Source organism: Plantactinospora sp. CA-294935, from assembly GCF_050936445.1.
In the GTDB taxonomy this organism is placed as follows: Bacteria; Actinomycetota; Actinomycetes; order Mycobacteriales; family Micromonosporaceae; genus Plantactinospora.
In genome coordinates, this window is record NZ_JBNJMU010000001.1 from 6,882,546 (window position 1) to 6,939,147 (window position 56,602).

Genomic DNA, 56,602 nt, shown 5'->3' on the forward strand with positions numbered 1-56,602 from the left:
CCCTGGTGGTGTTCGGGGTGCTGGTGATGGCGAGCGAATACAGCTCGGGCACGATCCGGGCCACCCTGGTCGCGGTACCACGCCGGGGTCGCTGCTACGCCGGTAAGGTGCTCGGCACCGCGCTGCTGGCCAGCGCGGTCGCGGTACCCACCGTGCTGGTCGGCTTCTTCGTCGCCCAGGCCGCGCTCGGCCGGTACGGCGTCGGGCTCGGCGCGGACGGCGCGGTGGCCGCCGTGATCGGTGGCTACCTGCACCTCGTGCTGCTCTGCCTCTTCGCGCTCGGGGTGGCGGCGATGCTGCGCAGCCCGGTACGCGCGCTGGCGGTACTGCTGCCGGTCTTCTTCCTCGGCTCGCAGGGCCTCGGCAACATCCCCGGACTGCGTACCGTCACCCAGTACCTGCCGGACCAGACCAGTTGGGTGATCCTGCACCTCGCCGGGCCGCAGGACGAGGGCCGGTGGGTCCGGGACTACGGACCGTGGACCGGGATCGGCATCCTCGTGCTCTGGACCGCCGCCTCGCTGCTCGGCGGCTACCTCGTGCTGCGCCGTCGCGACGCCTGACCGGGGCGCCGGCCGCCGGGCGTGCTACTCCGGCGCGTACCCCGGGCGGTCCCGCCGCCCGATCCGCCGCGACCACCGCCCCCGGGCGGTCGGCGCCGCTCCGGGCCGGGGCAGGATGGTCGGATGAGGGTCCGCCCGATCAGCCCGGAACTGCTGGTGCAGGAGTTGGCCGAGCGGCTGGCCGGCGAGCGTGCCGGCGGCTGGCTGCGGGTGGCGGTCGACGGGCCGCCGGCGGCGGAGCCGGGCCGGCTCGCCGACGCGCTGGTCGACCCGCTGCGGGTCCGGAGCCGCCCGGCGGTACGCGTCGACGCGGCGGACTTCCTCCGGCCGGCGTCGCTCCGCTACGAGCAGGGCCGTACCAACCCGGACGCGTACTACCTCGGCTGGCTCGACGAGGCCGGGATGCGCCGGGAGGTGCTCGACCCCGCCGGCCCGGCCGGTTCGGGGCGGATCCTGCCGACGCTGTGGAACGCCGAGACCGACCGGGCCACCCGGGCGGACTACGTCACGCTGCCGCCCGGCGGCGTGGTACTGGTGAGCGGGCCGCTGCTGCTCGGCGGTGGCCTACCGTTCGATCTGGCGGTCCACCTGGTGCTCTCGCCCGGTGCGCTGGCCCGGCGTACGCCGCCGCCGCAGCGCTGGACCCTGCCGGCGTTCGCCCGCTACGCCGAGGAGGTCGGGCCGGCGTCCTTCGCCGACGTGGTGGTCCGGCTGGACGATCCCCGGCACCCGGCGCTGGTCGAGTCGGAGAGCGTCCGCTGACCGCTCGGCACGGCCTACCAGGGCCGACGGCGGGGCGGGAAATCGGCGGTTTGCCGGCGACGGCGGTGGGGTAATCGCGCTGCTCATGACGGAGCGACCCGGACAATACCGTCCAGGACCGCAGATCCGTACCTTCGACGGAAAGGCAGGCAGCGCATGCTCGTCAACGAGGCAATCGGTACTCGCCGCTCGGCGGCCGACAGCGACCAGATCCGCCGTGCCCTGCAGGCCCGCTACGACGAGCTGACCGTCGAATACGACGAGGCGTTGACGCAGAGCCAGGTGCTGCGACTGGTGGAGGTCGGCGACACGGCCGGCGACGACCAGGCGGACAGCGGTACGAAAACGGCCGAGCGGGACACCGCACAGTCGCTGCTGCGGACCATCCTCGACCGTCGGGCCCAGTTCGAGCACGCGCTCAGCCGGCTGGCCGAGGGGACCTACGGCTGGTGCGAGGGCTGCGGCGACTCGATCCCGGTGGAGCGGCTGGAGATTTTCCCCTCCGCGACCACCTGCGTCACCTGTAAGCAGTCCCGGGAACGCCGGGCGGCCTGAGCGGACGCGACCGACGACGGAGGTGGACCGCGCCCGGCTTGCCCGTCCCGGCCGGGGCGGGTGAACTGGAGTCATGGGTGAGATCAGGGTCGGCACGGCCTCCTGGACCGATCGGACGCTGCTGGAATCCGGCTGGTATCCGGCGGGCGCGGACACCCCGGAACGGCGGCTGGGCTACTACGCCGAGCGGTTTCCGCTGGTCGAGGTCGACGCCACCTACTACTCGCCGCCCGCCGAGCGCACCGCCGAACTGTGGGTGGGACGCACCCCGGCCGGGTTCACCTTCAACGTGAAGGCGTTCAGCCTGCTCACCGGGCACGCGACCCGGGTCTCCGCGCTCTACAAGGACCTGCGGCCGGAGACGGAGAAGAAGAACGTCTACCCGGGTGACCTGCCGGCGCAGGCGTACGAGGAGGTGTGGACGCGCTTCCTGTCCGCCCTGGAGCCGCTGGCCGAGGCGGGCAAACTCGGGGCGCTGCTGTTCCAGTTCCCGCCGTGGTTCACCATCCGCCGGGACAACAAGCAGTACCTGCTGGAGGTGCGGCGGCGCTGCGGCCCGTTGCGACCGGTCTTCGAGTTCCGGCACGCCTCCTGGTTCGCCGACGGCAACCGGGAGGAGACGCTGGAGTTTCTCCGCAAGCACGAGCTGGCGTACGTCTCGGTCGACATGCCGCAGGGCCACCGTTCGTCGGTGCCGCCGGTGCTGGCCGCGACCGCCGACCTGGCGGTGGTCCGGTTCCACGGGCACAGCGACAAGTGGACCAGCAAGGACATCTACCAGAAGTTCGGCTACCACTACTCCGATCGGGAGCTGGCGGACTGGGCGCCCAAGCTGCGCGAACTGGCCGGCGAAACCGCCGAGACGCACGTCTTGTTCAACAACTGCTACCGCGACTACGCCCAGACGAACGCCGAGAAGCTCCGCGACCTCCTGTCGGCGTAGCCGCCGGAATCACCCGCCCCGGGTGAGCGGGGCTCACCCGCGACCCAGGGAGCATGGCAAGGGTGGCCAGTAGCCGAGACGGGACGGGGGAGCAGTCGTGACGAACAATTCGTACTCGGCCTTCGAGACATCGATAGACAAGACCAACCTCATCCTCAAGGAGATCGAGCAGGCGTACGGGTGGCCGAAGGAACGCCGCAACCAGTCGTACGCGGCGCTGCGGACCGTACTGCACCTGCTGCGGGACCGGTTGCCGGTGCAGGAGAGCGCGCACTTCGCGGCCCAGTTGCCGTTGCTGGTGCGCGGGCTCTACTTCGACGGCTGGGACCCGAGCGTCGTCCCGATCAAGCTGAATCGGGAGGAGTTCCTCTACGAGGTACGCGCCGGCTTCCCGTTCGACGTCGAGGGCGGCCCGGCGACAGTGGTCAACACGGTGCTGAACGCGCTGCGGCGGCACGTCACCGACGGCGAGTGGGACGACGTCAAGTCGAGCATGCCGAAGGACCTCGTCAAGATCATGCCGTAGCCCGGCATTCCCGCCTGCCGTGGTGCCGGGTGGGCGGCCGCCGGTCGGTCGGCACGCTCACGGCGTCCGGCTGACCGGTACGCCCCGGCGTCGGGCGAGCGCGGCCAGCACACCGGCGTCGACGATCGCGGCCCCGCCCGGGTCGTTGTTGAAGAAGACGAAGACCGGTTCGTCTCCGGGGAAGGCCGCGGCGATCCGGTCCAGCCAGGAGCGCAGCGCGGCCCGGCCGTACCGGGGCCGGGGCTCGGCACGGCCCTCGTGCAGCCGCAGGTATCCGAAGCCGGCGGTACGCCACAGCGGCGTCACGGGCCGGCCGCCCCGGTCCGCCCAGCAGAGCGCGGCGCCGTACCGCTCCAGCACCCGCCGGGTCTGGTCGGTCCACCAGGACGGATGCCTGGGCTCCACGGTGACCCGTACGCCGGACGGAAACCGGGACAGCACCTCGGCCAGCGCGGAGAGGTCGGCGGGAAGGTTCGGCGGCAGTTGCAGCAGCACCGGACCGAGCCGGTCACCGAGCGCGGTGGCCCGGTCGAGGAACCGGGTGACGGGTTCGGCCGGCTCCCGCAGCCGCTTGATGTGGGTCAGGTAGCGGCTCATCTTCACCGCCACACAGAAGTCGTCCGGGGTACGGGCGCGCCAGCCGGCGAAGACGTCCCGTTCGGGTAGCCGGTAGAAGGCGTTGTTCACCTCCACCGTGCCGAACCGTTCGGCGTAGTGCTCGAGCCAGCGTCGCTGCGGCAGGCCGGTCGGATAGAACCGGTCCCGCCAGTCGCGGTACTGCCACCCGGAGGTGCCGACGAGGATCACCCCGGTCAGTATGCCCGGTCGACCGGCCGTTCACCCGTCGGGCGACCGCCGGCCGACCGGGTGGGCCCGGCGCCCCGACCGCCGACCATCGGGGCGCCGGGCGGCTGGGTACCCGTCGTCCCGGCCCGGGCGGCGGGGTCAGCGAACCCGTTTCAACCTGGACAGCGGGGCGCCCGCCCCCGAGTTCCCACCTCGGCGACCGCGGACCGCAGCGGGAGGTGGAAAGGGTTCAGCGCAGCGTCACCTCGGCGACGAGCTGCCGGCGGTGGTCCACCCGCCGCTCGGGGCCGGTCAGCCGGACCGGGACGGTGTGCCGGTGCTCGGCGCTGGAGGCGGAGAGCCGCAGTTCCAGGTCGCCGGGTTCGACCACCCGGTGACCGAGTCGGCCGGTGAACGAGGAGAGGTCGGCGTGCACCCGGAAGTCCACCTGCCGGGTCTGGCCCGGATCCAGCGGCACCCGGGCATATCCGATGAGCCGGACCACCGGGCGGGTCACCTGGGCCACCGGATCGTGCAGGTAGAGCTGCACCACCTCGGTGCCGTGCCGGTCGCCGTCGTTGCGGACCGAGACCGAGACGGTGACGGCACCGTCGGTGGGCACCTGCACCGGCCGCTCCGCGACCGGCACCGCACCCTCCACCCGCACCTCCGGCCAGCTGAACGTGGTGTACGACAGGCCGTGGCCGAACGGGAAGAGCGGGGTCGGGTCGACGCTGCTGACCTCGGTCTTCTGGCCCAACACCGGGTTGAGGTAGCTGTTCGGCTGGCCGCCCGGGTTGCGCGGCATACCGACCGGCAGCCGGCCGGACGGGCAGACCGCCCCGCTGAGCACCCGCGCCACCGCCGGCCCGCCCTCCTCGCCGGGGAAGAACGCCTGCACCACCGCGGCGAGCCGGTCGACCGAGTCGCCGAGTGCGTACGGGCGGCCGGCGAGCAGCACCAGCACCACCGGGGTTCCGGTGTCCAGCAGTGCCGCCAGCAGCTCCGCCTGGGCGCCGGGCAGCCGCAGGTCGTCGGTGTCGCAGCCCTCGCCGGAGGTGCCTCTGCCGAAGAGTCCGGCCCGGTCGCCGAGTACCGCCACGCAGACGTCGGACTCGGCGGCCACCGCCGCGGCCGCGCTGATCGCCTCGGCGTCGAGGTCGGCCGGTCCGTCGACGGTGCCGCCGGGCGCGTACTTGATCGGGGTCTCCGGCAGCTCGGCCCGGAGCGCGGCGAGCAGAGTCTGGATCTCGACCCCGTCCGGCAGCTCCGGATGCTGGCTGCCGACGTGGCCGGGGAAGGTGTAGCAGCCGAGCATCCCGGCGACGTCGTCGGCGAGTGGCCCGACCATGGCGATCCGGCTCTCCGGGCGTAGCGGCAACGCCCCGGAGTTCGCCAGCAGCACCACCGACTCCTCGGCGAGTTCCCGGGCCAGCGCCCGGCTGGCGGGTGGGTCGAGGTCGACGGAGCCCTCGACGATGCCCGGCGCGTCGCCGTTGCTCCGTTCGGCGATCGCGGCGAGTGCCGGCGGCACGGTCGACCACTCGGCGTCGAGCAGACCGAGTTCGCACTTCTGCCGCAGGACCCGGGTCACCGCCCGGTCGACCAGGGCCTCCGGCACGGTGCCGGCCCGGACCGCGTCGACCAGCGGGCTGCCGTAGCAGTGTGCCGACGGCAACTCGACGTCCACCCCGGCGTCCAACGCCAGCGCCGCTGCCTCGCCCAGGTCGGCCGCGACGCCGTGCAGCCGTTGCAGGAAGCTGATCCCGAAGTAGTCGGAGACGACGGTGCCGGTGAAGTCCCAGTCGTCCCGGAGCAGCCGGGTGAGCAGTTCCGGGTCGGCGGCCGGCGGTACGCCGTCGATCTCGTTGTAGGCGTGCATCACCGATCTGGCGCCGCCGTCCCGCAGGGCCATCTCGAAGGGCGGGAGGAGCACGTCGGCCAGTTCCCGCGGGCCGGCGCCGACCGGCCCGTGGTTGCGGCCCGCCCGGGAGGCCGAGTATCCGACGAGGTGCTTCAGGGTGGCGACCACGCCGGCGGACTCCAGGCCCCGCACGTACGCGGTACCGATGGTGGCGACCAGGTAGGGGTCCTCACCGATCGACTCCTCGCAGCGCCCCCAGCGCAGGTCCCGGATCACGTCGAGCACCGGGGCCAACCCCTGGTGCACGCCGAGCATCCGCATCGCCGAGCCGATCTGCCCGGCCATCCGCTCGACCAGCTCCGGGTCGAAGGTCGCGCCCCAGGCCAGCGGGGTGGGATAGACGGTCGCCTTCCAGGTCATGATGCCGGTCAGGCACTCCTCGTGCGCGATCGCCGGGATGCCGAACCGGTTGGCGGCGACGATCTCCTCCTGCATCCGGGCCAGTGCCCGGGCGCCGAGGGCGGGGTCGACGGGTGCGGTGCCGAACGCTCGGGTGACCTGGCCCAGGCCGGCGCTGATCAGCCCGCGCCAGTCGGGGGCCTCGCTGGCCATCTCGTGCTGGTGCGGCGCCAGGTCCTCACCGGTGGCGTCGCCACCCACCCAGACGCCGTAGAGCTGCGCTGTCTTCTCCTCCAGCGAGAGCCGGGCGACCAGGTCGTCGACCCGCTGTGCGGCGGGCAGTCGCGGGTCCTGCCAGCGGGGCAGGGCGCCGGGAGCGGGGCTGTCGCCGGGTGCTGCGTCCGCCGGGACGGTAGCGGTGAGCTGTCCGTCGTGCGGATGCCCATCGTGCACCCCCGTGACCTCAAGCCGCTCGACGTCGGTGGTTGTCCGACTGGTGTCGGCGGCGTTGCGGTTGCTGCTCACGGGCAGCCTCCTGTCGCTTGTTGCTGGCCTCTTCCAGAGCCGCCCACACGTCGAAGTGAGGTTGGACGCGGGCGTGCACACGTACTTCCGACATGTTTCCGGAAAGTCGGGCCCGCGTCGAGAGGCTACTTAGGCCGAAAGTAGCTCGGAGGTTTCCGGCTGGCGCAATCCTTGACCGTTCGTTCACAGCGTCGTAGCGTGCGCCGCATCACAGCGAATTATCGGGCTGGCACCGAAAGTTTGCGGACCGTTCGACTCTGCCCGCGGGCTGGGTCACCCAGCCGGCACGGCCGAGCGGGCACGCGCCGACGGATGGAAGGGATGGTGACTCATGCGACGACCTCGGGACCAACAGAACGGTATCCCACTGGCGGGGCGCGTCGAGCGTGATGATCATCTCTGGTCCGGCGGGCGGCGGGCGGCGGGTTTCGTACTCGCGCGGCGGGCCGGGGAGGTGGAGGCCCGGTCCGACCGGACCGCCACCCGGTGGGGTGTGGTCGCACCCGGGTGAAGGACGGGCGGGGGAACCCGCCGAGGACGCGGGCGGGCCGGCCGGGCGGGGACCGGCTCGTCCGCCCTCGGCGGAGCTGATCTAGACCGCGCCGGGCGGCGGTGATACATTGACGAGCATCTCTGTACCGTCGGGCGGCCGTGCCCGGGGAAGAGGTTGGTCCGCCTGGAGGTGCGGCATGAGGAGTAGTCGGCTTCTCGTCACGGGTGCGGCGCTCGCCGTCGTGCTCGGCGGCGCCGGGTTCGCCGTCGCCGACACGACGTCGGCACCGGGCGGCGGGGCGGGGGTGCTGGCCGCCGGCGAGTTCGACTTCAGCCGGCCGCAGACCGTCGCCACCAACCTCCAGGCGCCCTGGGGGATGGCCTTTCTGCCGGACGGCAGCGCGCTGGTCGCCGAGCGGGACACCGCCCGGGTCCTGCAGATCCGCCCGGGGCAGACCCCGCAGCAGGTCGCCACCATCTCCGGCGTCTCGCCCGGCGGTGAGGCCGGGCTGCTCGGCCTGGCCGTCTCGCCGAGCTACGCCAGCGACCGCTACGTGTACGCCTACTTCACCTCGGCCAGCGACAACCGCATCGTCCGGTTCCGGCTGGACGCGCCACAGACCCAGACGCCGATCCTCACCGGGCTGGCCCGGGCGAACTTCCACGACGGCGGCCGGATCGCCTTCGGTCCGGACGGCATGCTCTATGCCGGCGTCGGCGACGCGGGCCAGACCGCCAACTCGCAGAACCCGTCCAGCCGCAACGGCAAGATCCTGCGGATGCGGCCGGACGGCAGCGCCCCGCCGGACAACCCGACCGCCGGTTCCCTGGTCTACAGCCTCGGCCACCGCAACGTGCAGGGGCTCGCCTGGGACGCCCAGGGCCGGCTCTACGCCAGCGAGTTCGGGCAGAACACCTGGGACGAGGTCAACTACATCGTGCCCGGCGGCAACTACGGGTGGCCGACGGTGGAGGGTCAGGGAAACGATCCGCGGTTCCGCAACCCGATCGTCACCTGGTCGACCGCCGAGGCGTCGCCGAGCGGTGCCGCGATCGACGGCAACATGCTCTTCGTCGCCGCGCTGCGCGGCACCCGGCTCTGGCAGGTGCCGCTGAACGGCAGCGGCGGGGTCGCCGGCAGCCCGACCGCCCAGCTCACCGGCCAGTACGGCCGGCTGCGTACCGTCGAACGCGCCCCGGACGGCTCGCTCTGGGTGGCCACCAGCAACCGGGACGGCCGCGGCACGCCGGCCGCCACCGACGACCGGATCCTGCGCTTCCTGCCGGTCGGCGCGACCCCGGGGCCCACCGCCACCACCCGACCGCCCACCTCCTCGCCGACACCGAGCGTGCCGCCGACCAGCACCCCGCCGCCGAGCGGCACCGCCTGCACCGCGACCTACCGGCAGATCAACCAGTGGCAGGGCGGCTTCCAGGCCGAGGTGACGGTCCGCAACAACGGCACCGGCACGCTGAACGGCTGGACGGCGCGGTGGACCTTCGCCAACGGACAGACGATCGGCCAGCTCTGGAACGGGACGCTGACCGCGAGCGGATCGTCGGTCACGGTCCGGAACGTGAGCTGGAACGGCACGCTCGGCGCCAACGGGTCGGCCAGCTTCGGCTTCCAGGGCTCGTGGACCGGGACCAACACCCCGCCCAGCGACCTCACCTGCACCAGCCCCTGAGCGGTCGTGGTCGACGGTGGCCGGCCCGTCCGGCCACCGTCCGACCGGTCGGCGTCCCGGTGCGGCTGCGCTGGTATTCGGCGCCACGGGACAACGCTCGCCGGATTCCGGGTGCGATCACCTGCGGCCGAGTAGGCAAGCCCCGAGATGTTCAGCCCGAGGCGGGATCGGCGGTCCGGGCCGGTACGAGTTCCGGACGCGGCACCCGGATCGGGGTCAGCGTGCCGACGGCGGCAATGCCGAGGCAGGTCAGTCCGGCGGCGAGGCAGACCGGTGCGGTGCCGTACCGGGCCACCGCACCGGTCAGCACGGCCGCGCCGAGCGGGCCGAGCGCGGAGTGCAGGGTCCAGAACGCCGAGGTCACCCGGCCGAGCAGATGATCCGGGGTGACCTGCTGGCGCAGCGACATCGAACAGATCCCGGCGAGGCTGGTCCCGAACGTGTACGCGGCGACCAGCAGGGCCAGCGCCGGTACGTCCCGGGTCAGTCCGGCACCGGCGACGGCCAGCCCGCCCAGCGCGTACGCCCCGATCCAGCAGGTGCCGAAGCCCAGCGACCGGCGTACCGGCGCGACCAGCAGCGCGGCCACGATGGTGCCCCCGGCCGCGGCGGCGAGGACGTGCCCGACGGTGCGGTCGGAGCCGCCGAGGTCGTGCTTGACGTGATAGATGAAGACGTCGGTCAACCCGATGGTGAGAAAGGTCAGGAACGACAGCAGGACCGTCAACGTGCGCAGCACCGGATGCCGCCAGAGGAACCGGATCCCGACCAGCAGGTCCGACCAGCCGGTCCGGCCGGCCCGGGCCCCGGGAGTCGGCCCGGAGTCGGGTACCTCCGCCGGCGCGGTCTCCGCCGCCGTGTCCCCGGCCCGGTGCGTCGGCCGGCTGCGGAACCGGACGAAGCAGAGGCCGAGCGCGGAGAGGGCGAAGGTGCCGGCGTCGACGGCGAGCGCGGCGGTCGGCCCGACGGCCGAGGAGAGCAGCCCGGCCAGTACCGGGCCGATGATCCCGGCCGTCGCGTACGTCGCGTAGAGCTGGCCGTTCGCCCGGGTGATCCGGGCCGGACCGACCAGCGCCGGCACGGCGGCGACGTAGCCGACCTGGAAGACCATTCCCGCGGCGGCGCAGGCCGGCGCGACCAGGTAGAGCAGCCAGAGCTGCGGCGCGAAGAACCAGATCGCCGGGATGCTGGCGTACCCGACGGCCCGGAACAGGTCGCAGCCGAGCAGCAGGAGCCGCCGGTCCACCCGGTCGACCAGGTGGCCGGCGAAGATCCCCGCTGCCACCGACGCCGCCCCGACCAGTCCGGTCAGCAGGCCCATCCGGGCCACCGAGCCGGTCGCGTGCAACACCAGCAGCGGTACGGCGAGCAGCGAGAACGAGTCGCCCAGCGCGGAGAGCGCCTGACCGGCCCAGAACAGCGGGAAGTCGCGGCTGCGCCATAGCGTCCCGGCGCCCGGTGTCCCGGTGCTCACCTGCCGGAACTGGCCGACCGGGACATGTCCCGCAGCGTGTCGACGATCCACTCCTCGGCCCGGTCCCGGGTCACGCCCAGTCCGGTCAGGATCCGGGCGCCCGGCTCGGTCGGGGCGGCCAGTAGTCCGAGCAGGATGTGTTCGGTGCCGACGTAGTTGTGCCCGAGCCGCAGTGCCTCGGCGAAGGTGCGGTCCCGCACCTGCTTGGCGCCGGAGGAGAACGGCAGGTGCTCCGCCGCCTCCGGCTGCCCGACCGGACCGTCGGATGCCGCGGAGCCGGTGGTCGACCCGGCGGCGGTGGACTCGGGTGCGGTGGCGCGGACGCCGGCCCGGATCGCCTCGGCGGAGACGCCCAGTGCCGTGAGTGCCCGGCCGGCCAGGCCGTCGGGTTCGTGCAGGATGCCGAGGAGCAGGTGTTCGGTGCCGACCTCGGCGCTGTCGGCGGCCCGGGCCTCTGCCTGGGCCTGCGTCACCACGTTGCGGGCCCGGTCGGTGAACCGGGCGAAGACGCTGGCCGGAATCTGCTCGTCCTGGTCGGACCGCCGGGTCACGAAGCGCTTCTGCACGGCCTGCTTGCTGACCCCCATGCTCTGGCCGATGTCGGTCCAGGAGGCACCGGAGCGGCGGGCCTGGTCGACGAAGTGCCCGATCAGGTGGTCGGCGAGGTCGCCGAGGTATTCGCCGACCAGTACCGCGTCGGTGAGCCGTTCCAGGGCGTCCCCGGTGGGGTGCTGGTGGCGGACGTACTCGATGAGGTCGTCGAGGCGTACCGGTAGTCGCTCCATGCGTCAACCGTAGGTTGACGATCCGTCGTTCGTCAACCTACGGTTGACCGGTCACCCGGTATCGCGCGGGTCAGGCCGGTACGGCCGGCGAACGACCACGCTCGGCGGTGGCCTCCCGGATGCCCCGGACGGCGAGCTGGTCGGCCCGCTCGTTCTCCGGATGCCCGGCATGCCCCTTGACCCAGTGCCACCGCACCTGGTGGGGGGCGGCGGCAGCCTCCAGCCGCTGCCACAGATCGGCGTTCTTGACCGGCTGCTTCGCGGCGGTCTGCCAGCCATTGCGCTTCCAGTTCGGCAGCCACTTGGTGATGCCGTCCCGGACGTAGGTGCTGTCGACGTAGATCTGCACCGTCACCGGCCGGGTCAGGCTCTCCAGGGCCTGGATCGCCGCCATCAGCTCCATCCGGTTGTTGGTGGTGGCCACCGCCTCGCCGCCGTGGAGTTCCTTCTCCACCGTCCCGTACCGCAACACGGCGCCCCAGCCGCCCGGACCGGGATTGCCGCTGCACGCGCCGTCGGTGTAGATCTGCACCACCTGCTCTGTCACCCGGGCAACATACCCTGCCCGGTCAGCCGAACAGGGCGCTGACCGACTCCCCGTTGTGGATCCGGCGCATCGCCTCGGCCAGCGCCGGGGCGACGGAGAGCACGGTCAGCTTGTCGGTGCGGTCCCGCGCCGGGATCGGCACCGTGTTGGTGCAGACGATCTCGGCGATGTCCGGCTCCGCGGAGAGCCGGCGCAGCGCCGCCGAGGCGAACAGGCCGTGCGTGCAGGCCACCCGTACGCTGCGGACCTTCTGCTCGCGCAGCCGGTCGAGCAGTTCGAACACCGTGCTGCCCTTGGCGATCTCGTCGTCGAGCACGATGACGTCCCGGTCGACCACGTCGCCGATCACCGTGCTGATCACCACCTTGTCGTCGGAGAACCGCTGCTTGGCCCCGGCCGCCACCGGCACCTTCAGCATCCGGGCGAACGCGGCCGCCTGCTTGGCGTTACCGAGGTCCGGCGAGACCACCACCGTGTCGGTGAGGTCGTACCCCCGGAAGTGCGTCGCCAGCTCACGCAGCGCGTGCAGGTGGTCGACCGGGATGCTGAAGAAGCCGTGCACCTGCGGCGAGTGCAGGGTGACCGCCAGAATCCGGCTGGCACCGGCGGTGGTGAGGAGGTCGGCGACCAGCCGCCCGCCGATCGAGATGCGCGGGGCGTCCTTCTTGTCGCTGCGGGCGTACGCGTAGTGCGGCATCACCACCGTGATCCGGCCCGCCGAGGCGCCCCGGGCCGCGTCCAGCATCAGCAGCAGCTCCACCAGGTGCTCCTGCACCGGCGGCACCAGCGGCTGGATCAGGAAGACGTCCCGCTCCCGGCAGTTCGCCTGCAACTGCACCTCGAGGCAGTCGTTGGCGAACCGGGAGATCCGGGTCGGGAGCAGGGGCACGCCGAGGTGGTGGCAGATCTCGGTGGCCAGCTCGGAGTGGGCACTGCCGGTGAAGACCGCGATGTCACGCACGGGGCCACTCTAGTGAAACGGCGGCCCGGCGGCCGGTGTCGGGCGCGGAGTGCCGCGATCGGGTCCCGTCGGCAACCCCGGGTCACGCCTGCCGGGTTGACGGTGATTGCCGCTGTTGACGGCGGTGTGCCGGCGTTGTCGCTTTGCTCAGCGACCCCCATTTGTCCGCCCGACCGAGTTCCGTCGAGCGGTCCCGGGGTAAGGCGCGATCATTTCGCGCCGGCAACGATCTTTTCGCGGCCGGCGTCGACCTTGTCCGAGCAGAGGGGAACGAGATGGCTCTCACCCGACGCGGCTTCCTCGAAGCGTCCGCCGTGACGGCACTGGGCACACTGTGGACGCCGGGGGACCGCCCGGCACCGCCGGACTTTCCGGCGGAGGTACCCGTCGAGCGCGCGGCGTACCGCAACTGGGCCGGCGAGATCCAGGCGGACGGCGTCTGGACCTGTACCCCCCGGACGGCGGCCGACGTGGTGACGGTGACCAACTGGGCGTACCGGAACGGCTACTCGGTGCGGGCCCGGGGCTACCGGCACACCTGGGCACCGCTGACCGTCCCGGCCGACGGTGCCGCCGACCGGACCATTCTGGTGGACACCACCCGGCACCTGACCTCGATGGCGGTCCTCTCCACCGCGCCCGCGGCGGTACGCGTGCAGGCCGGCGCCTCGATGGACGACTTCCTCGCGTTCCTGGAGGAGCACGGGCTCGGCGTGACCAACACTCCCGCCCCCGGCGACCTGAGCGTCGGCGGGGTGCTGGCGATCAACGGCCACGGCACCAGCGTGCCGGCCGACGGCGAGACGCCGGCACCCGGGCACACCTACGGGTCGCTGAGCAACCTCGTCCTGTCGCTCACCGCCGTGGTCTGGGACGCGGCGGCCGGCGGGTACGCGCTGCGCACCTTCGACCGCTCGGATCCGGACTGTACGGCGCTGCTCACCCACGTCGGCCGGGCGTTCGTCACCGAGGTGACGATGCGGGTCGGGGCCAACCAGAACCTCCGCTGCGTCAGCCGGGTCGACATCCCCGCGTCGGAACTGTTCGCCGCCCCGGGCACCGGCGGCCGTACCCTGGCCAGTCACGTCGCGGCGGCCGGGCGGGTCGAGGCGATCTGGTTCGCCTTCACCGACAATCCGTGGCTCAAGGTCTGGAGCGTCAGCCCGACCCGGCCGCTGACCTCCCGCCCGGTGGTCACCCCGTACAACTACGTCTTCTCCGACAACGTCCCGGAGCCGGTCTCGGAACTGGCCGAGCAACTGCTGACCGGGGCGTGGGCGCTGACCCCGACGTTCGGGCAGGTCCAGTACACCACCGCCGCCGCCGGGCTGACCGGCACGCTCGCCACCGACCTGTGGGGGCCGTCGAAGAACCTGCTGCTCTACGTCAAGCCGACCACCCTGCGGGAGACCGCCAACGGGTACGCGGTGCACACCAACCGGGGCTCGATCCAGCGGGTGGTGCACGAGTTCGCCCGGTTCTACCAGCGGCAGTTGGCCGGGTACCAGGCCCGGGGGGAGTTCCCGGTCACCGGCCAGGTGGAGATCCGGGTCGCCGGGCTGGACCGGGCCGCCGACGTAGGCGTACCCGGGGCGGAGCCGCCGGCGCTCTCCGCGGCCCGGCCCCGGGCCGACCACCCGGATTGGGACACCGTGGTCTGGTTCGACGTGCTGACCTTCCCGACCGCGCCCCGGGCGCACGCCTTCTACCGGGAGATGGAGACCTTCTTCTTCACCAACTACACCGGCTCGTACGCCGGCAGCCGGGTCGAGTGGTCGAAGGGCTGGGGCTACACCGACTCCGCCGCCTGGGCCGACCCGACCATGCTGACCCGGACGGTGCCGGACTCCTACCGGCACGCGCCCGACCCGACCTGGGACCGGGCGGTGGCGGAGCTGAACGGGTACGACCCACACCGGGTGTTCAGCAACGCCTTCCTCGACGTGCTGCTGCCCGGCACGCCCTGATGCCGCTCACCCGCTGATCCGACGGTCGGCCGGGCACCCGGCCGACCGTCGCCATCCGGGCCTGCTGCCCAGGTCGGCCTGCGCCCTGAGCGAACACTGCTGGCCCGGCACTGCCGTGTGATGCGGAAATGGAACCGGAACCGTGCAGCCGACCGGGGGAGGAACCGATGCGTGGTGGCGCGGCGTACGACGAGATCGCCGACTGGTACGAGGCGGAGTTCCTGCCCCAACGTACCGTCGCCGACGACGATCTGGAGATCGGCCGGACCCTGCGTCTGCTGCTGGGCCCCGGCGAGGGACCCTGCCTGGAACTCGGCTGCGGCACCGGTGCGTACGCCGGCACGGTCCGCGCCCTCGGCCGGACGCCGCTCGGGGTCGACCTCTCGGCCGGCATGCTCCGGTACGCCCGCGGCCGCCTGCCGACCGTGCGGGGCGACGCCACCCGGCTGCCGGTCCGGGACGGTGCGCTGCCGGCGGTCGTCGCGGTGATGGTGCACACCGACATGCCCGGCTATCCGGCGGTGCTCCGGGAAACGGCCCGGGTGCTGGCCCCCGGCGGGACCTTCGTGCACGTCGGGGTCCACCCGTGTTTCTGCGGCGGTTTCGCCGACCGCGCCGACCGGAACGCGGTGCTGATCCGCCCCGGTTACCGGGACAGCGCCTGGACGAAGGAGTCCTGGACCGACCAGGGGATCCGGGACAAGGTCGGCGCGACGCACCGTCCGCTGGCCGAACTGCTGCACATGTTCCTGGACGCCGGGCTGGCCTTCGAGCGGTTCGCCGAGGCCGGCGCACCCACCCCGATCGTCTTCGCCGTCCGGGCCCGCCGGTCAGGCTGAACCGGTCGCCCGGCCCTGGCCGGCGCCGCCGAGGCGGCGCAGCGCGGCGTCGTGCAGCGCCGGGGTCCGGGCGAACAGCGACGGTCCGGCGGCCGGTCGGGACCGCCCGTCGAATCCGCTGTACCGGCCACCCGCCTCGGTCACGATCAGCGAGGTGGCGGCGAAGTCCCAGACCTGCCCACGGGTCTGCACCGCGAGGTCCAGTTCGCCCCGGGCCACCAGCAGCGCGGCGTGGGTACGCCACGAGGTCGGCGTGGTGACCGCCCACAGCGGGGCGATCATCTCGCGTTCGGCCGGGTAGACCTGCTCGTCCGGCGGTACCACCCCGAGCCGGCTGCCGGGCAGCGGGTCGGCCGCGCCGGATCCACCGGAGCGGAGGAGCCGTTCTCCGGTCACCTCGGTCCCGGAGATCTCCGCCTGGTAGGCACCCGCGCCGCGCCGGGCCCACCAGATCGTCCGCTGTGCCGGCAGCGCGGCCACCCCGACGACGATCTCGCCGGCCTCCTCCAGCGCGACGAGTACCTGCCAGCGGTCGTCCCCGGCGACGAACTGGGCCGTACCGTCGATCGGGTCGACGATCCAGCGCCGGGCGGCCCGCCCGGTCTGCCCGACCTCCTCGCCCAGGATCGCGTCGTCGGGCCGCGCCCCGGCCAGTACCTCCCGGATGGTGGCCTCGACGGCCCGGTCGGCCTCGGTCACCACGCTGCCGTCCGCCTTGCGCTCCCGGTCGAGCCGGCCGAGGTCGGCGAAGTACCGGAGGGCGACGGCGGCACCGGTCAGCGCGGCCCGCCGGGCAAGGAGAAGATCGTCTTCCATGGACCCATCCTCGCCCGTGCCGCTGTCCGGTACGCGGCCGGGTGGCGAGGGCGGTGGGAAGGGCCCCTTCCGGGCCGGTGAACGATCAGCCGTTGACCGGGGTCATCCGCAGAGCCAGGGCCGGGCACATCCGTACCGCCTTGCGGGCGCCCCCCTCCAGCCAGGTCGGCACCGGAGTGGACGGGAACGACGGGAAGCCGTTGGAGTCCAGCCGGACGAACTCCGGCACCACGCTGGCGCAGAGCCCGTGCCCGTCACAGCGGGACCAGTCCACCACCAGCTTCGAGGTCGGGGCATCGGCCGCGTTGGGCAGCCCGAGGATGCCCTTCACCTTCTTGCCGCAGGTGCCCCGGGCGGCGTGTGCCTCCAGGTCCTCGGTGAAGATCTCCAGCGCCGAGGTGGCGAACCGCGCCGTGCCGTCGGGGTGGCTGCACGCGCCGCGACCCTTCACCGCACCGGCCGCCGCCCGGACCACCTCGGCGGCGGCGCTGCCGCCGACGATCAGGTCCAGCGACCGGGCCAGGTCCGGCAGGCCGAGCCGGCACGGCCCGCACTGCCCGGCGGACTCCCCGGCCAGGTAGGTGACGACCTGGGCGGCCTCGCCGAGCGGGCACACCTCGGCGCTCAGCGGCATGATGATGCCGGCGCCGAGCGCGCCGCCGACCTTGGCGAAACCGGCCCGGGACACCTCGGCGGTGGCGGCGCCCTCCGCGCTGATCCACTTGCCGTGGTAACCGCCGGTCAGCACACCCGGCCCCGCCGGCGTCTCGCAGAGCTCCAGCACGTCCCGCAGCGGAATGCCGGTCGGGCATTCCACCACCGCCGGGCGTCCCGCGGCGCCGGTCACGGTGAGCAGTACCGTGCCGGGCTCGTCGGCGGTGCCGACCGTGCCGTACTCGTACGGGCCGAGCCGGGCCGCCAGGGCGAGCTGGGCGTAGGTCTCGGCGTTGGAGAGCAGCGTCGGCAGGCCGCCCACCCCGGTGTCGCTGGCCCGCACCTTGCGCCCCGGCGGGATGTGCGCCTCGCCGTTGATCCCGCGCACCAGGGCGCCGCCCTCGCCGGAGATGAACCGGTGCGGCACGGTGACGATGCCGGTGCGTACCGGCATTCGGCGTTCGGCCAGCGCGGCGGTCAGCGACGCCTCGCCGATGCCGTCGTCGGCGACGCCGATGACGATCTCGTCGGCGTCCAGGGCGTAGGCGGCGATCGCGGCCCCGTCCAGGATCAGGTGCGGCGCGCGGGTCAGCAGCGCCTTGTCCTTCCAGGCACCGGGCTCGCCCTCGGTCGCGTTCACCACCACGACGGTCGGCAGGTCCTGGCGGTCCGCCGACTCCAGCACCGCCCGGAACTTACGGGCGAACGGGAAGCCGGCGCCACCCTTGCCCTTCAGCTCGATTCCCTCGACCAGCCGGAGCAGGCCCTTGGGGGAGAGCGGGTTGACGGCACCGTGCACCATCTCGTGCGCGGCCAGGTCGAGCCGGCCGAACTCGTCGAACCCGGCGGTGAGCCGGGGCTCGCCGAAGCAGGCGACCGGGGGTACGGCGGTCAGGCTCACCGCGCTTCACCTTTCAGGCTGGTCCAGTACGCGCCCTCCTCGGCCGCCTCGTCCGAGTCGTCCCCGCGCCGGGAGGACCGGCTGGGCGGCTCGTCGGACCTGCGGGACCGGCGGGTGGCGAGGTCGATCAGGGCAGGCTTGTCGTCGTCGTCATCGTCGTCGTCCGCCCGGGCGACGAGGTTGGGCTCGTACCGGGCGGCCCGGCCCCACTCCGCGGTGCTCTCCTCGGCGTCGTCCCCGCCGCGCGTCCGGCTGTGCCGACCGGAACGGTCGGCCGGCTCCTCGTCGGCGGCCCGCCGTCGCCGGCCCGCCCGGGTGGCACCGGTCGACGTCGGCTCGTCCTCGGGCTCCCGCCACGACCGCCGTCCCGACCCGTCGGTGTCCCGGCGAGGCCGCCGGCTCTCGCCGGGCTCGTCGCGGCCGGTGCCGGCCGCCGTGTCGTCCCAGGCGCGCGGCCTGCGGTACATCGCGTCGTCCTCGCCGCCCCGTGGACGCTCCCACGGGTCTCCCGTGCCGTCGGCGGCCCAGCGCCGTGGGCTGTCCCAGGGCACCTCGGCGTCGGTGAGGTCGCCGTCGGAGTCCGCGCCGGCCGACATGCTGCCGGGCGGCGGCACCTCGGGCACCGCGAACCGGTCGGACCGGCCCCGGGGCGCGTGGGTGCTGTCCAGCTCTCCGGCCAGGGCCCAGGCGTCGATCGCCGCCTCCGAACCGCCGCGCAGGTCGGAGAGGCTCTCCCGGCGACGCCGGCCGCCGCCCTGGGTGTCGTCCATCCGGTCGCCGTAGGTGTCCCGGTCGCCGCGGGCGGACCTGCTCCCCGGCTCGCCGCGCCGGCCGCTCAGGGTGTCCGGGTCCTCCCAGCGGTTGCCCCGGCCGCCGCGCGGGCCGGCGAGGGTGTCGTCCTCCCAGCGGGTGCGCCGGCTCCGGCCGCTGTCCCGGCCCGGGGAGTTGGCCCGGCTGGCCCGGATCTCGTCGGCGGTCCGGCGCTTGGCCGGCGCCATCGAACTGGTCCGGCCGATCGGGCCCGGCTTACCCGGCTTGCCCGGCCGCCCCGGCTTGCCGGGCCGGCCGACCGGCGACAGCGCAGCGGTGGTCTGGCCCTGCTCGGCACGCTTGCGGCCCAGCGTGACCGAGAGCCGGACACCCAGCAACGCCAGCACGAGAGCCACGCAGAGCAGATAACTGAGGGTGACCCAGGTGGCCGCGGCCCGACCGGCCTGGAGCCCGTGCACCAGCGCGATCGGCCAGGCGGCGTACGAGATGCTGTGCAGCGTCCGCCACAGCCACGGCTTGCCGACTCCGGCGAACCGGGCCCGGACCAGACCGGTCCAGAGCACCGCCACCATCATCGCCCCGGCGACGGTGCCAAGCCCGACGTAGACGTTGGCGCCGTTGACGAACGGCAGCAGCGCCTTGTCCGGGCTGATGTGCCCGGCCGCGATCTTCGTCAGCACGTGCAGCACCAGGCAGAAGACCGCGATGATGCCGAGTGACCGGTGGGCCGACTGGAGCAGTACCCGGTGCCGGATCAGCAGGACGATCCGGTCGGTCGCCACCAGACCGACCATCACGGTCAGGCTCAGTGACACCAGGGTGGCCGGTCCGGCGAAGAACGTCATGTAGACGAACATGTAGGCGTTGATCAGCCCACCGATCGGGCTCAGCATCGCCGCCGCCCACGCCGCCGCCAGTGTCGAGACGACGAGCACCGCTACCGCACCCTGCGGCTTGGGTGTGCTTCCCCGGCTGGTGAAGCTCATGGGGACGCTGGCACGCTGCATCTGTCTCGTCCGGGCCATCTGCTCCTCGATCTTCCGCCTCGGCGCCCACCACCGCGCCCCGCCTGCCCGCTCGTCGCGCGACGAGCACGGCCGCCCATTGTGCCCCGTCCTGATCGCGCCACTTTGGGCGGAGTCGTACCGCCGCGCGTCGCTCGACGGCGGTCCGACCCACATCAGGTACGGGAAAACGGGCCGGGGGGATGAGTCCCGTGCCGATTATGTTTCACGATCGGTGGAGTTGGCTGCCCCCCGGGGGTGGGCAATCCGGGGTCAACCGGTGAAGAGCTTCGCCGCGGTGATGACGGTCTGTACGACGCCGTACCCGAGGAGTGCGGCGACCAGCAGCCACGAGATCCAGAGTCGGCCGGACTGGTTGTTCGGTTGCCCGGTCATCGGGTGCTGCTCCTCTCGGTCCCGGTCGCCTCGGCGGCCGTGGCGGCGTCGGGGGTGTCGGACCGCTCACCCTCTGTGGTGTCCGGAACCGGCGTGTCGGTCGTCCGGGCCGGCTCGTGGAAGCGGTCCGGCACCGGCCGGATCAGCAGGTTCGCCACGAACCCGATGGCCAGTACGCCGACCATGGTGAACAGTGCCGGCCGGTAGGCGGAGGCGGTGAGGGTACCCGGCTTGCCCTGTGCGTCCAGGAAGCCGTTGATGATCAGGGGCCCGGCGATTCCCGCGGCCGACCAGGCGGTCAGCAGCCGGCCGTGGATGGCACCGACCTGGTAGGTGCCGAACAGGTCCCGCAGGTACGCCGGCACGGTGGCGAAGCCGCCGCCGTAGAAGGAGAGGATGACGCAGGCCAGCAGGACGAAGAGCGCGGTCGCGGTGGAGCCGACCAGGGCGAGCAGGGCGTACAGCACCATGCCGACGCCCAGGTAGACCAGGTAGATCGGCTTGCGCCCGATCATGTCCGAGGTGGACGACCAGACGAACCGGCCGGCCATGTTGAACAGTGACAGCAGCCCGACGAAGCCACCGGCCGCCGCGATGGTGACGCTGGAGGTGCCGCCGTCCCGGAAGAAGTCCTGGATCATCGGGCTGGCCTGTTCGAGGATCCCGATCCCGGCGGTGACGTTGCAGAACAGCACGATCCAGAGCAGCCAGAACGACCGGGTCCGGATCGCGTTCGACGCCGAGACGTTCGCCGTGGTCACCAGGGGCTTGGCGGCCACCGTACCCGGATCGAAGCCGGCGGGGCGCCAGCCCGGCGCCGGAACCCGGACGTTGACCACTCCGAACATCATGATCGCGAAGTAACCGACGCCCAGCGTGACGAAGAGCCCGACGAGGGCGCCGCCGGAGGCGACCGAGGCGGAGTTGGCCGGGTCGTAGCCGGAGTCGTAGAGCGAGAGCAGTTGCCGGGAGAGCGGGCTGGCCAGCATCGCGCCGCCGCCGAACCCCATGATCGCCAGACCGGTGGCCAGCCCGGGGCGGTCCGGGAACCACTTGATCAGCGTGGAGACCGGCGAGATGTAGCCGATGCCGAGCCCGATGCCGCCGAGGAAGCCGTAGCCGAGGTAGACCAGCCAGAGCTGCCCGGTCGCGATGCCGAGCGCGCCGACCAGGAAACCGGCGCCCCAGAAGCAGGCCGAGACGAACATCGCCTTGCGCGGCCCGTTCGACTCCACCCAGGTCCCGCCGAGCGCCGCCGAGAGGCCGAGCATCACGATGGCGATGCTGAAGATCACCCCGATCGCGGTCTGGCTGGCGTCGAAGTGCGCGATCAGGGAGTTCTTGTAGACGCTCGTCGCGTACGCCTGACCGATGCACAGATGCACGGAGAGTGCCGCCGGTGGTATCAGCCAGCGACTGTATCCCGGTGGGGCGACGGTGTGCTGGTGGTCGAGTGCGGACATCAGCGACACGGCGTACCTCGCTTGCGGGCAGGGCGGGCGTGGCGCGGTGCTCCGGATGGGTCGTCCCGGGTCGACGCCGGCCGCGGTGGCTTTGCTCTTCGCCCGGAACCTAGTCCCCGGTGCGCGGCGCCTTGATCATCGATGCGTCGCCGATCGGCGGACGGTCGATCGGCTGAGACGAACGGTCGTTCGTATACCGTACGCGGTCGTCAGTCCGCCCCGACGGCGGCGGTGAGCGCGGCGGCGATCCGGGGCAGCGCGCTGCCGATCGGCTCCCGGATCACCTCGTCGGCCAGGCCGTCGTAGGGGGTCGGGTCCCGGTTGACGATCACCAGCCGGGCACCCGCCCCCACCGCGAGCCGGCACAGCGAGGCGGCCGGCTCGACCAGCAGCGAACTGCCGACCGCGAGCATCAGCTGACTCGCCGCCGCGATCCGCTTGGCCTGGTCGAGGGTGTCCGGGTCGAGGTACTGGCCGAACAGCACGACCGCGAGCTGGAGGACGCCCCCGCAGTCCCGGCACGGCGGATCGGCCTCGCCGGCCGCCACCCGGTCGAGGGTCGCTCCCGCGTCGGACCGTGCCCGGCAGCCGGTGCAGACCACCGAGCGCATGCTGCCGTGCAGCTCCAGCACCTTGCGGGCGGCGATCCCGGCCATCTGGTGCAGGCCGTCGACGTTCTGGGTCAGGATCCGCACCGCGAGGCCGGCCCGGTCCAGCTCGGCCAGCGCGTGGTGCGCGGCGTTCGGCTCGGCCCGCCAGGCGGCGTGCCCCAGATAGGTCCGCCAGAACCGGGCCCGCACCTGCGGGTCGGCCATGAAGCGGTGGTGGGTGAACGCGTCTGCGAGCTTCGGGTCCCGGGTCCAGACCCCGTCCGGCCCCCGGTAGTCGGGCACCCCCGAGTCGGTGGAGATGCCGGCCCCGGTCAGCACCGCCACCCGGCGTACCTCCCGGGCCCACCCGGGGATCTCGACGTCCTCCATGGCGGCCCATCGTAGGTAGCGCCGGCGGCCGGAGCGACAGGTTATCGGCGGGCGGCCCGGTGCGGCGGCCGCCCTGGCTCAAGTGTGCGGCGGGTACCACCTGCGGGTGGTGCCCGCCGTCCCGCCGTCGAGGTACGGCACTACGGTCGGATCTGTAGGGATACGCGCCGGTCCTCCTGGACCGCTCACATTGGGGAGCCTCATGACCGTGCAGATCGACCTGACCGGCCGGACCGCGCTGGTGACCGGATCGACCCAGGGCATCGGCGCCGCCATCGCCACCGGGCTGGCCAGAGCCGGCGCGCGGGTGGCGGTCAACGGTCGTACCCCTGACAGTGTCGCGCGGGCCACGACCGCGCTGCGGGCCGAGGTGCCGGACGCCGAGGTGGTCGAGGTCCCGGCCGACGTCGCCACCGACGACGGCACGGCGCGGACCCTCGAACTGCTGCCCGCCGTCGACATCCTGGTCAACAACCTGGGCATCTTCGGCGCCCGACCGGCGCTGGAGATCGACGACCAGGAGTGGCGGCGCTACTTCGAGGTCAACGTGCTGGCCGCGGTACGGCTGACCCGGAGCTACCTGCCCGGGATGATGGAGCGCGGCTGGGGACGGGTGCAGTACATCGCCAGCGACTCGGCGGTGGTCATCCCAGCCGAGATGATCCACTACGGGGTCTCCAAGACGGCACTGCTCGGCGTCTCCCGGGGGTTCGCCAAGGCTGCCGCCGGGACCGGCGTGACGGTCAACTCGGTGATCGCCGGCCCGACCCGCACCGGCGGGGTGGAGGACTTCGTCTACCAGCTCGTGGACCGGAACCTGCCGTGGGCGCAGGCGCAGCGCGAGTTCATGCGGCTGCACCGGCCGCAGTCCCTGCTCCAGCGGCTGATCGAGCCCGCCGAGATCGCCAACATGGTCAGCTATCTGGCGTCGCCGCTCGCCTCGGCCACCACCGGCGCGGCCGTACGGGTCGACGGCGGCTACGTCGACGCGATCGTGCCGTAATACGCCGTCACGCACCGTTGTCGCAGACGGTTCTGTGTCTGCCGTACTGCCATCAGCCGACAAGGCCTCTATTCTTGACAACCGAAGTTGTCGGTGCGATGCGCCGTGGTCGGCCGCCTCGGCCAGCACCTCTGCTAGACAGGGGTTCGACGGAACGGCGGGTGAGGAGGCAGGGGTGCGGATCGAGGTGGCCGAGCGGCAGGCCAGGATCGGCCGGCGGCACCGCCTGGCGGCCGACGCCCGGGCCGACGACCCGGTCGCGGTCGCCCGGGACCTGGTGGCGCTGCACGCCTCCGATCCGCCCACGGTCTATCTGGCCCTCTTCGCCCGGCTGGCCGGCGCCGACGTCGACGTGCGGACCGTCGACCGGGCGCTCTACGACGACCGGACCCTGATCCGGATGCTCGCCATGCGCCGGACCATGTTCGTGACCCCGGTCGAGTCCGTGCCGGTGCTGCACGAGGCGGCGGCCCGGACCGTCGCCGGCCGGGAGCGGCGCAAGCTGCTCGGCTTCCTCGCCGAGGCGGGCGTCGCCGACGACGTCGAGCGCTGGCTCGCCGGGGTCGAGGCGGTGGCGCTGCGGGCGATCGAGGCACGCGGCGAGGTGACCTCGGCGGAACTCGCCGAGGAGGACGAGCGGCTGCGCCAGCCACTGGTGTTGGCCAGGGGAAAGTCGTACGAGGGCCGGCAGCGGGTGGTCGCCCGGCTGCTCCTGCTGCTCGCCGCCGAGGGGCGGATCGTGCGGGGACGGCCGCGCAGCACCTGGCGGTACAGCCCGTACCGCTGGTCGCTGGCGCAGCGGTGGTATCGGGTGGCTCCGGAGCCGTGGACGGCCGAGGAGGCCGAGGTCGAGCTGGCCCGCCGCTGGCTGGCCGCGTACGGGCCGGCGCCGGCCGAGGACCTGCGCTGGTGGGCCGGGTGGACGGTCGGGCAGACCCGCCGGGCACTCGCCGGGGTCAAACCGGTCGAGGTGGAACTGGACGGCGGCACCGGACTGCTGCTCCCCGACGACCTCGAACCGGTACCCCCGGTCGAGCCCTGGGCGGCGCTGCTGCCCGGCCTGGACCCCACCCCGATGGGCTGGTCCCGGCGCGAGTGGTTCCTCGGCGGGCACGGTCCCCGGCTCTTCGACCGGTTCGGCAACATCGGCCCGACGGTGTGGTGGGACGGCCGGATCGTCGGCGGCTGGGCCCAGCGCAAGGACGGCGAGATCGCGTACCGGCTGTTGGAGGAGGTCGGTGCCGAGGCGGTGGGTGCGGTGGAGGCGGCGGTGGCGGAGCTGACCGGACGGCTCGGCGAGGCCCGGATCACGCCGCAGTTCCGTACCCCGCTGGAACGGGAACTCTCCGGCTGACCCGGCCGCACCGCGAGTCGGGCCGGCACCGCAGGTACCGGCCCTCGGCAGCAGAGCAGCCCGAGTTCGGCGTCGGCACCGACCCGCTCGACCACCCGCCGGGCGGCCGGCAGCAGGCTCCAGCCACAGTTTGCCCTTCTCGGCGGCGGTCAGCACCCGGTCGACCATGCCGACGGAGGTCACCGGCTCCGACGGCCCGGTTCCGGCCGGTGCCGGGGATCGCCGGCCGTTCGGGGTACCCGGTGTGCGGGCGGGCTATCCGGGTAGGTGTGCCCGGACAGCGGTACCGGCAGAGCGGAGCGACCGATGAACGTGTCCCATCTTCCGCTGCGCCTCGCGATCGGCGCGTTCGTGCTGAACTCGGGCGTTTCCAAGTGGAACCTCCAGGGCGAGGAGGCGGCGGGCATGCACGGGATGGCGGTCGGGGCGATCCCGCCGATCAAGCGGGTCCCGCCGGAGCAGTTCGCCCGGCTGCTGGCCGGCACCGAGGTGGCCCTCGGCGCCGCGCTGCTGCTCCCGGTCGTCCCGTCCGCGCTGGTCGGGCTGGGCCTGCTCGGCTTCGGCGGCAGCCTGATGCGGCTGTACTGGGCGACGCCCGGCATGCACCAGCCCGGCAGTCCCCGCCCGACCCAGCAGGGCATGCCGATCGCCAAGGACAGTTGGCTGATCGGGGCCGGCCTCACCCTGCTCCTCGACGACGTGCTCGGCCGGGCGGCCGGCAAGCGTCGGGGTCTGGGGCGGCAGATCGCGCGCCGGTGCGGCAAGCGTCGCGGCTGACCGCGCGGCGACCCGGCCGGCGGCTGTTTCGGCCTGCCCATTGCGGGTACGCCCGGAAGCAGACGAGCGGCACCACCGGCGTCGTCGGCCGGTGGCGTCCGGACAGATCCCGCACCGGGAGGAGGTCGACGCCATGGCCGGGATCCTGATGCGCAGCCGCGCCTTCAACGACCACGACCGGCTGCCGGACCGGTTCTCCCGGGACGGTGGCAACATCTCGCCGCCACTGGAGTGGTCGGACGTGCCGGAGGAGGCGACCGAGCTGGTCCTGCTGGTCGAGGACCGGGACGCCGGGCGGACGCCGTTCCTGCACTGGCTGGTGACCGGGATCGAGGCGACCTCCGGCGGTGTCGACGAGGGGCAGACCCCGCCGGGCGGCCGGGTCTGGGCGAACGGCTTCGGCACGGCCGGCTGGGGTGGCCCGCACCCGCCGATGAACGACGACCCGCACCGGTACTTCTTCCGGCTCTACGCCGTGAACCGGCCGCTGGAACTGCCCGGTGCGCCGCAGGCGCCGGACGTGCACGCCGCGGTGCGGCAACTGGAACTGGCCAGCGGCAACATGGTCGGCACCTTCGCCCGCTGAGCCCCGGCGCGCCGGTGGAAAAAATCGGCGGCGCGGGACGGCCGACCGGGGTTAGATGCTCGACATGCGACTGCCCCCCGGCTGGTCCGTGCGCCGGCCCGGCCTCGACGACGTGCCGGCGATCCTCGCCGTGGTGCACGCCAGCGACATCGCCGCGCTCGGGCACCCCGACTTCAGCGCCGACGACGTACGCGAGGTGTTGACCGCACCCGACCTCGACCTGGCCCGGGACACCTGGCTCGCGCTCGACCCGGACGGCGAGGTGCGCGGCTGGTCCTACCTGGAGGACTCCAACCGGGGGCCACGGGAGACGGTCGAGGTCTACGTGCACCCGGAGCTGGGACTGCCGGCCCAGGTGCCGCTGCTGACGATGCAGCTCGCCCGGTCCGCCGAGCGCGCCGCCGAGTTCGGCCTCGCCGCGATGACCGTACGGGCGCTCGCGCTGCCCACCGAGGAGCGCTGGATCGGCGTACTCCGGGACGCCGGCTTCGAGTTCGTCAAGCGGTACGCCCGGATGCGCCGGCCGCTGGCCGGGGTGGCCGCCGAGCCGCCGCCCCCGCCGCCGGGGGTGCTGGTCCGGCCGGTCCGGTCGACGGACGACGCCGAGCTGCGCACCTTCCACCGGATCCTGGACTCGGCCTTCCGGGACACCCCGGACTACCAGCCGGCCAGCTATGACCAGTGGCGGGCCCAGGTGGCTGCGCTGCCCAGCGTCGCCTGGGACGAGTGGTTCGTCGCCGAGGTGGCCGGCGAGCCGGTCGGCATCCTCCAGTCCGCCGACCAGACCCTCGACCAGAACGAGGGCTGGGTGAAGCAGCTGGCGGTGCTGCGGGAACACCGGCGGCGGGGCGTCGGCGCGGCACTGCTGGCCCGGGCCTTCGCCTGCTACGCGGGCAAGGGCCGGGAGTACGCCGGGCTCGGCGTCGACCTGAGCGACCCGATCGGCCCGGTCCGGCTCTACCGGTCGGTGGGGATGAGCCCGCTCTACGAGGCGGTCGTCTTCGAGCGGACCGTCGCCGCCACCACCGGGTAGGAACGTCGGCGGGTCAGGCGTCGACCAGGTCGTCGTCGACCACCTCGGCCCGGTCCAGCGAGGCGAGGACCCGGTAGTCGTACCAGTCGACGCCGATGGCGTCGGCGGTGGCGTAGCAGCCGATCACCCGCCCGGTGAAGCCGCCGGCGACCTCGGTGGAGAGGTATCGCCCGTCGAGTTCGGCGAGGACAACGAACTCGCCGCCCGGGGCCTCGTAGCCGAGCCGCACCACGTCCGGCTCCTGCCGGGGGTGGTCCATGCCCGGCCCCGAGGCCCAGGTCTCGACGCGCAGCACCACCGGGCCGGTGACCGGGCGGCTGCCGATCCGCTGGCACAACGGTCCGATCCGGGCCCGTACCCAGACCTCGCCGCCGCCCAGCTCGACCGCGTAGTGGTGCGCCTCGTCGAGGCGTACCGCCAGGCCGCCCCGGCCGACGCCGGGGTCGACCAGGGCGCGTACCCGGACGTCGTGCTGAACCTGGCGGCGGCCGACGAAGGTCACCGTCGGCTCGTCGAGTGAGCCGCCCCGGGCCCGCAGGGTCAGCCAGCCGGGGCGTTCGATCAGCGAGACGTCCTCCGGCGGACGGCACCGGACCGAGATCCACTGCGGATGCAGCTCGGTGGTGTCGAAGTCGTCCCGCGCCGGTGCGGCACCCACCGGCGCGGGGGCCGGGGCGGTGGTACTCGGCACCGTGCCGATCGGCCCGACCGCCGGCCAGCCGTCGGACCAGGTGACCGGGGCGAGGAAGGTCTCCCGGCCGAGTACGTGCCAGCCGGGCGTGCCGCCCCGGGCGCGTACCCCGAGGAAGACCAGCCACCACGAGCCGTCCGCGGCCCGCACCAGGTCGCCGTGCCCGGTGTTCTGCACCGGGTGGTCGGTGCTGCGGTGGCTGAGGATCGGGTTGGCCGGGCACGGCTCGAACGGACCGTCCGGGGCCGGGCCCCGGGCCACCGAGATTCCGTGCCCGCGTTCGGTGCCGCCCTCGGCGATCAGCAGATACCAGGTGCCGTCGACCTGGTAGAGGTGCGGCGCCTCCGGTGCCTGCGCGCCGGGGGTGCCGGACCAGATCCGTTTCGGCGTGCTGAGCGCGGTGCCCCGGACCGGGTCGATCCGCAGTTGGTCGATGCCGGCGACCGTGCACCAGCAGGTGCCGTCGTCGTCCCAGGCCAGGTCGGGGTCGATGCCGAGGACGTCGGGCAGGTGCACCGGCTCCGACCAGCGGCCGGCGGGATCTTCGGCGGTGACCAGCAGGGTGCCGCCGTGCGGAACGTTCGAGGTGATCAGCCAGAACCGGCCGTCGTGGTGCCGCAGGGTGGGCGCGTAGACCCCGCCGGAGGAGGGTGTGCCGGGCGGCAGGACGAGCTGGCTGGGCCGGTCGAGGACGTTGCCGAGCTGGGTCCAGTTCACCAGGTCCCGGCTGTGGAAGATCGGAACGCCCGGGAAGTATTCGAAGCTCGAACAGGCCAGGTAGTAGTCGTCACCGACCCGGCAGACGCTCGGGTCCGGGTGGAAGCCGGGGATGACCGGGTCGCCGGGGATCGCCATCAGGAATCGATCACGGCCCGGGTACCGGCCGTCCGAGCTGGAGGGATCGTGGTCGCGGCGGAACGGGGCATGGACGATCCTCTCCGGCGTAAACTTTCCGGAATTGTTCCGTAACTCGTTCGGAACGTTATGGCCCACCGTGCGGTCAGTCAACCCCGGAACCTGCGGCAAAATACTGGGAGGGCGCGCGACCGACGCCGGTGCACCCGCGAAAGTGTTTCGGTCGTAGGCTGGAGCCTCAACGAAGGAGCTGCCTCGTGACGGTCGACGAAGGACGCAGGATCACGATCACCGCCATCGCCCAGGAGGCGGGCGTGTCGGTGCCGACGGTCTCCCGGGTACTCAACGGCCGCAACGACGTGGCGCCGCAGACTCGGGAACGGGTGGAGGAACTCCTCCGCCGGCACGGCTACCGCCGACGGGCCACCCGACCGAGGGCCGGGGCGAGCCTGATCGACCTCATCTTCAACGACCTGGACAGCCCCTGGGCGGTCGAGATCATCCGAGGGGTGGAGGACGTCGCGCACGCCTCCGGGGTCGGCACGGTGGTCTCGGCGATCCACCGCCGGTCGACCTCGACCCGGCAGTGGTTGCAGAACCTGCGTACCCGGGCCACCGACGGGGTGATCCTGGTCGCCAGCGACCTCGCCCCGCCGGTGCACGCCGAGCTGCGCCGGCTGAACGTGCCGATGGTGCTGGTCGACCCCGCCGGGGTGCCGAACCTCGACATCCCCACCATCGGCGCGACGAACTGGGCCGGTGGGCTGCGCGCCACCGAGCACCTGCTCTCGCTCGGCCACCGCCGGATCGGCTTCATCGCCGGCCCGCCGCGACTGCTGTGCAGCCGGGCCCGGCTCGACGGCTACCGGGCCGCCCTGGACGCGGCCGGCATCCCGCTGCGCGACGAGCTGATCGTGCCCGGCGACTTCTACCACGAGTCCGGCTACTCCGGCGGCGCCGCGCTGCTCGACCTCGACGAGCCGCCGACGGCGATCTTCGCCTCCAGCGACCAGATGGCGTTCGGGGCGTACGAGGCGGTCCGGCGGCGCGGTCTGCGGGTGCCCGACGACGTCAGCGTGGTCGGCTTCGACGACCTGCCGGAGGCGCGCTGGGCCTCGCCCCCGCTCACCACCGTGCGCCAGCCGCTGGCCGAGATGGGGTTGCTGGCCGCCCGGACGGTGCTCCGGCTGGCCGGCGGCGAGCCGCTGGACACGCCCCGGGTCGAACTCTCCACCGACCTGGTGGTCCGGGACAGCTCGGCGCCGTACGCCCGGAAGTGACGACGGCTTTCGACCGAGCCGCGTCCTTCCCTACCCGGACAGTTTCCGCTGCCTGCCGGCCGAACTTCCGGGAGATTTCCGGTAGAAGTCGGAGGACCTGTCGAGACATTTCGGGCGGCGGGTCGACCCGGCACGGGTCGGCATCGCCTGCCGCGCCGGGCAGGCACTTTGCCCCGAACAGCGCCGCCTGCCGTGCCGGCTGACCGCGACCGGTCCGCTGGGTCGCGAGTCACCCGCGCACATGAGCGGACCGGTTTGCCGGGTTAGAGGTGATCGGGGGCGGGGTACCACCCCCGCGTAGCGACGCCCGGCCGCGCGGCGGGGCGCTGACCCGAGGGAGCACCCGATGAGACTCGACGACGACGACATCCGGACCACGGGCGGCGGCGGTGGGGAGGGGCCGGCCGACGGCGGGGCCAACCCGCTGGGCCGGGACGGTGGCGCCGATGGTGCCGCCGAAGGCCCGGCCGACGCCGGAGCCACACCGGGGCAGCACGACGGTGGGGCCGACGGCAGTGCCGAGGGGCCGGCCGACGGCGGCGCGACCCCGGGGCAGCACGACGGTGGGGCCGACGGCAGCGCCGAGGGGCCGGCCGACGCGGGCGCGGCACCCGGGCAGCAGGACGGCGGCGCCGACAGCGCCGCCCGCTAGCGCTGGCCACCGGCGATGACCGAGTACGACGGGTGGACCGGCACGGTCGCGCCGGAGTGCCGGCCGGACGCTTCCCGGGCGGACTCGCCCGACGCGCCGCCGACCGAGCGGCGGAGCGCGCCACCCGGACCGGTGGCGCCGGCCGTACCGGCCGCGGATCCGGCGACCGGGGCGGGCGGCGACGGTCGCCCGGCCCGGTCCACCGGCCCGGCGGTGCGGACCGGCCCGCCGAGCCGACCGGCCCTGGCCCGCTGCGTGGCGGTCGAACCGGCGAAGTTCGCCGCCGCGTACTGGGGACGGGCCGCACTGCTGTCCCGGGCGGCCGAACTGGGCAACCCGGACGGCTTCCGGGATCTGCTCAGCCCGGCCGACGCCGACGAACTGCTCAGCCGGCGCGGACTGCGTACCCCGTTCCTGCGGGTGGCCAAGAACGGGCAGGTGCTGCCGACCGGGCAGTACACCGGCGGTGGTGGGGCCGGGGCCGAGATCACCGATCAAGTGCTCGACGAGCGGGTCCTCGCGCTCTACGCCGACGGCGCCACCCTGGTGCTCCAGGGACTGCACCGGACCTGGCCACCCCTGATCGACTTCACCCGCGAACTGAGCCTGCACCTCGGCCAGCCGCTCCAGGTGAACGCCTATCTCACACCGGCGGGAAACCAGGGCTTCGCCACCCACTACGACACGCACGACGTCTTCGTGCTCCAGGTCGACGGGCACAAACACTGGCAGGTCCACGAGCCGGTGCTGCCCGACCCGCTGGAGCGGCAGCCGTGGGGCGGCCGGGCCGACGAGGTCGCCGCGGTCGCCGACGGCCCACCCGCGCTGGACGTGGTGCTGGGTCCCGGTGACGCGCTCTACCTGCCCCGGGGCTGGCTGCACAGCGCCCGGGCGCAGGACGAGAGCAGCCTGCACCTGACCGTCGGCGTCCGGGCCCTCACCCGGTACGCCATCGTCGAGACGCTGCTGGAGTTGGCCGCCGAGGATCCGCGACTGCGCGCCACGCTGCCGTTCCGGATGGACGTGGCCGAGATCGACCAGGTCGAGCCGGAGCTGACCGAGACCGTCGAGGCGCTACGGGACTGGCTGCTGCGCGCCGACCCGGGCGCGGTCGCCGCCCGGCTGCGAGCCCGGGCCTGGCCGGCGGCCCGACCGGCGCCGATCCGGCCGCTCGCCCAGGCGGCGGCGATCGCCGCGCTGGACGCCGACAGCCGGCTCGCCCCCCGGGACGGCCTGCGCTGGCAGTTGACGGCCCAGCCGGCCGGCGACGACGGCGGCCGGGGCCGGGTCGTGCTGTCGCTCTTCGACCGCACGGTGACCTTCCCGGCCCAGTGCGCGCCGGCGGTCCGGGCGTTCCTCTCCGGCGGGGTGCACCGGGTCGGCGACCTCCCCGGGCTGGACGACGACGCCGACCGGATCGTGCTGGCCCGGCGCCTGCTCCGCGAGGCGGTCGCGGTCCCGGCCTGAGCAGAGGACGAACCTGACATCCGGCTCGGCACGACGTCGGTCTCGGGCCCCTCCAACATCTCGTCGAGAGGACCAAGGTCCGGCGTGGACGGGGCGCCACGACCCGGTCGCGCGGCGTCAGCGGAGCAGGCCGAACAGGGCCCCGGTGGTGACCAGCCCGGCGACCACGACCACCAGCGCGGAGCGTACGTCCAGGCCGGCGTGCCGCCGGTCGGCGAGTACCCGGGCCGGTGCCAGCCCGACGACCGGGCCGAGCAGCGTCACCAGCAGCCCGAGTACCGGCATGGCCACCGCCAGGTCGCCGCCGTACCGGTCACCGGCGGCCCGGGCGGCCAGCCCGAGGGCGTACGCGGCGGCCGCGCCGAGCACTCCGAAGAGCGCCAGCAGCGGTCGGGTGGCCGGCGGTAGCTCACCCGGTTTCCGGGCCCGGTCCAGCAGCTCCCGGACCCCGTCGAGCAGCGCCTCGACGTCGGCCGGTACGCCGTTGCGCGGCACCGGTGGCTCGCCGACCCGCCGGTCCGCCGCACCGAACTGCCCGCGCAGGATGCTCCACAGGTGGACCGACTCGGCCTCGGTGCGGTCCACCTCCTGCTGGGCCGCCGCCACCTCCGCCTCGGCCCGGCGTACCGCCTGCTCCGCGTCGCGTACCGCCCGCTCGGCGGCGGCGCACTGGCGCTCGTACCAGCCGTTCGCCTCGGCGCGCTCCGCCTCGGCCCGGCCGGTCAGCTCGGCGAGCTGCCGGATCGCCTCGGCGTAACCGGCCTCCCGTTCCAGGTCGCCGCTCATCGGGACGGTCCGTAGGGGATGATCACTTGACCGGTTCGGTGCACCGAGCGGTCGAAGAAGAGCCCGCGCCACGGCCGGGGGTACCAGTCCGGGCCACCGCCGGCCCCCGGGTAGAGCGCCGAGGTCAGCTCGCCGCCCTGCACGTCGAGCGCGACCCAGGCGCCGATCTGGTCGGTACGCGACGCCGGGCCGCCGAGGTCCGCCCGCAGCCGGGCCACCCCCCGCCACCAGGCCAGGGTGTGGGTACGCCGCTCCGGCCCGTTGTGCAGTACGTGCCGCAGGTGGTCCAGGCCGGACCGCCGCCCGATGGTGGTACCGAGCTGGCCGGCGGCCGCGTCGACGGCGTAGAGCAGCAGGTAGTGCGGCTCGCCCGGAGTGCCGCCGGAGCCCAGCCCGTCGGCCGTCTCGGCCATCAGTTCGCCGATGTCGTCCTCGGAGTACCAGGCGGCGTCGGTGCCGAGCGCCTCGTAGAGCGCCCGGGCGGCGGTGTCGGCGTCCGGGTCCAGGCAGGCGATGGAGAACCGGGCGGTGCCGGGCCGGTGCTGGCGGCGTAGCGACCGGGCCGCCGCGTCCAGCACCGCGCAGGCCTCGTCCACCCCGGTGCCGAGTACGGCCAGGTTCCGGCCCGGTGCCCGGGGCAGCCGCATCCCGGCCGACCGCGCCTGCACGTCGATGATCTCGCCGAGCAGCGCCACCGGCCCTCGGGCGCCGCCACCGGTCCGCTCCGTACCCCCGGGCCGGTCCGCGCCGGCCTGGGCCGCTGTGCCGCCGTTCGGTGCGGCGCTCCGCTCCGGCCCGACCCCCGCAGGCCAGATCGCCCCGCCGGCCGCGCGGTCCCGGGGATCTCCGGCCGGGGCCGGCTCGCCCGGCGGGCGCAGCGCGACGAAGTCCGGTGCCTCGTCCAGCCGGGGGATCGCGTCGCCGTCGAAGAGCCGGGCCGGGGCCGCGTCCGGCGGGCGCATCCGCCACAGCCGGTGCTGGAGGTCGCTCCAGGTACCCCAGTCGCTGGCCGCCGGGATCCGGGCCACCTGGTTGCCCTCGGACATCCCCGACTCGGCGTTGACGATCGCGTGGTGCCGGGGCAGCACCTGCGCGGCGTCGTTGCGCTCGGCCAGGATGCGCAGCGCCTTGGGCAGCGCGATCCGCAGGGTGAACTGGGCGACCAGCGCAGGCCGGCCCCAGAGCGCCTCGATGCCCCGGACGTCCTGCGAGGCCAGCACCAGGTGGATGCCCTGGGAGCGCCCGCGTCGGGCCAGGTCCTCCAGCAGGTCGGCCGCCTCCCGGGCCACCGCGTCCCGGCCGGCCAGCAGCATCTGGAACTCGTCGACCACGGCGACGATCCTCGGCCAGCGACCGCCCGGGTCCACCGCGCGCAGCTCGGCCAGCTTGGTCACCTCGTGCCGCTTGGCCGCGTCCGCCCGGCGGCGCAGCTCCTCGGCGAGGAACCGCAGCAGGGCCAACCCGAACTCCCGGTCGGTGTTGACGTTGATCCCGACCAGCCGCATGTGCGGCAGCCAGCTCGGGTCGCGGCGGCCCTGGGCGAACCGGGCGAACGACACCCCCTCCTTGAAGTCCAGCAGATAGAACTCCAGCTCGGCGGGGGAGTACCGGGCGGCGAGCGAGCCGATCCAGGCGAAGATCAGGTTGGTCTTGCCGGTACCGGACGGGCCGCCGATCAGCGCGTGCGGCGGGTAGTCGCCGAGGGTCAGCGTCACCGGCCGGCCGTGCGGACCGTCCCCGATCGGCGCGACGAGACCGGCGGCCGAGTCCTCCCGCCACATCTCGTCGACCGGCGGGAGCAGGTCGGTGAAGGGTGTCGGCGGCGGCCCGGCGTTGACCCGGGTCGCCACCTCCCGGCAGGTCTCGGTGACCAGTGCGGCCGGTGGGGCCGGGTCGGGGCGTACCGGCAGTTCGGGGCAGCCGTCCAGCCGGGCGGTGCCGCCGTCGACCACCACCCGGTGCACGTCCGGCTCGTCGGGCAGGTCGATGCCGCGTACCACCAGGTGCACCCCGCAGGCGGCACCGGTCCGGGCCACCCGGTCGAGCTGGCCCCGCTCGTGCCGGGACAGTTCGTCGCCGCCGAGCAGCACCGCGATCCGCCACGGCTCGGGGCGCCGGCCGGTCGCCGCGGCCAGCTCGCGCAGCGAGGCGTACTCGCCGGCCAGCACGGTCTCGTTGATCCGGCGGATCTGGTCGACGAGGTCGTCGAGGAGCCGGGCCAGCCCGCCCGGCCCGACGAAGGTGAGCAGCCCGGCGGTGGAGAGCGGGGCGAAGCCGGCCAGCCCGCCACCGAGGTGCTCCGGGTCGTAGCCGACCAGCCGGAGCGCGCCGGGATCGGCCCGGCCCAGGGCCCGGAGCAGCAGCGCGGCGACCACCGCGTCGCAGCCGCCCCGGTCGGCCCCGGACAGGTGTACGTGGCCGGCGTCGAGCAGCGGCACCAGCGCCGGTACGGGCACGCTGCCGGGCAGCCGTACGGTGCCGATCCGCAGCGGTCCCGGTGCCTCGCCCCGGACCACCGGGCTGGGCTGCCAGCCCGTCCACTCCGTACTGGCGGCACCGGGCGCCTCCCGGGCGGCGGCCTCGGCGGCCCGGGCGGCGAGCCGGCCGATCTCCGTCCCGTACCGGTCGGAGAGTTCGGCGACCCGGCGGTCCCGTTCCGCACCGACCCGGCCGGGAACCCGAGCGGCCGCCTCCCGGATCCGGCGCAGCCGGTCCTGTGCGGTACCGAGTTCGGTCCGCGCCGCCGTGAGCCGGGCCCGGGACGCGCCCAGGGCGTGCGACAGCATGGTGCGGACCCGGTCGACGAGCTGGGTCCGTAGGTCAGGCATGGGTGTCCCGGGGTGCGCGAGCGGTGACGGGTCGCTGGTCGAGGCCGAGCCGGCGCATCAGCAGTCCGGTGAGGACCCCGGCGGCGACCGCGGGATCGGCCGGATGCGGCTGCTCGACCGGCTCCTTCGGCGGCGGCATCCGGCAGACCCGGCTCAGCAGTGTGTCGAGCACTCCCGGCGGCAGGTTGGGCACCAGGTCCTGGACCTGACCGGTGACCTCACGGCGCAGTCTCGGCAGGTCCGCCGCCCGGGGCGGGTGGCCGAGGAGTTCGGTGGCCAGGTCGCGCAGCATCGGCGGGGCGACCGAGGCGAGGCCCAGCCCGACGTTCGCCTCCACCGCGCGCAGCTCGGTGTGCAGCCGGGTCCGGTCGCCGGACCGGACGCCGCTGGTCACCCGGCGGAGCAGCTCCTCCGCGTCGGTGATCTCGCGGTCCGGCTTGGGCGCCGGGGTGTCCCGCCGGTCGAACAGCTCGGCCACCCGGACCGACCACCAGCCGCCGGTCGCGGCGGGAGGGGCTCGCCGGGCCGGCCCGGACGAGTCGGCCGGACCCCGGGCGCTGGGGCGGGCGGCCGGCCGCTGCGGGCCGGCGGCGGGCGTCCCGTCCCGGCCCAGCCCGATCGCGGCCAGGTAGGTCGCGAACTGGTCCTGGGCGAGTCGCAGCGCGTGCCCGGCCGTCTCCAGGTGCTCGGTGGCCGCCGACAGTTCCGGTACGCCCATCGGGTCGGCCGACTCCTGCCGGACCCAGCGCAGCCGCTCGGAGGCGAGTTTCAGGTGGTCGAGTGCCTTGATCACCAGCTCGACCGGCAGTTCGTCGGACGCGGCCCGCACCCGGGCACCCAGCTCCTCGATGATGGACATCCGCTGCTCTACAGCGTCGAGACGTAGAGCTGGGCGTGTTCGACGGCGGCGAGCGTCGCGGCGAGGCACTCCTCCAACTCCTGGGCGGCCTGCGAGAGCGACGCCTGCGCGGCGTCGACAGTGGAGTGTCCACTTCCCTCCAACGCCCCGGCCAGGGTCTGCTGCGCCTCGGCGAGCTTGTCGCTGGCGGCCTGCACCGCGGCCTGGCCGTCGCCGATCTGCTGGAGTGCGGCATCGATGGCCGCTTTCAGCTCGGCGACACTCGCCACGGCGAAACCTCCTGGGGGCGGGGAGGGCTCTAATTAGAGCTTATCCCGATCGGCGCTCTGCGGCGCCCTGGGCGTTTGCTGCCCGGCTGTCCGTTCCCAGGTGATCCCGGCGACGCCGGCCGTACGGCAGGCTTCCTCCCACTTTGTGCCACCGTACGACTACTCAGTCGGATCTCCGACAGTTGTCTGGCGGCAGCCGGCCAAGTCCAGCTCAGTCCTGCAACTTCCAGGCTTGTCGAGCGCTGCAGATGTTGCTGGTCGCCTTCTCCCGGCGGATGTGGGGTCAGTTCTCCGGCACCCGGTCCAGCGGCTCGGTGAGCCAGCGCGGTCCGCGTACCTCCGCGCCGAGGGCCGTGACACGGGCCCGTAGCGCCCGGTCGGCGGTGACCACCAGGCAGTTCCGGCCGGCACCCTCCGCCTCGACCAGGCCCACGATGGCGTCGTCGCCGGAGCGCTCCGCCGCCACCACCCGGACGCCCTCGGCCGGCTCCACCCGGCGGGCCGCGCCCTCCACCACCAGCACCATCTCGACCGGCGGGGCCAGCCCGGGCAGGCCGAGCCGGGCGAGGCGGGCCAGCCGGTCCCGCAACCGTGCGGTGGCCCCGGCGCGGTCCCGCCACCAGCCGTCCGGGCGGGACCCCACCACGTTGGCGGCGTCCACGACGAGGAGAGGTTCGGCGACCATCCGCCCAGCCTGCCATCCCATCCGCCCGGCCTGTGGTTACGGCGCGTTTGTCGGGCCTTCCGCCGGGTAGCCGAGGTGACGCCAGTGCCCGCGCCCGTGAGGGGGACGAGAGATGACGCAGGGACCCGGCGACTTCGGCCCCGATCCGTGGGATGAGTTCCTGGCCCGGTACTTCGGCCGGGGAGAGAGCCGCCGGCAGGGGCAGCGGGTGGACATCACCAGGCTGATGACCGCGGACGCCCGGGAGCTGCTCGCCGACGCGGCGCGCCGGGCGGCCCAGGCGAACAGCAGCGATCTGGACACCGACCACCTGCTCTGGGCGGCCCTGCAACGCGAGCCCCTGCGGGACCTGATCAGCCGGGCCGGCGCCGACCCGGAGGCGCTGCTCGGCGCGCTCGGCGGCGAGCAGCGGGTGGACCGGCCGGCCAAGCACGGCCAGGTGCCGTCCAACATGTCGCTCACCCCGGCGGCCAAGCGGGCGCTGCTCGACGCGCACCAGCTCTCCCGGGCGATGGGCGCCTCCTACATCGGGCCGGAGCACATCCTGATGGCCCTGCCGCTGAACCCGGAGTCGCCGGCCGGCCGGATGCTGGCGGCGGGCCGGATCCAGCCGCAGTCGTTGCAGGCGGCCAGCGCCAGCGGCGGCGGCGGGAACGGCGGCGCCAAACCGGACCGGGGCACCCCGACCCTCGACCAGTACAGCCAGGACCTCACCGACCTGGCCCAGGCCGACGGGATCGACCCGGTGATCGGCCGGATGGACGAGATCGAGCAGGCGGTGGAGATCCTGTCCCGGCGTACCAAGAACAACCCGGTGCTGATCGGCGAGGCCGGGGTGGGCAAGACCGCGATCGTCGAGGGACTCGCCGAGCGGATCTGCGACGGGGACGTGCCGCAGACGCTGATCGGCAAGCGGGTGGTGCAGCTCGACCTCGCCCGTCTGGTCGCCGGCACCCGCTACCGGGGCGACTTCGAGGAGCGGCTGAAGAAGGTGATCGACGAGATCCGGGCGCACGGCGACGAGCTGATCGTCTTCCTCGACGAGCTGCACACCCTGGTCGGCGCGGGCGGTGCCGGCGCCGAGGGCGGGATGGACGCCGGCAACATGCTCAAGCCGGCGCTGGCCCGCGGCGACATGCGGGTGATCGGCGCCACCACGCTGAACGAGTACCGCCGCAACATCGAGAAGGACGCCGCGCTGGCCCGGCGGTTCCAGCCGGTGCTGGTGCCGGAGCCCACCGTGGACGACACCGTCACCATCCTGCGCGGGCTGCGGGACCGCTACGAGGCGCACCACCAGGTCCGGTTCACCGACGAGGCACTGGTCGCCGCCGCCGAACTCTCCGACCGGTACATCACCGACCGGTTCCTGCCGGACAAGGCGATCGACCTGATCGACCAGGCCGGTGCTCGGGTACGGCTGCGCACCCGGACACCCGCCGGTGACGTGCGGGAACTGGAGCAGGAGCTGGAGGAGGTACGCCGGGAGAAGGATCAGGCCGTCGCCGACGAGCAGTACGAGCGCGCCTCCGAGCTGCGCGACCGGCTGCACGAGGTGCGCGAGCGGCTGCACGTGGCGAGCGGCAACGGCGACCAGCCGGCGGTCCCCGAGGTGGGGACGCAGGAGATCGCCGAGGTGGTCTCCCGGGCCACCGGAATTCCGGTCAGCCAGCTCACCGAGGAGGAGCGGGACCGGCTGCTGCGGTTGGAGGGGTACCTGCACGAGCGGGTGGTCGGCCAGGACGACGCGGTCAGCGCGGTCGCCGAGGCGGTACGGAGGTCCCGTACCGGGCTGGCCGACCCGGACCGGCCGATGGGCAGCTTCCTCTTCCTCGGCCCGACCGGGGTGGGCAAGACCGAGCTGGCCCGGGCGCTGGCCGAGGCGCTCTTCGGCGACCAGGACCGGATGGTCCGGCTGGACATGAGCGAGTTCCAGGAGCGGCACACGGTCAGCCGGCTGGTCGGCGCCCCGCCCGGCTACGTCGGGTACGAGGAGGCGGGCCAGCTCACCGAGGCGGTCCGGCGCCGCCCGTACGCGGTGGTGCTGCTCGACGAGATCGAGAAGGCGCACCCGGACGTCTTCAACATCCTGTTGCAGGTACTCGACGACGGGCGGCTCACCGACAGCCAGGGTCGGACGGTGAACTTCCGGAACAGCGTACTGATCATGACCAGTAACCTCGGCTCCGAGCTGATCACCGGTGCCCAGCGCAGCGTCGGCTTCGGCGGCGGTGCGGGCAACGCCGCCGAGGAGGAGAACAGCGAGCTGCGGGACCGGCTGATGCGCCGGTTGCAGGAGCAGTTCCGTCCCGAGTTCCTGAACCGGATCGACGAGGTGATCGTCTTCCGCCGGCTGGAGACCGAGCAGCTCCGGCAGATCACCGAGCTGCTGCTGAACGAGACCCGCCGTCGGCTCCGCGCCCAGGACATCGGGGTCGAGTTCACCGCCGAGGGGGTGGACTGGATCGCCGAGCACGGCTACGAGCCGCAGTTCGGCGCCCGCCCGCTGCGCCGGACGATCCAGCGGGAGATCGACAACCGGCTCTCCCGGATGCTGCTGGACGGGACCGTGGAACCGAGGCAGCGGGTCACGGTCGGCGCCCGGGACGGCGAGTTGACCTTCGACGTGTCGGCGGGGGAGCGGCCCGGCGGGCGCAGCCCGGCCACCGCCACGCACGGGCGATGAGCCGACAGCCGCCCGGCGGTCCCGCCGGGCCGCGGACGTACCGGACCGGCGGGCCCGGTCGGGGAGCGCGCCCGCTGGCCGGGAGTCCGGGATCCCCGCGCGTCGGGCGCGCGGGGACCGCCGCAGAACCGGATCTGCCGGTACGACCCGCCCGGTGGGAGCCGGGGCGAGAGGAGGAGAGCGGCGTGAGCCAGCCCGAGGAGAACCGCGAGAAGAGCGCGAAGACCGACGCCGTGCTGCGGCCGCCGGCCGCCGCCGGCCCGGCGCGTCCGCGGCCGCCGCAGCGGAACCGGAACCGTACCGAGGAGGAGCCGGCCCGGCCCGAGCCGCCGCCGGCGGAGGAGGCGTGATGGCCCGGCAGCAACGGGTGGAACCGGAGGTGGAGCAGTTGTGGCAGGACTTCCACAGCCGCGTCAACCTCAGCTCCGAGCAGCTCCGCAACTGGCTGCTCACCCAGGGCTCCGGCGAGCAGGCGTTCGGCGCCGACCCGGATCTCGGGCTGCCGGAGCCGGGCCGGCAGATCCTCGCCATCCTGGGCAAGCGCAAGGTCGACCTGACCGATGGCGACATCCAGCTCATGCGGGAGACGGTCGCCGAGATCCAGGACCTGATCGACACCCGACCGCCCGCCGGCGCGACCGACGAGGAGTGGCGACGGGCCCTGCTCGATCTCGGCCACGACCCGCTGATCGAGCGGTAGCCGGCGGCGGTGGCGAGCCCGGCCACCGCGACCGAGCCGTGGCGGCGCCGTCGAATCGTGGCGGCGCCGTCGACGTGGTGCCGGCGTCGAATCGTGGTGCCGCCGCCGTTCCGGCCCGTCCGCGCGGCCTCGCCGCGAACGGGTCGGACCAGGTCGGTTCAGGCGCCGCCGATGCTCGGGACGTTCAGCCCGGCGGCGTCGGCCGCGTCGGTCCGCTCGGTGCGCAGCGCCTCCTCGCGGGCCAGCAGCGCCGCGTACTCGGCGATGTCCTCGGGGCTCGGCAGCGCCGGTACCCGGCGCAGGAAGGCCTCGACGTCGCGGGAGGCGGCGGTGTGCGCGGCGGCGAGCCGGCGTACCGTCTCCCGGTCGTCCTCGGGCGGGATCATGTCGGTCATGCCGGTACCGGTACCCGCTTCCGGCCGGTTCGCACCGGTCGGCGTCGAGGTACCTGCACCGGCCGCGCCACCGGGCTCCCCGCGTGGCGCGCGCGGGGAGCCCGGTGCGGTCGAGGCGGGTACGCCGGGTGGCGGAACCGGCCCGCCGGTCAGGGCGCGGTGGCGCCGAGGGTGTAGCTGCCCGACCCGCTGTACGCGTCGACGGCGTACCGGTAGTACCCGGCCGCGCCGCTGTACGAGGTCGTCTCGTCCGGCCCGGCTGAGGTGCCCTGGGCGACGGTCACCCAGGAGCTGCCGTTCCAGCGTTGCAGGTATAGGTCGAAGTCCACTCCGGACGGTCCGTCGAGGCAGCCGCGGTGGGTGCCGGACCGGGTCGTCTGGTAGTAGCTGCCGTTCGGCTGGTACTGCACCCCGCCGGCGGCCAGCGATCCGCTGAAGGTGCTGGCGTAGCCGGTGCAGGTACCGGTCGGCGGCGGCTCACCGGGCCCGCCCCCGCTGGTACGCAGAGTCAGCCCGTACACCGAGAGGATCTCGTTGACCGGCTGGAAGTAGGTGGTGCCGCCGGACGAGCAGTTGCCCGACCCGCCGGAGGTGACGCCCTGGGCCTGCTGACCGGAGAGCCACGAGCCGCCCGAGTCACCCGGCTCGGCGCAGGCGTTGGTCCGGGTCAGGCCGCTGACCGAGCCCTCCGCGTAGTTGACGGTCTGGTTCTTCGCCTGCACCGTGCCGCACCGCCAGCCGGTGGTCGAGCCGGACCGGCAGATCGCCGCGCCGACCGCGGACTCGGTGGAGCCGGCGACCGTCACGTTGCCGCCCGCGTAGTCGTTGACCCAGGGCTGCGGGGTCCAGTTGGTGTTGGTCTGCACCCAGCCGTAGTCGTTGCCCGGGAAGGACGAGCCCCGGAAGGTGCCCTGGGCGACCTGGTTGTAGCCCTGGGTGGCGGTACCGGTCCGGCCGCAGTGCCCGGCCGTGACGAAACCGCCGGTGACGGAGAAGCCGACCGAGCAGCGGCCGCCCATGTAGTAGGCGTCGCCGCCCCGGACGTCGTAGTAGAGCCGGGGCGCCTCGGTGGTGGCGACGACCCGTACCGCCGCGGCGTCCACCCCGCTGGCCGCGACGAACGCGCTGGCGGCCACCGTACCGCCGCTGGCCAGCACCACGACGCTGTTGGTGGGCGCGTCGACGTACCAGCCGGGTACCGAGCGGGCCGGTGCCTTGGCGGCGGCCCGGTCCAGCCCGGACTTGACCCCGTCGAGCTGGGCGGCGCTGCGGGCGACCAGCCTCGGCTGGGCACCGGCGGCGGTCACCCGGGCGGCCTGGGCACGGTCGGTGACCGCCACCACCAGGTCACCGGCGGGCGTGATCCAGCCACCCGCGTACGCCCGGCCGAGCGACTTGCGCAGCCCGGCGTCGGCCCGGCTGGCCTGGTCGTCCCGGCTGATCCTGGTCCGGGCCTGCGCGGCGGTGAGCCCGAGGTCCCGCTGCATCGCGGTGAGCATCTCTGCGGTGGCGGCCTCGGCGGTGGCCGGGGCCCGGTCCGGGGTGCCGTTGTCGGGCGCCGCGGCGGCGGGTGGGGCCACGGTGCCGAGGATGCCCACCGGCAGCAGGGTCACCGCTGCCAGCGTGGCGAGTCTTCGCTTCATCCGGAGTCTCCTTATGGAACGGAAGTTCGGTGGGGAACGGAACCGGCAGCCGGCATCGGCCAGCCCCCTGCCCCGGGGCAGGGAGGCGGCGGCGAGTGGCACGGGAGCGGTCGAGCCGCGGGCAGCAGCAGGGCGGCGGCCCGCAGCGGCGGGGGATGGACGGCCGGGCCGATCGGCCGTGCGCCGTCCGGCCCGGAACCGGACGGCGCACGGTGGCCGGTGCCCCGCCGACCGGGGGTCAGCCCCGCGGACCGTGGCGATGTCGACGGTCGCCTCGGTACCAGCGGTTCTGGGTCGGGCAGGGCATGGTTAAGGTAACCGGCCACAATCGACCGAGGTATATCCCGCCTAGCTCATACCGCCCCCGCCAGCCGGCCGTACGGACCCTTCCGCGCCGCACCGGCACCTCGTAATCTTGGGCGCCCGGTCGAGCCGTCGATCACCACCGCACACCGCACCGTCGCCGAGGAGCCCAGTTGTCCGTCACCCGACCCGCCCGGCGGCCGGTGGTCCTGCTGGCGTACGCCGCGTTCGTCCTGGTCGGCCTGAGCGCCGGGGTCGGCGGGGTGCTGCTGCCGGCCCAGATCGACGACTACGGGGTGGACAAGGCCACCATCGGGATCACCTTCTTCACCTTCTCCGCCGGCTTCCTGCTGGCCGGGATCACCACCGGCGGCCTGATCGACCGCCTCGGTACCCGGGCCGCGCTGGCGGTCGGCGGCGGCGCCTTCGTCCTCGCCAGCCTCTACACGGCGCTCCGCCCGCCGTTCCTGGCGTTGGTGGCGGTGCAGGTGGTGGCCGGCTACGGCATCGGGGTACTGGAGTCGGTGCTCAACGCCCACCTCAGCGAACTGACCGGGGCGACGACACTGCTGAACCGGCTGCACGCGTTCTTCGGCGTCGGGGCGCTGCTGGCACCCGCACTGGCCGCCTGGATGCTTCGCGCGCTGCCATGGACGTTGGTCTGGCTGGTACTCGCCCTGGCCGGCCTGCCACTGGTCGTCGGCTTCCTGCTGGCGTACCCGAAACGTCGCGGCCCGGACGACGGCGGCCCCACCGCCGACGGCGCTCCGGCGGTCAGCGGTCCGGCGGTCGGCGGTCCGCCGCCCGACCGGGTGGGTGTGACCGTTCGACCCGGTAACGGCGGGCTGCTGGTCGCGGCGCTGCGGCAGCCGGCGGTGGTGCTGGCGGCGGTGTTCCTCGCGGTCTACGTCGGACTCGAGATCAGCGTCGGCAACTGGGGTTTCAGCCTGCTGGTCGGCGGCTACGACCAGTCGGAGGTACTGGCCGGCTACGCGGTCAGCGGCTACTGGCTGGGCCTGACCGCCGGACGCTTCCTGATCAGCCCGCTGGCCACCCGGGCCGGCCTGACCCCGGCCGCCACCAGCGCCGGCTGCCTGGTCGGGGTCACTGTCAGCGCCGTACTCGCCTGGGCGGTGCCGGTCGCGGCGGTGGCCGGCGTCGCGCTGGTGCTGCTCGGGTTCTTCCTCGGGCCGCTCTTCCCGACCGCGATGGCGATGGTGCCCCGGTTGACGGCCAGCCGCCTGGTGCCGACCGCGATCGGTGTGCTGAACGGCGTGTCGGTGATCGGCGGGGCGGTCTTCCCCTGGCTGGCCGGCGCCATCGCCCAGGGGGTCGGGGTGTGGACCCTGCTGCCGTTCGCCGTCGTCCTGGCGGTCGGCCAGCTCGCGATCTGGTGGCGGCTGGCCCGACAGGTCGCCGCCGCTGACCGGGCCGGACGGGTGGCCGCCGGCTGACCGTGCGGATCGGTGGCCGCCGGCTGACCGGCCGATCCCGGCGGTCGACGGGGTGGTGGTGCCGTTCGGGCGAGAAGTGGTCGGCCGGTCGGCACCGCGGTGCTTGCCGCACCGGACAGCGCGGAGAGCTTCCGGGCCAACCGCCGACCGCCACGGAACGGCAGCCGGGCCGGAAGGAGCCGGACGGCGGTCAGGCGGCGGCCAGGTCCTGCGGGCCGAAGTTCGGGTTCCGGGCCAACCAGGCGAGGTAGTTCGGGTTGCGGGACAGCGAGTCGGTGTAGGCGGCGATGGCGTGCCCGAGCACCCGGTCGGCGATGCCGGCCGCCGGGGCGTCCGGGTGCCAGCCGAGCAGCAGCCGCCAACGCAGTGGCGTGTGCGCCAGCGGCCGGGTGACCAGTCCGGAGACCGGCCGGAAGGTGGCCTGGGCGAGCGCGATCGCCTCACCCGCCTCGACCAGGTCGATGCAGCTACGGATGTCGGTCTCGTAGATCTTCGCCGGGGTGAAGCCGGCCCGGGCGCAGGCCGCCACGAAGCAGTCGGCGAAGCAGCCGTCGCCGGGCGCCGCCGCCCAGCGTTCCGCGGCGAGCGCCGCCAGGTGCACCTCGTCGTGCGCGGCCAGCGGATGCGCCTCCGGCAGCAGCACGAAGACCGCGTCCACCGCCACAGCCCGCCAGGTCAGCCCGAACTCCGCCGACGGTACGGCGTCCCCGCAGACCCCGGAGAGCACGAAGTCGAGCCGGCCGCTGAGTACCATCTGGGCCAGCTCGTCCACCGACCACGAGGCGTGGGTGCTGATCTGCGCGTGCGGCTGGTCGGCGGCGAGCCGGTGCACCAGTCCACCGAGGATCGGACTGTTCACCCCGCCGAACCGGAACCGGGTCATCGTGGTGCCGGTACCGGCCAGCCGGGCCGCCTCGTCCTGCAACCCCTTCATCGCGGGCAGCAGCACCCGAGCCCGGGCCAGCACCAGCTCGCCCAGCGCGGTCGGTCGGGCGCCGCGTCGGTCCCGCTCGAACAGCGGGCCGCCGAGAGTCCGCTCGATGCGCTGGAGCTGTGCGGTGAGCGCGGGCTGTGCCAGGCCCAGGGTCGAGGCCGCCTTCGTCACGCTGCCCGTCTCCGCGATCGCGCAGACCACCTTGAGGTGCCGCAGCTCCAGGTTCATAGCGTGACGGTAGGACCCGAAAGGGATTCACGGCTAGACCTTTGACTAGTGAAAGATCCGCCAAAGGAAACCCAAACTGCGACCGAACGGACACCTAAATCTGACGGGCGGCCCAGAGCAGCCCCCGTTCGGTGATCGTCCGGATCGCCGGCAGGGTCAGGTCGTCGAGCTTGTGGCCGACCGTCGAGACGAAGACCCGCCCGGCACCCCAGGATCTGGTCCACACCGCCGGCAGGGTGACCGAGCGGTGCCACGGCGTACGCTCCGCCGCCCCGGCCGGCTCCCGCACCGCCGGTTCCGGGTCGAAGGTCACCGTCGCGAGCACGTCGTTGAGCGGGTCGGTCAGCACCCAGTACTTCTCGGTGTGCAGCCGTACCGCCCCGATGTCCCGGACGATCGGGTGGTCGGCCCGCTCCGGCAGCACCGTCAGCTCGTGGTCGAGGAAGCCCGGCGGATGGTGCACGAAGACCCCGCCGGTGAGCTGGTGGTACGCGTTGTGGTGGAAGGCGCCGACGATCCCGCCGTGCCAGCCGGCGAACCCGGTCCCGGCCCGGACCGCCGCGACCAGTCCGGCCGCCTGCTCATCGCTGATCGTCCCGATCGACCAGCACTGCACCACCAGGTCGGCGGCGGCCATCCGGTCCGGGTCGGCATACACGGACAGGTCATCGTGGACCTCGACCCTGAAACCCGCGTCCCGCAGGAACGGGAGGAACACCTCCGTCGCGGCCACCGGGACGTGTCCCTCCCAACCACCCCGGACCACCAGCGCGTCTCGCACCGCCAAACCTCCGTCCCGCAACGCACCTCGGCCCGGCGCGGGTCCGCACCGGGCCGAGCAGGATCATGTCATCCCGCCGCCGTTCAGGTCGCCGCCGGCGGAGTCGCCGCGGTCGGCGACGGCGGCGTGAGGTCGTCGACGTAGGTCGGCCGGCCGCTCACCGCGTCGCGTACCTTGTCGACCACGCCGAGCGCGGGTTCGACCACCCGGTTCCACGGCGGTGTCGCCGGGGCGTCCGGGTGCGGCCGGGTCGGCGCGGCCTCCTCGGCGATCTCCACCCGGTTGCCGAGCCGGATCAGGTCGGCGTCACTGGCCGCCGCCCGCAGCGCGGGGAAGATCTCCGTCGAGGCGGTCGACGCGTGTCGGCGGAGCTGTCCGGTGACCTCGTCGGCGAGTTCGGCGAAGCGCGGCTCGGTCGGCGTGACCTGCGCGAGTTCCCGCAGCGTACGCAACATGTCGTTGTCCGCCGCGAGCTCCCGGTCGGCCAGCGGCCCACCCTCGGGCAGCGCACTTCGCACGGTCGGGTAGAGGTACTGCTCCTCGCCGGAGAGGTGTCGGGCGACGGTCGCGGTCAGCACCTCGGCGACCTGGCTGCGCCGCTCCGGTGCGGTGTCGTCGGTCAGCTCGCCGCAGAGCGCCACGATCTGGTCGTGCTCCTCGGCGAGCAGGTCCACCATGCTGCGCCCGCCGGGCCGGTACTCCTCGTCGTCACCGGTCGGGGGCAGCGGCGGCAGTGGCACGCTCACGATTGGCCTCCTCACTGTGGTCCGCCGATCGCGCCGGTCCATCGACCGGCGCTGCTCCGCGGACATCCGCAGGTACCCTCCGGTCCAGATGGCGAAACCCGACACCGGGTGGGGGCGGGACGCACCAGGCCGCTCGGCTGGTATGAAGAACCGCATGAGTAGCCAGCCCGCGTCCACCCACCCGAGCGCCGCCGACGAGGTCGTCGACCTGTGCCGGGACCTGCTCCGGATCGACAGCAGCAACACCGGGGACCCCGAGACCACCGTCGGTGAACGGGTCGCCGCGGAGTACGTGGCGGCCAAGCTCGCCGAGGTCGGGGTGGAGTCGCAGCTTCGCGAGTCCGCCCCCGGCCGGACCAGCCTGGTCGCCCGGATCCCCGGCACCGACCCGGGCCGGGGTGCGCTGCTGGTGCACGGGCACCTGGACGTCGTACCGGCCGACGCGGGCGAGTGGTCGGTGCACCCGTTCTCCGGCGAGATCGCCGACGGCTACCTCTGGGGCCGGGGCGCCATCGACATGAAGGACTTCGACGCGATGGTGCTCGCGGTGGTCCGCGACTGGCAGCGCACCGGGGTACGCCCACCCCGCGACCTGGTGCTGGCCTTCACCGCCGACGAGGAGGCCGGTGGCGAGTACGGCGCGCACTTCCTGGTCGACCGGCACCCCGAGCTGCTGGAGGGCGCCACCGAGGCGATCGGCGAGGTGGGCGGCTTCTCCTACACGGTCAGCCCGGACCTGCGGCTCTATCTCATCGAGACCGCCGAGAAGGGCCTGGAGTGGCTGCGGCTGCACGCCCGGGGCCGCCCCGGGCACGGCTCCATGGTGCACGACGACAACGCCGTCACCGCGCTGGCCGAGGCGGTGGCCCGGGTCGGCCGGCACCGCTTCCCGATCGTGGTCACGCCGACCGTGCGGGCCTTCCTGGAGCAGGTCTCCGAGGCGCTCGGCATCGACCTCGACCCGAACGACCCGGAGTTGGCGATCGCCAAGCTGGGGCCGATCGCCAACCTGATCGGCGCGACGATCCGGAACACCGCCAACCCGACCCGGCTGGCCGCCGGCTACAAGGACAACGTGATCCCCAGCCGGGCCAGCGCCACCATCGACTGCCGGAGCCTGCCCGGCCAGTCCGAGCTGCTGATGGAGCAGCTACGCGAGGTGATCGGGCCGGACATCGAGATCGAGCACGTCCAGCGGCAGCCGGCGCTGGAGACCAGCTTCGACGGCGACCTGGTGGACGCGATGGCGGCGGCGCTGCGGGCCGAGGACCCGGGCGCCCGGCCGGTGCCGTACATGCTCTCCGGCGGCACCGACGCCAAGGCGTTCGCCAAGCTCGGCATCCGCTGCTTCGGCTTCGCGCCGCTGCGGCTGCCGGCCGACCTGAACTTTTCCGCGCTCTTCCACGGCATCGACGAGCGGGTGCCGGTCGACGGACTACAGTTCGGCGTGCGGGTGCTCGACCGGTTCCTGCGGCAGAGCTGACCGCCCGCCTGGCACATCCGGCGGCACTCGTCTACGGTTCCCCGGTTGATCCATCTACTTCCGGTTCCACCTATTCTCGGTCCGTCAATCCCGGCCCGCGTCGGCGCATCGAATTCCCGCCCGCGCCGCGGTCGGCGGGCTGGCGACATCGCAGCGAAGGGACAGGCCACACCATGACCGACCAGCACGCCGAGCTGGACGCCGCCCTGGAACGGGTCATCGAGACCGCCCGGGCGCACCTCGCCGCCGTCCGGGCCGCCGAGGGCCGGATCGACGACGATGCCGTCTGGCAGGCGTACGTCGAGCTCAACAACGCGTCGTACGAGTACGACGAGCAACTGCTCGACGCCTTCGGCGAGGTCACGCCGTGGGACGTGGAGGCGATCGACCCGGACGAGGCGGACGAGCGCTTCGGGGTGGGCCTGGGCGGTGCCGACGGCTCCGAGCCGAGCGACCCGCACCCGCTGGTCCTCTCCGTACGCCATCGGCGCGACTACCGGGTGCCGAGCGTCGCCGCCCTGCTCCGGGTGGCCCAGGCCGCCCGGCGGGCCGCCGTACCGGACGAGGAGGAGGCGCCGGCGGTGGAGGGTGTCGGCGAGGCGGTGCTGGAGCTGCTGCAGACCGGGGACGGGTCGCTCGGCGCCCTGGACATCCCGGAGCTGGAGCCGCTGGACGGTGTCGTGATGGTCAGCGAGGTGTCCGTCCCGCTCGACCTGGAGTCCTTCGACGACGAGGACAGCAGCGGACCGTTCACGCCGGGGGCCGACGACCGGCTCGTCGGTCGGCTGGACGAGCACCCGTTCCTGTCGGACGCCGACGAGGAGTCCGAGCGGGCCCGGTAAGAGATGCGGTGAACCCTTTCACCCTCGCCTTGCGGTCCGTCGACCGAAAGGTCGGACGCGGTGTGTCAGCGCCGCGCGGTTCAGGGGTTGAGAAAGGTTCAGTAGGAGAGGCCCGGTTGCGACTGGTTGACCACGCGACGCCGCAGCACCACCTGCCGCGTACCGTCACGGAACAGTCGCACCCGGGCCAGCTCCCAGCCGGAGAACTCGGCTTGGATCGCCAGTTGCGCCATCGCGGTCATCCGGTCGACATTCGGCGGTAACCGCAATGGCGCGTATTCGTAGTCCATGTCCTCTATCCTGCCCACGCTCGCGGGGCGACACCAGTCCTTCTCCGGGGTGAGCCACGAGGTGTCCGCCTCCGGGGCGGCTGTCCGCTTTCCGGGGTCAGCTGTCCCGTTCCGGATAGCCGACCGGGACGGCCGAGACGTCGTCGAGGGCCCGGGTGATCTCCAGCGGCAGCGTCATCCGCTCCACCTGGAGCGCGCCGAGCAGTTGACCGACGGTGCGGGCGCCGAGGATCGGGGCGACCACGCCCGGCCGGTCCCGCACCCAGGCCAGCGCCACCTCCAGCGGCGACACCCCGAGACCACCGGCCGCGGTGGCCACCGCCTCCACGATGCTGGAGCAGCGCGGTTCCAGATAGCGGGCGACGAAGGGTTCGAAGTGCGCCGAGGCGGCCCGGGAGTCGGCCGGGCGGCCGTGCCGGTACTTCCCGGTCAGCACCCCGCGCCCCAGCGGCGACCAGGGCAGTACGCCGAGCCCGAGCCCCTCGCAGGCGGGCAGCAGTTCCCGTTCGATGCCGCGCTCCAGGAGCGAGTACTCCACCTGGGCGGCGACCACCGGGGCCCGACCGGGAAAGGCGGCCTGCCAGGTGGCGGCCTGCGCGGTCTGCCAGCCGGAGAAGTTGGAGACGCCGACGTACCGGACCCGGCCACTGTGCACCGCGTGGTCCAGCGCGGCCAGCGTCTCCTCCAGCGGGGTGGCCGGGTCGTAGCCGTGCACCTGCCACAGGTCGACGTGGTCGGTGCCGAGCCGGCGCAGTGAGGCGTCCAGGGTGCGCAGCAGATGCCCCCGGGAGGTGTCCCGGCGGCGGCCGGCACCCGGCCGCAGCCCCGCCTTGGTGGCGATCAGCAGGTCGTCGCGGGGCACCAGGGTGCCGAGCAGCGAGCCGATCACCGCCTCGGCGTCACCGTCGCTGTAGACGTCGGCCGTGTCGACGAGGTTGCCCCCGGCGTCCAGGTAACTCTTCAGTTGGGCGGCAGCGTCGTCCGCATCGGTGTCCCGACCCCAGGTCATGGTGCCGAGCGCGAGCCGGGAAACCGCCAGCCCGCTTCGGCCGAGCGGTCGCTGTTGCATGGTTGAACCTTATTCAGAACATCGCTCCGCCGATATCCTCGCTCCCACCATCCCGCTCCGGGTCGACCGGTACAAAGCCGACGTCCGGGCACGGGTCCGGCATCGGCGGGTCAGCGGAGGACGTTCGGGGGTCATTGCGTACCCTGATGCGACTTGCGGATGGATGGGGGAGAAGAACCAGTGCGACTCGGGCTCAGCCTCGGATACCAGACCGCGTGGAGCACTCCGGCGGACCATCTGGCCCTCGCCCGCGAGGCGGACCGGCTCGGCTATTCGGTGGTCTGGGCGGCGGAGGCCTACGGCTCGGACTCGCCCAGCATGCTGGCCTGGCTGGCCGGCCAGACCGAGCGGATCGACGTCGGCTCGGCGGTGATGCAGATCCCGGCCCGCAGCCCGGCGGCCACCGCGATGACCGCCGCCACCATCGACGCGGTCTCCGGCGGCCGGTTCCGGCTCGGCCTCGGCGTCTCCGGCCCGCAGGTCTCCGAGGGCTGGCACGGGGTGCGGTTCGCCAAGCCGCTGGCCCGGACCCGGGAGTACGTCGACATCGTCAAGCTGGCCATCGCCCGCAAACCGGTGGAGTACGACGGCGCGCACTACCGCCTGCCACTACCGGACGGCCCCGGCAAGGCGCTCCGGCTCGGCTTCCACCCGCCCCGCGAGGAGATCCCGATCTACCTGGCCGCGGTCGGCCCGAAGAACCTCGAACTCGCCGGTGAGATCGCCGACGGCTGGCTGGCGATCTTCTTCGCCCCGGAGTTCGCCGCCGAACAGCTCGGCACCGTCGCCGCCGGCCGGGCCAGGGCCGGCAAGGAACTCGCCGGCTTCGACGTGGTGCCCAGCGTGCCGGTGGTGGTCGGCGACGAGGTCGCGAGCTGCGCCGAGCTGGTCCGCTGGTATGCCGCGCTCTACGTCGGCGGGATGGGCAGCCGGGAGCAGAACTTCTACAACCAGCTCGCCACCCGGATGGGCTACGGCGATGCCGCCCGCGAGGTGCAGGACCTCTACCTGGCCAAGCGGCAGCGCGACGCGGCCGCGGCCGTACCACTGGAGTTCATCGACCGGACGTCCCTGCTCGGCCCCAAGGAGCGGATCGCCGACCGGATGCGCGAGTACGCGGCGGCCGGGGTCACCACGCTCTCGCTGACCCTCTTCGTCGCCGACGCGGACAGCGGCATCCAGACCCTGCGTACCTGCGCCGAGGCGCTGGATCTCGCCGGGGTCGGCGAGTGAACCTTTTCCGACCGGAACCGCGTGGCGCTCGCGCACGGCATTCGATCTTGCGGTCCATCGGACCGCAAGGGGAGGTGGAAAAAGGTTCAGTGAGCGGGCGGGGACACCGAAGGCCGGCGGGCGACGGGCGGGGTGCGGCGATGAGCGGGGTGCGCGGGTGAGCTGGATCGAGGCAATCGTCCTGGGAATCGTCCAGGGCCTCACCGAGTTCCTGCCGGTGAGTTCGTCTGGGCACCTGCGGATCACCTCGGCGATCTTCTTCGACCAGGACGCCGGGGCGTCGTTCACCGCGGTCACCCAGCTCGGCACCGAGGCCGCCGTGCTGCTCTACTTCGCCAAGGACATCTGGCGGATCACCCGGGTCTGGGTGATCGGGATCTGGGACAAGTCGGTCCGGTCGAGTCTCGACTACCGGATGGGCTGGTACGTGATCATCGGCTCGATCCCGATCGGCCTATTCGGTTTCCTGTTCAAGGACCAGATCCGCACCGCCGCCCGGAACCTGTGGCTGGTCGCCACCACGTTGATCGTCTTCGCGTTCGTGTTGGCCTTCGCCGAGTACTGGGGCCGGCAGACCCGGCGGATCGAGAACTTCACCCTCCGCGACGGCATCGTGATGGGCTTCGCCCAGGCGATGGCGCTGATCCCCGGGGTGTCCCGGTCCGGCGGCACGCTGACCGCGGGGCTCTTCCTCAACCTGACCCGCGAGGCGGCGGCCCGGTACTCGTTCCTGCTGGCCATCCCGGCGGTGGTGATGTCCGGGCTGTTCAGCGTGCCGGACGTCTTCGACACCAGCGGTGGCGGGTCGATCCCGAGCCCGGCGCAGATGGTCGTGGCCACGGTGATCGCCTTCGGGGTCGGCTACGCCGCCATCGCCTGGCTGCTGCGCTATGTCGCACATCACACCCTCTACGTCTTCGTGCTCTACCGGGTGGCGCTGGGCAGCCTGGTCCTGGCGCTGCTGCTGACCGGCACGATCAGCGCGACCTGACCCCCGCACGCCACGGGTCGCCCGCCGGCCGCCGCGCGGCGCCTGCGCGGTGGGGATCGGCGGGCGGCGCCCGGTCGACCCGGCGGCTCGCGCCGGCGGCCCGACGGACGGAACGTAGGGTGTGGTCGTGGCGACCCTTCTGCTCCTCCGGCACGGCCGGACCACGGCGAACGCCGACGGCGGCCTGGCCGGACGGCAACCCGTCGAACTCGACGAGACCGGCCGGGCCCAGGCGGCGGCGGTGGGCGGCCGGCTCCGGGCGATCCCGCTGGCGGCGGTGGTGACCAGCCCCCTGATCCGCTGCCGGCAGACCCTGGAGCTGGCGCTGCCCGACGCCGTACCGGTGGTCGAGGAGGGGCTGGTCGAGTGCGACTACGGCGCCTGGCAGGGCCAGCCGCTGAAGAAGCTGGCCAAGGATCCACTGTGGCAGGTGGTGCAGCAGCACCCGAGCGCCGCGATCTTTCCGGACGGGGAGTCGATGGCCGGGATGGCGGCCCGGGCGGTCGAGGCGGTACGCCGCTGGGACGCCCGGATCACCGCCGAGCACGGGCCCGAGGCGGTCTGGCTGGCGTGCAGCCACGGTGACGTGATCAAGGCGATCGTGGCGGACGCGATGGGCGTACATCTGGACCAGTTCCAGCGGATCGTGGCGGATCCGGGCTCGGTGACCGGAATCCGCTACACCCCGGTCCGCCCCTTCGTGTTGCGGCTCAACGACACCGGCGGCGACCTGACCAGTCTGGTACCGCCGCCCCCCACGCGGCGCCGCCGCTCCCGGGCGGTCTCCTCGGATGCGGCGGTCGGCGGCGGCGTGGGCGCGGCCGGCGCCGGGGCGGCGCCCCCGGACGGTGCCGCCCCCCGCTCCCGGGCGGTCTCACCGGACGCGGCCGGTGGGCTGGGGGTGCCCGGCGCCGGGGCGGGGGCGGCCGACGGGCGGAAACGGTGACCGGCCGGCCCGGTCAGATCGGCCCGGGCGGTGGCCCGCCGCGACCGGATCGGGGCGTACGGTGATTCGGGTCGGTGGGCTGCGCGGTATGGTATCCGGCCGGATAGGGTCGTGGGTATGACCCACCAGGTGCACGCATTCGAGCCGCCCGAGCGGTTCGTCGCCGGAACTGTGGGTCCGCCGGGTGAGCGGACGTTCTTCCTCCAGGCGCGCGGCGGAGGCCGGCTGGTCAGCGTCGCGCTGGAGAAGGTCCAGGTCTCGCTGCTGGCCGAGAAGCTGGAGGAGCTGCTGACCGAGGCGCACCGGCGGTTCGGTGTCGAGCTGCCCGAGCCGCCCCCGGTCACCTCGGACAACGAGCCGCTGGACACGCCGGTCGACGAGGAGTTCCGGGTCGGCACCCTCGGCCTGGCCTTCGACGTCGACACCGCCACGGTGGTGATCGAGGCGATCGCCGCCGGGGAGGCCGAGGCGGAGGTCGAGCTCGGCGGCGAGGAAGAGGTCGACGAGGAGGACGAGGAGCCGGACGACGACCTCGACCGGCTGCGGGTCCGGTTGACCCCACAGGCGGCCCGCGAGTTCATCGAGCGGGCCCGGCGGGTGGTGGCGGCGGGCCGGCCGCCGTGCCCGCTCTGCGGCCAGCCGCTCGACCCGGCCGGGCACCTCTGTCCCCGACACAACGGCTACCACCGGTGACCGTCGCACTGCTGCGGCCGGGACCGGCCCGGTGACCTCCTCCGAACTGCGGCCCGTGCTGGACGAGAGCGACGCCCTGCGCCTCCTGCACGGGGGCGAATTCGAGCTGGAGGGTCGGTTGGTCGACGCCTCCAACACGACCCTGCGCGGGTTCCTGACCCTGGACGGGGTCACCGCCCGCTGCGTCTACAAGCCGATCCGGGGTGAGCGTCCGCTCTGGGACTTTCCGGACGGCACCCTGGCCGGTCGGGAGGTCTCCGCCTACCTGGTGTCCCGGGCCACCGGGTGGGACCTGGTCCCGCCGACGGTGCTCCGGGACGGCCCGCTCGGCCCCGGCGCCTGCCAGCTCTGGATCGACGAGCCGGAGCAGGCCGAGCCGCTGGTCGGGTTCGTACCGGCCCGGAGCCTGCCGGCCCGGTGGTTCCGGGTCGCGGCCGCCCGTGACGACGACGGCGCCCCGTACGCCCTCGCGCACGCCGACGACCCCCGGCTCGCCCGGCTCGCCATCCTCGATGCGGTGATCAACAACGCGGACCGCAAGGGCGGGCACGTGCTCGTCGGGCCGGACGACCGGATCTACGGCGTCGACCACGGGGTCTGCTTCCATTTCGAGGACAAGCTCCGGACGGTGCTCTGGGGCTGGTCCCGGCGGGACCTGCCGCCGGACGCGCTGGAGATGCTGACCGGGCTGGCCCGGGAGCTGACCGGCCCGCTGGGGGAGTGCCTGGCCGAGCACCTGACGATCGGCGAGGTCGCCGCGCTGGCGCGCCGGGTCGACCGGCTGCTGGCGACGGCCCGGTTTCCGGAGCCGTCCGAGGAGTGGCCGGCCATCCCCTGGCCGCCGATCTAAGCCCCGTCTCCGGCCGCTGCCGTGATTGCCGTTGGGCGCTGCCGGCCTGTCTCCGGCTGCTGCCGTGATTGCCGTTGGGCGCTGCCGGCCTGTCTCCGGCTGCTGCCGTGATCGCCGTCGGCGGGTACCGTGATCACCGCTGGGCGGTGCCGTCCCAGGCCCGCTCCGGCCGTCCGGGCGGTCCTGTCGATCTGATCACCCCGTCCGCCGGGCCGGGGTTCGCGTCCGCCCGGCTGACTAGGCTGGTGACCATGGAAACCTGGATGGGTCACGAGATTCCGCGGCTGCCGGGCAGGGGACCGCGGCTCGCTCTTTACGACTCGGCGCGCCGCGGCGTGCACCCGACCCGCCCCTCCGGGCCGGCGACGATGTACGTCTGCGGGATCACCCCGTACGACGCGACCCATCTGGGGCACGCCGCCACGATGATCGCCTTCGACGTCGTACAGCGGGTGTGGCGGGACGGCGGCCATCCGGTCAGCTACGTGCAGAACGTCACCGACATCGACGATCCGCTGCTGGAGCGCGCCGAGCGGGACGGCGAGGACT

The 56,602-nt window shown here is 73.6% G+C and carries 52 protein-coding genes and 2 pseudogenes (2 of these 54 only partly in view); 28 read left to right on the plus strand and 26 right to left on the minus strand.

Translation table 11 applies throughout. The features are described from left to right. The 5 genes from ACQEVC_RS30215 to ACQEVC_RS30235 all read left to right on the plus strand — a co-directional run. On the plus strand, positions 1-563 hold the 3' portion of the coding sequence (locus ACQEVC_RS30215) for an ABC transporter permease subunit (RefSeq protein WP_432884218.1). It extends 268 nt beyond the left edge of the window; only the last 563 of its 831 coding nucleotides appear in the window; its start codon lies off the left edge, out of view; its stop codon occupies positions 561-563. Between the two features lie 123 nt (positions 564-686). Next, positions 687-1,325 carry a uridine kinase gene (locus tag ACQEVC_RS30220; RefSeq protein WP_432884221.1) on the plus strand — a complete coding sequence of 213 codons (639 nt, stop codon included), beginning with the start codon at positions 687-689 and terminating at the stop codon, positions 1,323-1,325. Positions 1,326-1,481: 156 nt separating this feature from the next. Then, positions 1,482-1,880: a TraR/DksA family transcriptional regulator gene (locus ACQEVC_RS30225; protein WP_432884223.1), complete on the plus strand. Its 399-nt coding sequence runs from the start codon at positions 1,482-1,484 to the stop codon at positions 1,878-1,880. A 73-nt stretch (positions 1,881-1,953) separates the two neighbouring features. Next, positions 1,954-2,823: a DUF72 domain-containing protein gene (locus ACQEVC_RS30230; RefSeq protein WP_432884226.1), complete on the plus strand. Its 870-nt coding sequence runs from the start codon at positions 1,954-1,956 to the stop codon at positions 2,821-2,823. Between the two features lie 97 nt (positions 2,824-2,920). After that, positions 2,921-3,349: a DUF2267 domain-containing protein gene (locus tag ACQEVC_RS30235; protein ID WP_432884229.1), complete on the plus strand. Its 429-nt coding sequence runs from the start codon at positions 2,921-2,923 to the stop codon at positions 3,347-3,349. Positions 3,350-3,406: 57 nt separating this feature from the next. On the opposite strand, the gene ACQEVC_RS30240 is transcribed toward ACQEVC_RS30235, so the two are convergent. Next, entirely contained in the window at positions 3,407-4,156 is a 750-nt protein-coding gene (locus tag ACQEVC_RS30240; protein WP_432884231.1) for a DUF72 domain-containing protein, read from the minus strand. Between the two features lie 229 nt (positions 4,157-4,385). After that, positions 4,386-6,923, minus strand: a complete 2,538-nt coding sequence (locus ACQEVC_RS30245) for a glycoside hydrolase family 3 N-terminal domain-containing protein (RefSeq protein WP_432884234.1) — start codon at positions 6,921-6,923, stop codon at positions 4,386-4,388. 689 nt (positions 6,924-7,612) lie between these two features. Between ACQEVC_RS30245 and ACQEVC_RS30250 the strand changes: the two genes are divergently transcribed. Next, positions 7,613-9,103 (plus strand): PQQ-dependent sugar dehydrogenase, encoded by a 1,491-nt coding sequence (locus ACQEVC_RS30250; protein ID WP_432884237.1) that lies wholly within the window; start codon positions 7,613-7,615, stop codon positions 9,101-9,103. Between the two features lie 151 nt (positions 9,104-9,254). On the opposite strand, the gene ACQEVC_RS30255 is transcribed toward ACQEVC_RS30250, so the two are convergent. The 4 genes from ACQEVC_RS30255 to ACQEVC_RS30270 all read right to left on the minus strand — a co-directional run bounded on the left by ACQEVC_RS30255 (position 9,255) and on the right by ACQEVC_RS30270 (position 12,870). Beyond that, positions 9,255-10,577 carry an MFS transporter gene (locus tag ACQEVC_RS30255; RefSeq protein WP_432884240.1) on the minus strand — a complete coding sequence of 441 codons (1,323 nt, stop codon included), beginning with the start codon at positions 10,575-10,577 and terminating at the stop codon, positions 9,255-9,257. Next, positions 10,574-11,362: a Clp protease N-terminal domain-containing protein gene (locus ACQEVC_RS30260; RefSeq protein WP_432884243.1), complete on the minus strand. Its 789-nt coding sequence runs from the start codon at positions 11,360-11,362 to the stop codon at positions 10,574-10,576. The genes ACQEVC_RS30255 and ACQEVC_RS30260 overlap by 4 nt, the downstream gene beginning before the upstream one ends. Before the next feature lie 70 nt (positions 11,363-11,432). Further along, positions 11,433-11,909: a ribonuclease HI gene (gene rnhA, locus ACQEVC_RS30265; protein ID WP_432884246.1), complete on the minus strand. Its 477-nt coding sequence runs from the start codon at positions 11,907-11,909 to the stop codon at positions 11,433-11,435. A 22-nt stretch (positions 11,910-11,931) separates the two neighbouring features. After that, complete coding sequence (locus ACQEVC_RS30270) at positions 11,932-12,870, minus strand: ribose-phosphate diphosphokinase (protein ID WP_318394137.1); 939 nt, start codon at positions 12,868-12,870, stop codon at positions 11,932-11,934. A gap of 275 nt (positions 12,871-13,145) precedes the next feature. On the opposite strand from ACQEVC_RS30270, the gene ACQEVC_RS30275 reads away from it, so the two are divergent. Together ACQEVC_RS30275 and ACQEVC_RS30280 are read left to right on the plus strand one after the other, a co-directional pair. Next, positions 13,146-14,837: a cholesterol oxidase substrate-binding domain-containing protein gene (locus ACQEVC_RS30275; protein WP_432884249.1), complete on the plus strand. Its 1,692-nt coding sequence runs from the start codon at positions 13,146-13,148 to the stop codon at positions 14,835-14,837. A gap of 167 nt (positions 14,838-15,004) precedes the next feature. Next, the gene (locus tag ACQEVC_RS30280; RefSeq protein WP_432884252.1) at positions 15,005-15,676 is read left to right on the plus strand and encodes a class I SAM-dependent methyltransferase; all 672 of its coding nucleotides are present in this window, start codon (positions 15,005-15,007) and stop codon (positions 15,674-15,676) included. On the opposite strand, the gene ACQEVC_RS30285 is transcribed toward ACQEVC_RS30280, so the two are convergent. The 6 genes from ACQEVC_RS30285 to ACQEVC_RS30310 all read right to left on the minus strand — a co-directional run bounded on the left by ACQEVC_RS30285 (position 15,668) and on the right by ACQEVC_RS30310 (position 22,661). Then, entirely contained in the window at positions 15,668-16,492 is an 825-nt protein-coding gene (locus ACQEVC_RS30285; protein ID WP_432884255.1) for an inositol monophosphatase family protein, read from the minus strand. The genes ACQEVC_RS30280 and ACQEVC_RS30285 overlap by 9 nt on opposite strands. An 85-nt stretch (positions 16,493-16,577) precedes the next feature. Continuing rightward, complete coding sequence (locus ACQEVC_RS30290) at positions 16,578-18,047, minus strand: NADH-ubiquinone oxidoreductase-F iron-sulfur binding region domain-containing protein (RefSeq protein ID WP_432884258.1); 1,470 nt, start codon at positions 18,045-18,047, stop codon at positions 16,578-16,580. Next, positions 18,044-19,804, minus strand: a complete 1,761-nt coding sequence (locus ACQEVC_RS30295; RefSeq protein WP_432884260.1) for a hypothetical protein — start codon at positions 19,802-19,804, stop codon at positions 18,044-18,046. Before ACQEVC_RS30295 ends, ACQEVC_RS30290 begins: the two co-directional genes overlap by 4 nt. Positions 19,805-20,095: 291 nt before the next feature. Beyond that, complete coding sequence (locus ACQEVC_RS30300) at positions 20,096-20,218, minus strand: MFS transporter small subunit (protein ID WP_318394143.1); 123 nt, start codon at positions 20,216-20,218, stop codon at positions 20,096-20,098. After that, positions 20,215-21,684 (minus strand): OFA family MFS transporter, encoded by a 1,470-nt coding sequence (locus ACQEVC_RS30305; protein ID WP_432891771.1) that lies wholly within the window; start codon positions 21,682-21,684, stop codon positions 20,215-20,217. The genes ACQEVC_RS30300 and ACQEVC_RS30305 overlap by 4 nt, the downstream gene beginning before the upstream one ends. A gap of 206 nt (positions 21,685-21,890) precedes the next feature. Next, complete coding sequence (locus ACQEVC_RS30310; protein ID WP_432884263.1) at positions 21,891-22,661, minus strand: SIR2 family NAD-dependent protein deacylase; 771 nt, start codon at positions 22,659-22,661, stop codon at positions 21,891-21,893. 202 nt (positions 22,662-22,863) lie between these two features. Here ACQEVC_RS30310 and ACQEVC_RS30315 point away from each other — a divergent pair, with 202 nt between their 5' ends. The 5 genes from ACQEVC_RS30315 (at position 22,864) to ACQEVC_RS30335 (ending at position 27,414) form a co-directional block, all read left to right on the plus strand. Further along, complete coding sequence (locus ACQEVC_RS30315) at positions 22,864-23,664, plus strand: SDR family NAD(P)-dependent oxidoreductase (RefSeq protein WP_432884266.1); 801 nt, start codon at positions 22,864-22,866, stop codon at positions 23,662-23,664. Between the two features lie 175 nt (positions 23,665-23,839). Next, positions 23,840-25,018: a winged helix DNA-binding domain-containing protein gene (locus ACQEVC_RS30320; protein WP_432884269.1), complete on the plus strand. Its 1,179-nt coding sequence runs from the start codon at positions 23,840-23,842 to the stop codon at positions 25,016-25,018. A gap of 306 nt (positions 25,019-25,324) precedes the next feature. Continuing rightward, positions 25,325-25,795 carry a DoxX family membrane protein gene (locus ACQEVC_RS30325; RefSeq protein WP_432884272.1) on the plus strand — a complete coding sequence of 157 codons (471 nt, stop codon included), beginning with the start codon at positions 25,325-25,327 and terminating at the stop codon, positions 25,793-25,795. A 91-nt stretch (positions 25,796-25,886) separates the two neighbouring features. After that, positions 25,887-26,381, plus strand: coding sequence for a YbhB/YbcL family Raf kinase inhibitor-like protein (locus tag ACQEVC_RS30330; RefSeq protein WP_432884275.1), 495 nt, complete (start codon positions 25,887-25,889; stop codon positions 26,379-26,381). 64 nt (positions 26,382-26,445) lie between these two features. Beyond that, complete coding sequence (locus ACQEVC_RS30335; RefSeq protein ID WP_432884278.1) at positions 26,446-27,414, plus strand: GNAT family N-acetyltransferase; 969 nt, start codon at positions 26,446-26,448, stop codon at positions 27,412-27,414. A gap of 13 nt (positions 27,415-27,427) precedes the next feature. On the opposite strand, the gene ACQEVC_RS30340 is transcribed toward ACQEVC_RS30335, so the two are convergent. Then, positions 27,428-28,960 carry a glycoside hydrolase family 43 protein gene (locus ACQEVC_RS30340; RefSeq protein ID WP_432884281.1) on the minus strand — a complete coding sequence of 511 codons (1,533 nt, stop codon included), beginning with the start codon at positions 28,958-28,960 and terminating at the stop codon, positions 27,428-27,430. Between the two features lie 257 nt (positions 28,961-29,217). On the opposite strand from ACQEVC_RS30340, the gene ACQEVC_RS30345 reads away from it, so the two are divergent. The 3 genes from ACQEVC_RS30345 to ACQEVC_RS30355 all read left to right on the plus strand — a co-directional run bounded on the left by ACQEVC_RS30345 (position 29,218) and on the right by ACQEVC_RS30355 (position 32,359). Continuing rightward, positions 29,218-30,240, plus strand: coding sequence for a LacI family DNA-binding transcriptional regulator (locus tag ACQEVC_RS30345; protein WP_346261273.1), 1,023 nt, complete (start codon positions 29,218-29,220; stop codon positions 30,238-30,240). 346 nt (positions 30,241-30,586) lie between these two features. After that, on the plus strand, positions 30,587-30,892 hold the full coding sequence (locus ACQEVC_RS30350; protein WP_318397220.1) for a hypothetical protein: 306 nt from the start codon (positions 30,587-30,589) through the stop codon (positions 30,890-30,892). Between the two features lie 15 nt (positions 30,893-30,907). Next, on the plus strand, positions 30,908-32,359 hold the full coding sequence (locus tag ACQEVC_RS30355; RefSeq protein ID WP_432884285.1) for a cupin domain-containing protein: 1,452 nt from the start codon (positions 30,908-30,910) through the stop codon (positions 32,357-32,359). 8 nt (positions 32,360-32,367) lie between these two features. Here the strand turns inward: ACQEVC_RS30355 and ACQEVC_RS30360 are convergent. From ACQEVC_RS30360 to ACQEVC_RS30385, 6 genes and pseudogenes are all read right to left on the minus strand, one after another. Continuing rightward, positions 32,368-32,448: pseudogene (locus ACQEVC_RS30360) on the minus strand (FHA domain-containing protein); the annotation flags it as partial. 28 nt (positions 32,449-32,476) lie between these two features. After that, positions 32,477-33,145 (minus strand): hypothetical protein, encoded by a 669-nt coding sequence (locus tag ACQEVC_RS30365; RefSeq protein WP_432884288.1) that lies wholly within the window; start codon positions 33,143-33,145, stop codon positions 32,477-32,479. Continuing rightward, positions 33,142-35,973, minus strand: a complete 2,832-nt coding sequence (locus ACQEVC_RS30370; protein ID WP_432884291.1) for an FtsK/SpoIIIE domain-containing protein — start codon at positions 35,971-35,973, stop codon at positions 33,142-33,144. The genes ACQEVC_RS30365 and ACQEVC_RS30370 overlap by 4 nt, the downstream gene beginning before the upstream one ends. Beyond that, complete coding sequence (locus tag ACQEVC_RS30375; protein WP_432884293.1) at positions 35,966-36,832, minus strand: hypothetical protein; 867 nt, start codon at positions 36,830-36,832, stop codon at positions 35,966-35,968. Before ACQEVC_RS30375 ends, ACQEVC_RS30370 begins: the two co-directional genes overlap by 8 nt. An 8-nt stretch (positions 36,833-36,840) precedes the next feature. After that, a complete protein-coding gene (locus ACQEVC_RS30380; RefSeq protein ID WP_107259179.1) occupies positions 36,841-37,101 on the minus strand; it encodes a hypothetical protein in 261 nt (86 codons plus the stop codon). 283 nt (positions 37,102-37,384) lie between these two features. Next, positions 37,385-37,786, minus strand: coding sequence for a hypothetical protein (locus tag ACQEVC_RS30385; protein ID WP_432884296.1), 402 nt, complete (start codon positions 37,784-37,786; stop codon positions 37,385-37,387). Between the two features lie 112 nt (positions 37,787-37,898). On the opposite strand from ACQEVC_RS30385, the gene ACQEVC_RS30390 reads away from it, so the two are divergent. From ACQEVC_RS30390 to ACQEVC_RS30400, 3 genes are all read left to right on the plus strand, one after another. After that, positions 37,899-40,472: an ATP-dependent Clp protease ATP-binding subunit gene (locus tag ACQEVC_RS30390; protein WP_432884299.1), complete on the plus strand. Its 2,574-nt coding sequence runs from the start codon at positions 37,899-37,901 to the stop codon at positions 40,470-40,472. 185 nt (positions 40,473-40,657) lie between these two features. Continuing rightward, a complete protein-coding gene (locus tag ACQEVC_RS30395) occupies positions 40,658-40,822 on the plus strand; it encodes a hypothetical protein (protein WP_432884301.1) in 165 nt (54 codons plus the stop codon). Continuing rightward, entirely contained in the window at positions 40,822-41,172 is a 351-nt protein-coding gene (locus ACQEVC_RS30400; protein ID WP_432884303.1) for a DUF3140 domain-containing protein, read from the plus strand. Before ACQEVC_RS30395 ends, ACQEVC_RS30400 begins: the two co-directional genes overlap by 1 nt. A 158-nt stretch (positions 41,173-41,330) precedes the next feature. Here the strand turns inward: ACQEVC_RS30400 and ACQEVC_RS30405 are convergent, their stop codons facing one another. Together ACQEVC_RS30405 and ACQEVC_RS30410 are read right to left on the minus strand one after the other, a co-directional pair. Continuing rightward, complete coding sequence (locus ACQEVC_RS30405; protein ID WP_432884306.1) at positions 41,331-41,567, minus strand: hypothetical protein; 237 nt, start codon at positions 41,565-41,567, stop codon at positions 41,331-41,333. Positions 41,568-41,716: 149 nt separating this feature from the next. Beyond that, entirely contained in the window at positions 41,717-43,210 is a 1,494-nt protein-coding gene (locus ACQEVC_RS30410) for a S1 family peptidase (RefSeq protein WP_432884309.1), read from the minus strand. A gap of 476 nt (positions 43,211-43,686) precedes the next feature. Between ACQEVC_RS30410 and ACQEVC_RS30415 the strand changes: the two genes are divergently transcribed. Then, positions 43,687-44,967, plus strand: coding sequence for an MFS transporter (locus tag ACQEVC_RS30415; RefSeq protein ID WP_432884312.1), 1,281 nt, complete (start codon positions 43,687-43,689; stop codon positions 44,965-44,967). A 190-nt stretch (positions 44,968-45,157) separates the two neighbouring features. Here the strand turns inward: ACQEVC_RS30415 and ACQEVC_RS30420 are convergent, their stop codons facing one another. From ACQEVC_RS30420 to ACQEVC_RS30430, 3 genes are all read right to left on the minus strand, one after another. After that, on the minus strand, positions 45,158-46,129 hold the full coding sequence (locus tag ACQEVC_RS30420; protein ID WP_318397209.1) for a LysR family transcriptional regulator: 972 nt from the start codon (positions 46,127-46,129) through the stop codon (positions 45,158-45,160). A gap of 94 nt (positions 46,130-46,223) precedes the next feature. Next, entirely contained in the window at positions 46,224-46,910 is a 687-nt protein-coding gene (locus tag ACQEVC_RS30425) for a ThuA domain-containing protein (protein WP_432884316.1), read from the minus strand. 83 nt (positions 46,911-46,993) lie between these two features. Next, complete coding sequence (locus ACQEVC_RS30430; protein ID WP_432884319.1) at positions 46,994-47,656, minus strand: hemerythrin domain-containing protein; 663 nt, start codon at positions 47,654-47,656, stop codon at positions 46,994-46,996. A 154-nt stretch (positions 47,657-47,810) separates the two neighbouring features. Here ACQEVC_RS30430 and ACQEVC_RS30435 point away from each other — a divergent pair, with 154 nt between their 5' ends. Both ACQEVC_RS30435 and ACQEVC_RS30440 read left to right on the plus strand, forming a co-directional pair. Then, entirely contained in the window at positions 47,811-49,139 is a 1,329-nt protein-coding gene (locus ACQEVC_RS30435; RefSeq protein ID WP_432884322.1) for a M20/M25/M40 family metallo-hydrolase, read from the plus strand. Between the two features lie 173 nt (positions 49,140-49,312). Next, entirely contained in the window at positions 49,313-49,981 is a 669-nt protein-coding gene (locus ACQEVC_RS30440; RefSeq protein WP_318397205.1) for a hypothetical protein, read from the plus strand. Between the two features lie 98 nt (positions 49,982-50,079). On the opposite strand, the gene ACQEVC_RS30445 is transcribed toward ACQEVC_RS30440, so the two are convergent. Further along, positions 50,080-50,271: a DUF5703 family protein gene (locus ACQEVC_RS30445; RefSeq protein ID WP_278061779.1), complete on the minus strand. Its 192-nt coding sequence runs from the start codon at positions 50,269-50,271 to the stop codon at positions 50,080-50,082. A gap of 97 nt (positions 50,272-50,368) precedes the next feature. Next, positions 50,369-51,340: an aldo/keto reductase gene (locus tag ACQEVC_RS30450; RefSeq protein ID WP_346261290.1), complete on the minus strand. Its 972-nt coding sequence runs from the start codon at positions 51,338-51,340 to the stop codon at positions 50,369-50,371. Positions 51,341-51,520: 180 nt separating this feature from the next. On the opposite strand from ACQEVC_RS30450, the gene ACQEVC_RS30455 reads away from it, so the two are divergent. The 6 genes and pseudogenes from ACQEVC_RS30455 to mshC all read left to right on the plus strand — a co-directional run. Next, a complete protein-coding gene (locus ACQEVC_RS30455) occupies positions 51,521-52,573 on the plus strand; it encodes an LLM class F420-dependent oxidoreductase (protein WP_432884327.1) in 1,053 nt (350 codons plus the stop codon). A 157-nt stretch (positions 52,574-52,730) separates the two neighbouring features. Next, entirely contained in the window at positions 52,731-53,564 is an 834-nt protein-coding gene (locus ACQEVC_RS30460; RefSeq protein WP_432884333.1) for an undecaprenyl-diphosphate phosphatase, read from the plus strand. Positions 53,565-53,691: 127 nt separating this feature from the next. Beyond that, positions 53,692-54,384, plus strand: a pseudogene (locus ACQEVC_RS30465) (histidine phosphatase family protein); the annotation flags it as partial. A 243-nt stretch (positions 54,385-54,627) separates the two neighbouring features. Continuing rightward, positions 54,628-55,203: a DUF3090 domain-containing protein gene (locus ACQEVC_RS30470; protein ID WP_432884336.1), complete on the plus strand. Its 576-nt coding sequence runs from the start codon at positions 54,628-54,630 to the stop codon at positions 55,201-55,203. A gap of 31 nt (positions 55,204-55,234) precedes the next feature. Continuing rightward, entirely contained in the window at positions 55,235-56,053 is an 819-nt protein-coding gene (locus ACQEVC_RS30475; protein ID WP_432884339.1) for an SCO1664 family protein, read from the plus strand. Between the two features lie 251 nt (positions 56,054-56,304). After that, positions 56,305-56,602 carry the start of a cysteine--1-D-myo-inosityl 2-amino-2-deoxy-alpha-D-glucopyranoside ligase gene (mshC, locus tag ACQEVC_RS30480; protein WP_432884342.1) on the plus strand. It continues 941 nt past the right edge of the window, so the window shows 298 of its 1,239 coding nt (coding positions 1-298); it begins with the start codon at positions 56,305-56,307; its stop codon lies off the right edge, out of view.

Coding starts and splice junctions, on each gene's coding strand:
- ACQEVC_RS30225 (WP_432884223.1), top strand. CDS start 1,482: ATGCTCGTCAACGAGGCAATCGGTACTCGCCGCTCGGCGGCCGACAGC.
- ACQEVC_RS30390 (WP_432884299.1), top strand. CDS start 37,899: ATGACGCAGGGACCCGGCGACTTCGGCCCCGATCCGTGGGATGAGTTC.
- ACQEVC_RS30365 (WP_432884288.1), bottom strand. CDS start 33,145: ATGAGCGGCGACCTGGAACGGGAGGCCGGTTACGCCGAGGCGATCCGG.
- ACQEVC_RS30440 (WP_318397205.1), top strand. CDS start 49,313: ATGACCGACCAGCACGCCGAGCTGGACGCCGCCCTGGAACGGGTCATC.
- ACQEVC_RS30260 (WP_432884243.1), bottom strand. CDS start 11,362: ATGGAGCGACTACCGGTACGCCTCGACGACCTCATCGAGTACGTCCGC.
- ACQEVC_RS30250 (WP_432884237.1), top strand. CDS start 7,613: ATGAGGAGTAGTCGGCTTCTCGTCACGGGTGCGGCGCTCGCCGTCGTG.
- ACQEVC_RS30315 (WP_432884266.1), top strand. CDS start 22,864: ATGACCGTGCAGATCGACCTGACCGGCCGGACCGCGCTGGTGACCGGA.
- ACQEVC_RS30370 (WP_432884291.1), bottom strand. CDS start 35,973: ATGCCTGACCTACGGACCCAGCTCGTCGACCGGGTCCGCACCATGCTG.
- ACQEVC_RS30280 (WP_432884252.1), top strand. CDS start 15,005: ATGCGTGGTGGCGCGGCGTACGACGAGATCGCCGACTGGTACGAGGCG.
- ACQEVC_RS30445 (WP_278061779.1), bottom strand. CDS start 50,271: ATGGACTACGAATACGCGCCATTGCGGTTACCGCCGAATGTCGACCGG.
- ACQEVC_RS30355 (WP_432884285.1), top strand. CDS start 30,908: ATGACCGAGTACGACGGGTGGACCGGCACGGTCGCGCCGGAGTGCCGG.
- ACQEVC_RS30275 (WP_432884249.1), top strand. CDS start 13,146: ATGGCTCTCACCCGACGCGGCTTCCTCGAAGCGTCCGCCGTGACGGCA.
- ACQEVC_RS30435 (WP_432884322.1), top strand. CDS start 47,811: ATGAGTAGCCAGCCCGCGTCCACCCACCCGAGCGCCGCCGACGAGGTC.
- ACQEVC_RS30400 (WP_432884303.1), top strand. CDS start 40,822: ATGGCCCGGCAGCAACGGGTGGAACCGGAGGTGGAGCAGTTGTGGCAG.
- ACQEVC_RS30285 (WP_432884255.1), bottom strand. CDS start 16,492: ATGGAAGACGATCTTCTCCTTGCCCGGCGGGCCGCGCTGACCGGTGCC.
- ACQEVC_RS30420 (WP_318397209.1), bottom strand. CDS start 46,129: ATGAACCTGGAGCTGCGGCACCTCAAGGTGGTCTGCGCGATCGCGGAG.
- ACQEVC_RS30410 (WP_432884309.1), bottom strand. CDS start 43,210: ATGAAGCGAAGACTCGCCACGCTGGCAGCGGTGACCCTGCTGCCGGTG.
- ACQEVC_RS30300 (WP_318394143.1), bottom strand. CDS start 20,218: ATGACCGGGCAACCGAACAACCAGTCCGGCCGACTCTGGATCTCGTGG.
- ACQEVC_RS30470 (WP_432884336.1), top strand. CDS start 54,628: ATGACCCACCAGGTGCACGCATTCGAGCCGCCCGAGCGGTTCGTCGCC.
- ACQEVC_RS30335 (WP_432884278.1), top strand. CDS start 26,446: ATGCGACTGCCCCCCGGCTGGTCCGTGCGCCGGCCCGGCCTCGACGAC.
- ACQEVC_RS30325 (WP_432884272.1), top strand. CDS start 25,325: ATGAACGTGTCCCATCTTCCGCTGCGCCTCGCGATCGGCGCGTTCGTG.
- ACQEVC_RS30450 (WP_346261290.1), bottom strand. CDS start 51,340: ATGCAACAGCGACCGCTCGGCCGAAGCGGGCTGGCGGTTTCCCGGCTC.
- ACQEVC_RS30405 (WP_432884306.1), bottom strand. CDS start 41,567: ATGACCGACATGATCCCGCCCGAGGACGACCGGGAGACGGTACGCCGG.
- ACQEVC_RS30295 (WP_432884260.1), bottom strand. CDS start 19,804: ATGAGCTTCACCAGCCGGGGAAGCACACCCAAGCCGCAGGGTGCGGTA.
- ACQEVC_RS30340 (WP_432884281.1), bottom strand. CDS start 28,960: ATGGCGATCCCCGGCGACCCGGTCATCCCCGGCTTCCACCCGGACCCG.
- ACQEVC_RS30385 (WP_432884296.1), bottom strand. CDS start 37,786: ATGGTCGCCGAACCTCTCCTCGTCGTGGACGCCGCCAACGTGGTGGGG.
- ACQEVC_RS30230 (WP_432884226.1), top strand. CDS start 1,954: ATGGGTGAGATCAGGGTCGGCACGGCCTCCTGGACCGATCGGACGCTG.
- ACQEVC_RS30220 (WP_432884221.1), top strand. CDS start 687: ATGAGGGTCCGCCCGATCAGCCCGGAACTGCTGGTGCAGGAGTTGGCC.
- ACQEVC_RS30310 (WP_432884263.1), bottom strand. CDS start 22,661: ATGGAGGACGTCGAGATCCCCGGGTGGGCCCGGGAGGTACGCCGGGTG.
- ACQEVC_RS30375 (WP_432884293.1), bottom strand. CDS start 36,832: ATGTCCATCATCGAGGAGCTGGGTGCCCGGGTGCGGGCCGCGTCCGAC.
- ACQEVC_RS30350 (WP_318397220.1), top strand. CDS start 30,587: ATGAGACTCGACGACGACGACATCCGGACCACGGGCGGCGGCGGTGGG.